50 protein-coding genes and 2 pseudogenes (1 of these 52 only partly in view) are annotated in these 56,511 nt (G+C 64.5%); 33 read left to right on the top strand and 19 right to left on the bottom strand.

Annotated features, from left to right (window positions below):
- Positions 1-154: 154 nt before the first annotated feature.
- Together ACYZGB_RS08950 and ACYZGB_RS08955 are read right to left on the bottom strand one after the other, a co-directional pair.
- Complete coding sequence (locus tag ACYZGB_RS08950) at positions 155-652, bottom strand: hypothetical protein (protein WP_462387900.1); 498 nt, start codon at positions 650-652, stop codon at positions 155-157.
- Between the two features lie 311 nt (positions 653-963).
- Entirely contained in the window at positions 964-2,040 is a 1,077-nt protein-coding gene (locus ACYZGB_RS08955) for an NACHT domain-containing protein (protein WP_462387901.1), read from the bottom strand.
- Between the two features lie 271 nt (positions 2,041-2,311).
- On the opposite strand from ACYZGB_RS08955, the gene ACYZGB_RS08960 reads away from it, so the two are divergent.
- The 6 genes from ACYZGB_RS08960 to ACYZGB_RS08985 all read left to right on the top strand — a co-directional run bounded on the left by ACYZGB_RS08960 (position 2,312) and on the right by ACYZGB_RS08985 (position 9,648).
- Positions 2,312-3,550, top strand: a complete 1,239-nt coding sequence (locus ACYZGB_RS08960; protein ID WP_462387902.1) for an ROK family transcriptional regulator — start codon at positions 2,312-2,314, stop codon at positions 3,548-3,550.
- Positions 3,547-5,037, top strand: a complete 1,491-nt coding sequence (locus ACYZGB_RS08965) for a sugar ABC transporter ATP-binding protein (RefSeq protein ID WP_462387903.1) — start codon at positions 3,547-3,549, stop codon at positions 5,035-5,037. The genes ACYZGB_RS08960 and ACYZGB_RS08965 overlap by 4 nt, the downstream gene beginning before the upstream one ends.
- The gene (locus ACYZGB_RS08970; protein WP_462387904.1) at positions 5,018-6,034 is read left to right on the top strand and encodes an ABC transporter permease; all 1,017 of its coding nucleotides are present in this window, start codon (positions 5,018-5,020) and stop codon (positions 6,032-6,034) included. The genes ACYZGB_RS08965 and ACYZGB_RS08970 overlap by 20 nt, the downstream gene beginning before the upstream one ends.
- 193 nt (positions 6,035-6,227) lie before the next feature.
- Positions 6,228-7,208 carry a substrate-binding domain-containing protein gene (locus ACYZGB_RS08975; RefSeq protein WP_462387905.1) on the top strand — a complete coding sequence of 327 codons (981 nt, stop codon included), beginning with the start codon at positions 6,228-6,230 and terminating at the stop codon, positions 7,206-7,208.
- Between the two features lie 193 nt (positions 7,209-7,401).
- Positions 7,402-8,412, top strand: coding sequence for a sugar phosphate isomerase/epimerase family protein (locus ACYZGB_RS08980; protein WP_462387906.1), 1,011 nt, complete (start codon positions 7,402-7,404; stop codon positions 8,410-8,412).
- Between the two features lie 57 nt (positions 8,413-8,469).
- The gene (locus ACYZGB_RS08985; RefSeq protein WP_462387907.1) at positions 8,470-9,648 is read left to right on the top strand and encodes a Gfo/Idh/MocA family protein; all 1,179 of its coding nucleotides are present in this window, start codon (positions 8,470-8,472) and stop codon (positions 9,646-9,648) included.
- A gap of 188 nt (positions 9,649-9,836) precedes the next feature.
- On the opposite strand, the gene ACYZGB_RS08990 is transcribed toward ACYZGB_RS08985, so the two are convergent.
- Both ACYZGB_RS08990 and ACYZGB_RS08995 read right to left on the bottom strand, forming a co-directional pair.
- Positions 9,837-10,193: a hypothetical protein gene (locus tag ACYZGB_RS08990; protein WP_462387908.1), complete on the bottom strand. Its 357-nt coding sequence runs from the start codon at positions 10,191-10,193 to the stop codon at positions 9,837-9,839.
- Positions 10,194-10,485: 292 nt separating this feature from the next.
- Positions 10,486-11,934 carry an aminotransferase-like domain-containing protein gene (locus ACYZGB_RS08995; RefSeq protein ID WP_462387909.1) on the bottom strand — a complete coding sequence of 483 codons (1,449 nt, stop codon included), beginning with the start codon at positions 11,932-11,934 and terminating at the stop codon, positions 10,486-10,488.
- A 143-nt stretch (positions 11,935-12,077) separates the two neighbouring features.
- Here ACYZGB_RS08995 and ACYZGB_RS09000 point away from each other — a divergent pair, with 143 nt between their 5' ends.
- The 12 genes from ACYZGB_RS09000 (at position 12,078) to ACYZGB_RS09055 (ending at position 28,748) form a co-directional block, all read left to right on the top strand.
- Entirely contained in the window at positions 12,078-12,845 is a 768-nt protein-coding gene (locus tag ACYZGB_RS09000; protein WP_462387910.1) for a c-type cytochrome, read from the top strand.
- A 14-nt stretch (positions 12,846-12,859) separates the two neighbouring features.
- Positions 12,860-14,140 carry a c-type cytochrome gene (locus tag ACYZGB_RS09005; RefSeq protein WP_462387912.1) on the top strand — a complete coding sequence of 427 codons (1,281 nt, stop codon included), beginning with the start codon at positions 12,860-12,862 and terminating at the stop codon, positions 14,138-14,140.
- Positions 14,141-14,191: 51 nt separating this feature from the next.
- Positions 14,192-14,596, top strand: a complete 405-nt coding sequence (locus ACYZGB_RS09010; protein ID WP_462387914.1) for a thioredoxin family protein — start codon at positions 14,192-14,194, stop codon at positions 14,594-14,596.
- 162 nt (positions 14,597-14,758) lie between these two features.
- Entirely contained in the window at positions 14,759-18,136 is a 3,378-nt protein-coding gene (locus tag ACYZGB_RS09015; protein WP_462388024.1) for a DEAD/DEAH box helicase, read from the top strand.
- Positions 18,137-18,409: 273 nt separating this feature from the next.
- Positions 18,410-19,003: a ribosome maturation factor RimP gene (gene rimP, locus ACYZGB_RS09020; protein WP_124514387.1), complete on the top strand. Its 594-nt coding sequence runs from the start codon at positions 18,410-18,412 to the stop codon at positions 19,001-19,003.
- 78 nt (positions 19,004-19,081) lie between these two features.
- Positions 19,082-20,569 (top strand): transcription termination factor NusA, encoded by a 1,488-nt coding sequence (nusA, locus tag ACYZGB_RS09025; protein WP_063460731.1) that lies wholly within the window; start codon positions 19,082-19,084, stop codon positions 20,567-20,569.
- A 24-nt stretch (positions 20,570-20,593) separates the two neighbouring features.
- Positions 20,594-23,461 carry a translation initiation factor IF-2 gene (gene infB / locus ACYZGB_RS09030; protein ID WP_462387916.1) on the top strand — a complete coding sequence of 956 codons (2,868 nt, stop codon included), beginning with the start codon at positions 20,594-20,596 and terminating at the stop codon, positions 23,459-23,461.
- Between the two features lie 32 nt (positions 23,462-23,493).
- Positions 23,494-23,874 (top strand): 30S ribosome-binding factor RbfA, encoded by a 381-nt coding sequence (gene rbfA / locus ACYZGB_RS09035; RefSeq protein WP_462387917.1) that lies wholly within the window; start codon positions 23,494-23,496, stop codon positions 23,872-23,874.
- Positions 23,871-24,878 (top strand): tRNA pseudouridine(55) synthase TruB, encoded by a 1,008-nt coding sequence (truB, locus tag ACYZGB_RS09040; protein WP_462387918.1) that lies wholly within the window; start codon positions 23,871-23,873, stop codon positions 24,876-24,878. The genes rbfA and truB overlap by 4 nt, the downstream gene beginning before the upstream one ends.
- Positions 24,875-26,698 (top strand): translational GTPase TypA, encoded by a 1,824-nt coding sequence (gene typA, locus ACYZGB_RS09045; protein ID WP_462387919.1) that lies wholly within the window; start codon positions 24,875-24,877, stop codon positions 26,696-26,698. Before truB ends, typA begins: the two co-directional genes overlap by 4 nt.
- Positions 26,699-26,766: 68 nt before the next feature.
- Complete coding sequence (locus ACYZGB_RS09050; RefSeq protein ID WP_462387920.1) at positions 26,767-27,639, top strand: DMT family transporter; 873 nt, start codon at positions 26,767-26,769, stop codon at positions 27,637-27,639.
- Positions 27,640-27,641: 2 nt separating this feature from the next.
- Positions 27,642-28,748, top strand: coding sequence for an enoyl-CoA hydratase/isomerase family protein (locus ACYZGB_RS09055; protein ID WP_462387922.1), 1,107 nt, complete (start codon positions 27,642-27,644; stop codon positions 28,746-28,748).
- Positions 28,749-28,884: 136 nt separating this feature from the next.
- On the opposite strand, the gene smpB is transcribed toward ACYZGB_RS09055, so the two are convergent.
- Positions 28,885-29,358: an SsrA-binding protein SmpB gene (gene smpB / locus ACYZGB_RS09060; RefSeq protein WP_462387923.1), complete on the bottom strand. Its 474-nt coding sequence runs from the start codon at positions 29,356-29,358 to the stop codon at positions 28,885-28,887.
- Between the two features lie 117 nt (positions 29,359-29,475).
- On the opposite strand from smpB, the gene ACYZGB_RS09065 reads away from it, so the two are divergent.
- Together ACYZGB_RS09065 and ACYZGB_RS09070 are read left to right on the top strand one after the other, a co-directional pair.
- Positions 29,476-29,916 carry a type II toxin-antitoxin system RatA family toxin gene (locus tag ACYZGB_RS09065; protein WP_063460724.1) on the top strand — a complete coding sequence of 147 codons (441 nt, stop codon included), beginning with the start codon at positions 29,476-29,478 and terminating at the stop codon, positions 29,914-29,916.
- Entirely contained in the window at positions 29,909-30,301 is a 393-nt protein-coding gene (locus ACYZGB_RS09070; RefSeq protein WP_462387925.1) for an RnfH family protein, read from the top strand. The genes ACYZGB_RS09065 and ACYZGB_RS09070 overlap by 8 nt, the downstream gene beginning before the upstream one ends.
- Positions 30,302-30,326: 25 nt before the next feature.
- On the opposite strand, the gene ACYZGB_RS09075 is transcribed toward ACYZGB_RS09070, so the two are convergent.
- A complete protein-coding gene (locus tag ACYZGB_RS09075; RefSeq protein ID WP_462387927.1) occupies positions 30,327-30,875 on the bottom strand; it encodes a DUF4124 domain-containing protein in 549 nt (182 codons plus the stop codon).
- A gap of 221 nt (positions 30,876-31,096) precedes the next feature.
- Here ACYZGB_RS09075 and guaB point away from each other — a divergent pair, with 221 nt between their 5' ends.
- From guaB to ACYZGB_RS09105, 6 genes are all read left to right on the top strand, one after another.
- Complete coding sequence (gene guaB, locus ACYZGB_RS09080) at positions 31,097-32,572, top strand: IMP dehydrogenase (RefSeq protein ID WP_094290859.1); 1,476 nt, start codon at positions 31,097-31,099, stop codon at positions 32,570-32,572.
- Between the two features lie 92 nt (positions 32,573-32,664).
- A complete protein-coding gene (locus ACYZGB_RS09085) occupies positions 32,665-32,922 on the top strand; it encodes a type II toxin-antitoxin system Phd/YefM family antitoxin (RefSeq protein WP_462387929.1) in 258 nt (85 codons plus the stop codon).
- Positions 32,919-33,353, top strand: coding sequence for a type II toxin-antitoxin system VapC family toxin (locus ACYZGB_RS09090; protein WP_462387930.1), 435 nt, complete (start codon positions 32,919-32,921; stop codon positions 33,351-33,353). The genes ACYZGB_RS09085 and ACYZGB_RS09090 overlap by 4 nt, the downstream gene beginning before the upstream one ends.
- Positions 33,354-33,365: 12 nt before the next feature.
- Entirely contained in the window at positions 33,366-34,982 is a 1,617-nt protein-coding gene (gene guaA / locus ACYZGB_RS09095; RefSeq protein WP_108500092.1) for a glutamine-hydrolyzing GMP synthase, read from the top strand.
- 77 nt (positions 34,983-35,059) lie between these two features.
- Positions 35,060-35,647, top strand: coding sequence for a 2'-5' RNA ligase family protein (locus ACYZGB_RS09100; RefSeq protein WP_462387931.1), 588 nt, complete (start codon positions 35,060-35,062; stop codon positions 35,645-35,647).
- Positions 35,648-35,738: 91 nt separating this feature from the next.
- The gene (locus ACYZGB_RS09105) at positions 35,739-36,809 is read left to right on the top strand and encodes a DUF6352 family protein (RefSeq protein ID WP_462387932.1); all 1,071 of its coding nucleotides are present in this window, start codon (positions 35,739-35,741) and stop codon (positions 36,807-36,809) included.
- A 101-nt stretch (positions 36,810-36,910) separates the two neighbouring features.
- Here ACYZGB_RS09105 and putA read toward each other — a convergent pair whose 3' ends face one another.
- Positions 36,911-40,657 carry a trifunctional transcriptional regulator/proline dehydrogenase/L-glutamate gamma-semialdehyde dehydrogenase gene (putA, locus tag ACYZGB_RS09110; protein WP_462387933.1) on the bottom strand — a complete coding sequence of 1,249 codons (3,747 nt, stop codon included), beginning with the start codon at positions 40,655-40,657 and terminating at the stop codon, positions 36,911-36,913.
- A gap of 139 nt (positions 40,658-40,796) precedes the next feature.
- Here putA and ACYZGB_RS09115 point away from each other — a divergent pair, with 139 nt between their 5' ends.
- From ACYZGB_RS09115 to rlmD, 3 genes are all read left to right on the top strand, one after another.
- Positions 40,797-41,270 (top strand): Lrp/AsnC ligand binding domain-containing protein, encoded by a 474-nt coding sequence (locus ACYZGB_RS09115; RefSeq protein ID WP_462387934.1) that lies wholly within the window; start codon positions 40,797-40,799, stop codon positions 41,268-41,270.
- A gap of 100 nt (positions 41,271-41,370) precedes the next feature.
- Positions 41,371-41,667, top strand: coding sequence for a hypothetical protein (locus ACYZGB_RS09120; RefSeq protein ID WP_462387935.1), 297 nt, complete (start codon positions 41,371-41,373; stop codon positions 41,665-41,667).
- A 59-nt stretch (positions 41,668-41,726) separates the two neighbouring features.
- On the top strand, positions 41,727-43,187 hold the full coding sequence (gene rlmD, locus ACYZGB_RS09125) for a 23S rRNA (uracil(1939)-C(5))-methyltransferase RlmD (RefSeq protein WP_462387936.1): 1,461 nt from the start codon (positions 41,727-41,729) through the stop codon (positions 43,185-43,187).
- Positions 43,188-43,305: 118 nt separating this feature from the next.
- Here rlmD and ACYZGB_RS09130 read toward each other — a convergent pair whose 3' ends face one another.
- Positions 43,306-43,695: a hypothetical protein gene (locus ACYZGB_RS09130; RefSeq protein WP_462387938.1), complete on the bottom strand. Its 390-nt coding sequence runs from the start codon at positions 43,693-43,695 to the stop codon at positions 43,306-43,308.
- Between the two features lie 124 nt (positions 43,696-43,819).
- Positions 43,820-44,519 (bottom strand): annotated as a pseudogene (locus tag ACYZGB_RS09135) (Bax inhibitor-1 family protein).
- A gap of 240 nt (positions 44,520-44,759) precedes the next feature.
- On the opposite strand from ACYZGB_RS09135, the gene ACYZGB_RS09140 reads away from it, so the two are divergent.
- Positions 44,760-45,167, top strand: coding sequence for a GlcG/HbpS family heme-binding protein (locus tag ACYZGB_RS09140; RefSeq protein WP_063460711.1), 408 nt, complete (start codon positions 44,760-44,762; stop codon positions 45,165-45,167).
- 279 nt (positions 45,168-45,446) lie between these two features.
- Here the strand turns inward: ACYZGB_RS09140 and hemP are convergent, their stop codons facing one another.
- The 9 genes from hemP to ACYZGB_RS09185 form a co-directional block, all read right to left on the bottom strand.
- Positions 45,447-45,668 (bottom strand): hemin uptake protein HemP, encoded by a 222-nt coding sequence (gene hemP / locus ACYZGB_RS09145; RefSeq protein WP_462387939.1) that lies wholly within the window; start codon positions 45,666-45,668, stop codon positions 45,447-45,449.
- Positions 45,669-45,909: 241 nt separating this feature from the next.
- Positions 45,910-46,317 carry an ExbD/TolR family protein gene (locus tag ACYZGB_RS09150; protein WP_094290871.1) on the bottom strand — a complete coding sequence of 136 codons (408 nt, stop codon included), beginning with the start codon at positions 46,315-46,317 and terminating at the stop codon, positions 45,910-45,912.
- Between the two features lie 3 nt (positions 46,318-46,320).
- Complete coding sequence (locus ACYZGB_RS09155) at positions 46,321-47,040, bottom strand: MotA/TolQ/ExbB proton channel family protein (RefSeq protein ID WP_462387940.1); 720 nt, start codon at positions 47,038-47,040, stop codon at positions 46,321-46,323.
- A 41-nt stretch (positions 47,041-47,081) separates the two neighbouring features.
- Positions 47,082-47,768, bottom strand: coding sequence for an energy transducer TonB (locus ACYZGB_RS09160; protein ID WP_462387941.1), 687 nt, complete (start codon positions 47,766-47,768; stop codon positions 47,082-47,084).
- Between the two features lie 98 nt (positions 47,769-47,866).
- Positions 47,867-48,139, bottom strand: a complete 273-nt coding sequence (locus ACYZGB_RS09165; protein WP_063460707.1) for a (2Fe-2S)-binding protein — start codon at positions 48,137-48,139, stop codon at positions 47,867-47,869.
- Positions 48,140-48,304: 165 nt separating this feature from the next.
- A complete protein-coding gene (locus ACYZGB_RS09170; RefSeq protein WP_462387942.1) occupies positions 48,305-49,450 on the bottom strand; it encodes an alpha-hydroxy acid oxidase in 1,146 nt (381 codons plus the stop codon).
- Between the two features lie 126 nt (positions 49,451-49,576).
- Positions 49,577-50,269: a Fe2+-dependent dioxygenase gene (locus tag ACYZGB_RS09175; RefSeq protein WP_462387944.1), complete on the bottom strand. Its 693-nt coding sequence runs from the start codon at positions 50,267-50,269 to the stop codon at positions 49,577-49,579.
- Between the two features lie 86 nt (positions 50,270-50,355).
- A complete protein-coding gene (locus ACYZGB_RS09180; protein ID WP_462387945.1) occupies positions 50,356-52,605 on the bottom strand; it encodes a TonB-dependent receptor in 2,250 nt (749 codons plus the stop codon).
- A 227-nt stretch (positions 52,606-52,832) separates the two neighbouring features.
- Positions 52,833-53,153, bottom strand: a complete 321-nt coding sequence (locus ACYZGB_RS09185) for an SWIB/MDM2 domain-containing protein (RefSeq protein ID WP_100410049.1) — start codon at positions 53,151-53,153, stop codon at positions 52,833-52,835.
- A gap of 307 nt (positions 53,154-53,460) precedes the next feature.
- Here ACYZGB_RS09185 and rraA point away from each other — a divergent pair, with 307 nt between their 5' ends.
- A complete protein-coding gene (gene rraA, locus ACYZGB_RS09190) occupies positions 53,461-53,973 on the top strand; it encodes a ribonuclease E activity regulator RraA (protein WP_462387946.1) in 513 nt (170 codons plus the stop codon).
- 53 nt (positions 53,974-54,026) lie between these two features.
- On the opposite strand, the pseudogene ACYZGB_RS09195 reads toward rraA, so the two are convergent.
- A pseudogene (locus ACYZGB_RS09195) lies at positions 54,027-54,934 on the bottom strand (DMT family transporter).
- Between the two features lie 168 nt (positions 54,935-55,102).
- Here ACYZGB_RS09195 and ACYZGB_RS09200 point away from each other — a divergent pair.
- Positions 55,103-55,522, top strand: a complete 420-nt coding sequence (locus ACYZGB_RS09200; protein WP_462387947.1) for a gamma-glutamylcyclotransferase family protein — start codon at positions 55,103-55,105, stop codon at positions 55,520-55,522.
- 253 nt (positions 55,523-55,775) lie between these two features.
- Positions 55,776-56,511, top strand: partial view of an isocitrate lyase gene (gene aceA / locus ACYZGB_RS09205; protein ID WP_055402695.1) — the 5' portion only. 596 nt of this gene lie beyond the right edge of the window; only the first 736 of its 1,332 coding nucleotides appear in the window; its start codon is at positions 55,776-55,778; its stop codon lies beyond the right edge, outside the window.

Raw genomic sequence — 56,511 nt, forward strand, 5'->3', positions numbered from 1 at the left:
ACAGGCTTTCGGTGAAGGTGTCGGCGCCGCGCATGGGGGTCAAGGTCAAGTGATGTGGGAGGCTCCGGTGAGCTTACCGGGGGTTGGGCTGCTGGGCTGGATGCGTGGGAGGTATTTCTTCAGCCTGTTAGAGGGTGGGTTTCTTTGTGATTATTTATTGAAAATCTGAGAAAGTGGACTTCAAATTGGGAAATATTAGTGATTCCACTATGGAATCCCTTTCTGATATCGATGCCAGCTGCATGGATTCAATAATAACAATGCATGCTTGTAAATAATTAATTATTGGTTTTAGTGCTTGTTTGCTCGGCTTTGGAGTATTAATTAATTTTATTGCAATGTTGTTGAAGTGCGTGATCGCGCTGCGAACGCGACTTCTCGCAATTTCCCCGCATTGGATAAAGTGAAACTGACTGGCTAATGTTAAGCAAAGGTCTTCAATCTTCGCAAGCGTCGGCTCCGCACTCTCATCTTGGATGAAGATGTTTTTCATCCATTTGATTTCATCTTTTGATAATGATTTGTAAGGGGTTGATAGTGATGAGTAAAAAACAAGCTTACGAACTTCATCTGATTTGAAAAACTTATTATGAAAGAGTGTTTCGATGCTCTTGAATAGTGGGGTTGCGTCGTCCAGTAGTGATGCAATCATTAAAAAAACTTCACGCCAGCTATCTTCGAAGTAGTGATTTTGAACTACAGAATCTAATTCGTGTGAGTGCGAGGCTCCGATCAAATACTTGGCGGTGAAGTATTCGTGCAGGGATAGGTGTGAAAACGAGTAGATACTCGCCGCTCGCTCTATTAGTAATCCGTGTTGAGCTTCGATGGATTTGAGGATTGTGATAGGGTCTGATGTTTTTGTGTCGTCTCTTGGCGGTAGTTGTTCAAGAAATTCTTCAATAATCGTATTTGCATAATCCTGGCTAAAAAATATTCTTGAGGCCTGAAAGGATTTTGCAGCTAGACGCGAAAGTAGTTGCTCTTTTCTCGTGTGAGATAGTGATCTATAAATATTGTCTCGCCGAATGCCTCTGGTTGAGTCCCATTTTCTGAGCAGTGCATTGCTAGCTTCGCTATAAAGGTCCACTCTACGTTTGGGAAAGGATAAGGTTTCATCAAAGGCGAGGCACAGAAGTGCGAGCAAAAGGGGGTTCTTGCTAACTCTCGCAGCCCGTTGTTCTCTTTTATATTCCATTGCTCATTAAATTTTGCACTTGCATTTTCATTGTTGTCGTACCATTTTTGCGTGAAGTGTTTTTGTTGTTCTGGTGTGAAGTCTGCTATTTCGTAATATTTGAACTGATCAAAAGAATACTCTGCTGCTGCAATTCGACAGGTAAGAATCACTTGTGTTGATGAATTTTTTCGCGTGAATCTTGTTAGTGCGGTAATCGCTTTCTGCCTGGAGTCATTGTCTGGGGGTATTTCGTCCAGTCCATCCAATAGAAGAATTGCTGATCCTGATTGGAGGAGTGTATCGATAAATAATTCTGCATCGGGAAAACCACATGCTGCAAATTCATCAGCAATAAATTTTTCGATTTCTATCTCGCTGTCGTACCACTCTTTTAGGGAAATGAATATGGGTGTTTTAGGGATTGTGCCGTTGCAGCAAAGTAAGCAAACTTTTTTGAGAAATGTGGACTTTTCTGCCCCTGGTTTTCCTAGAACATAAATCCTAGAGTGGTCCCTTGCGATATCAAGTAAAGGGAAGCGCTTAGTTGCTTCAGGTATGCTTGAAAATTCTTTCAGCTGCCCCGATTTTTTGTCTATCTCTAATCTTCTATATGCGGTAATTTTGTCCAATACGTAAACGTCAGTGTATATGTGATCGATACGTATGGGTTTGGGGTTGCCGAGCAATTTTGTGGTGCTGTATTGCTCTATTAGACGATTTTTGTAAGTCTCGAAACTTGCGCTCCATTTAAACTTGCTCCATTTTGATTTTGCAGATGCGTGCGCACTTTCAATAATTTTTGGTGACAATGCTTCCCAAATAGCGCCTCCAGCTACCGTAAGAATTGCGGTTGTGATCAATTTTTACCCCGAGGTTTGATAGATTTCGTTAATTTTGGCTGTTCTGGCTTTTCAGTCAACTTAAATTATTTGGCGCTTGGGTGGGCATTGAAGCGTTAAGTCAGCGTGCGTAATGCACTTGTTCCGGCCGTTACGACAGGCTCATCCGCTGTCTGTTTGGTCGAAATTAGGTCAAAGTTCAGTCTTGCCCGGCCAAAGTAGACCGCATAGCATCCCTGTCAAGCACCCATCCCCATGAGGTGCTGCACAAAAACATGACAGGAGACAAGCCTTGCCATCCACCCGCTGGAGTCACTGCGGCGCCGAAGACCTGGGCGTCTTGCAGACCATCTTCTGGTCCGCAGGCGCGTCGCGCAATGCGCTGGCGCAGCGCCTGGCCTATTCCAAGAGCAAAGCGAACGCCATGGTCGCGGCGCTGCTCGATGAGGGCCTGCTCGACGAGGTGGGCCTGCAAGAATCCTCTGGCGGCCGGCGGGCCGAAACCCTGCGTTTGAGCGAAACCCTGGGCGTGGTGATTGGCGCCGACCTGGGGGCGACCAGCATGCAGATTGCGGTGATGCGCCCCGACATGACGGTGCTGGCGCGGCACCGCGAGCCGATTGATGTGCGCCAGGGGCCGGGCGTGATCCTGGCGCGGGTGCGGGGGCTGATGCGCGAGCTGCTGGCGCGCTGTGGGCTGGCGGCACACCAGGTGATTGCCATTGGCATGGGCGTGCCGGGGCCAGTGGATTTTGAAAGCGGGCAGCTCGTCAACCCGCCGCTGATGCCCGACTGGGACGGCTTCTCCATCCGCGACTACCTGCGCGAGGCGTTTGCCGCGCCGGTGTTTGTGGACAACGACGTGAACCTGATGGCGCTGGGCGAGATGTACCGGCTGCAGCGCAATCTGCCCAACTTTTTGGTCATCAAGGTGGGCACGGGCATTGGCTGCGGCATCGTGTGCCACGGGCAGGTGTACCGGGGCGCCAATGGCTCGGCGGGCGATGTGGGCCACATCTGTGTGGACCAGCACGGCCCGCGCTGCCACTGCGGCAACCAGGGCTGTGTGGAGGCGATGGCCGCAGCGCCCGCCATGGCGCGCATGGCCACCGAGGCGGCGCAGCGCGGCGAAAGCGCGCTGCTGGCCGAGCGGCTGCAAAGCACGGGCACGCTGACCATTGAAGACGTGGCCCAGGCCAGCCGCACGGGCGATGTGGCTGCCAACGCCATCATCCAGCGTGCGGGCAGCCTGGTGGGGCAGATGCTGGCGTCCATCGTCAACTTCTTCAACCCGTCGCATGTGTTCATTGCCGGGAGGGTGACGGACATGGGGCCGCTGTTCCTCGCGTCGGTGCGGCAGAGCGTGTACCACCGCTCGCTGGCGCTGTCTACGCGCCACCTGGAGATTCAATACGCGCCGCTGGCCGACGATGCCGGTGTGGTGGGCGCGGGCGTGCTGGCCATGCAGGAGAGCCTGTCGCGCGCGGGCTCGGTAACGAGCGCAGGCGCTGTGATGGGGGCTGTGCGATGAGCGTAGCCGTCGAGTTCCGCAACGTCACCAAAGAGTTCGGCCCTGTGCGCGTGCTGCACGGCGTGGGCTTTGCGCTGCAGCCGGGCCGGGTGTATGGCCTGCTGGGCGAAAACGGCGCGGGCAAGTCCACGCTGATGAAGATTCTGGCGGGGTACGAGAGCCCCACCACCGGCGAGGTGGTGGTGGACGGCGCGGTGCGCGCCCCGGGCGGCGGATCGCGCGCGGCCGAGGCGCAGGGCATTGTGCTGATCCACCAGGAGTTCAACCTGGCGGACGACCTGACGATTGCGCAGAACATCTTCCTGGGCCATGAGATCAAGAAGGGACCCTTCCTCGACGACAAGGCGATGCGCGAGAAGACGCGCGCTGCCTTGGCGCAGGTGGGTTTGCCGCTGGACCCCGACACGCGGGTGCGCAAGCTCATCGTGGCCGAGAAGCAGCTGGTGGAGATTGCCCGTGCGCTGGCCCGCAATGCGCGCCTGCTCATCATGGATGAGCCCACCGCCACGCTGACCCCCGGCGAGACGGAGCGCCTGTTTGCGCTGATGGCGGGGCTCAAGGCCGCGGGCGTGACCATCATCTACATATCGCACAAGCTCGACGAAGTGGAGCGCACCACCGACGAGGTGGTGGTGATGCGCGACGGCCTGCTGGTGGCGCGCGAGGCCACGGCCAGCGTGACGCGGCGACAGATGGCCAACCTGATGGTGGGCCGCGAGCTGGCCGATTTGTTCCCGCCCAAGCTGCCCGCGCCTGCGGGTGGAGAGCCCGCCATCCAGGTGCGTGGCCTCTCGGTGCCGGGCTGGGCCGAGGACGTGAGCTTTGACGTGCGGCGTGGCGAGATTCTGGGCTTTGCCGGGCTGGTGGGCGCTGGCCGCACCGAGCTGTTCGAGGGCCTGCTGGGCCTGCGTCCGCGCTCCGCCGGCACGGTGGAGATTGCTGGCCAGCCCGTGCAGCTCAAAAGCCCGCGCGATGCGGCGCGCCACGGCCTCACGTATCTGAGCGAAGACCGCAAGGGCAAGGGCTTGCACGTGCACTTCAGCCTGCGGCCCAACCTGACGCTGATGGCGCTGGAGCGGTACGCCAAGCCCTGGCTCGACCCGGCGGCCGAGCAGGCTACGCTGCGCGATGCGGTGCAGGAGTTCGGCATCCGCACCGGGTCGCTGGAGGTGCGCGCGTCGTCGCTGTCGGGCGGCAACCAGCAAAAGCTGGCGCTGGCCAAGGTGCTGCACCCCGGCCCCAGCGTGGTGGTGCTGGACGAGCCCACGCGCGGCGTGGACGTGGGCGCCAAGCGCGAGATCTATCACCTGGTGCAGCGCCTGGCCGAGCAGGGGCTGGCGGTGGTGGTGATTTCTTCCGAACTGATGGAGCTGATCGGCCTGTGCCACCGCGTGGCGGTGATGCGCGCCGGGCGGCTGCAGACCACGCTCCAAGAGCCTTATTTGACCGAAGAGGAGTTGATCGCACATGCCACAGGTACCCGCTGAAAACGCCACCACCCCAGCGGGCCGCCACGGCGGCGCCACGGCCTGGTGGGGCAAGCTGCACGGGCTGGGCCCGGTCATCGGGCTGGTGCTGCTGTGCATTGCCGGCACGCTGCTCAACAGCAACTTCGCCACTTACGACAACGTGATGAACGTGCTCACGCGCACGGCCTTCATCGGGATCATCGCGGTGGGCATGTGCTTTGTGATCATCTCGGGCGGCATCGACCTGTCGGTGGGGTCGATGGCGGCGCTGATCGCAGGCTCGGTCATCTTGTTCATGAACGCGATGGCGCCCGTGCTGGGCTCGCCCATGGCGGCCGTGGTGGTGGGCATGCTGCTGGCCGTGGTGCTGGGTGCGGTGTTCGGGCTGGTGCATGGCCTGCTCATCACCAAGGGGCGCATCGAGCCCTTCATCGTGACGCTGGGCACGCTGGGCATCTTCCGCGCGTACCTCACGTATTTCTCGAACGGCGGGGCCATCACGCTGGAGAACGATCTGTCGGACATCTACAGCCCGGTGTACTACGCCAACCTGCTGGGTGTGCCGATTCCGGTGTGGATCTTTTTGCTGGTGGCTGTCATCGGCGGCGTGATCCTGAACCGCACGGCCTATGGCCGCTATGTGCAGGCCATCGGCTCCAACGAGCAGGTGGCGCAGTACGCGGCGGTGGATGTGCACAAGATCAAGATCCTGACGTACATGCTGCTCGGGGTGTGCGTGGGCATTGCCACGCTGCTGTACGTGCCGCGCCTGGGGTCCGCATCGCCCACCACGGGCCTGCTGTGGGAGCTGGAGGCGATTGCCGCCGTCATCGTGGGCGGCACGGTGTTGAAGGGCGGGGCGGGCAGCATCACCGGCACGGTGGTGGGCGCGATCCTGCTGTCGGTCATCAGCAACATCCTCAACCTCACCAGCATCATCAGCGTGTACCTGAATGCGGCGGTGCAGGGCTTTGTGATCATCGCGGTCGCCTTTATGCAAAGGGGCAAGCGGTGATGGAGTGGCTGGAACAACTCTCCTGGCGTTGTTGCTGTGTCTTGCCGTGCTACTCGCACTGTCTGCGACACAGCGCCTAGCCAGGACCGCTTCGCTGAGTTTTCCAGCCACTCTTTGCGTGCATTTGTTTTTCGAGGTGTTCCCCAGCCGGCCAGCTTCCATGGCCATATTCCAAAGCAACAGGAGACAACGCATGAACAGCCAACTTTCTTCTTTCACCCGCCGCCTGGCCCTCTCGGCCGTGGGCGCCGCCGCCTTCGCATTGGCCGCCCCCGCCATGGCGCAGGCCAACAAGACGGTGGTGGGTGTGGCCATTCCGTCGGCCACGCACGGCTTCACGGGCGGCATCGTGTACTGGGCCAACCAGGCCAAGAAGGACCTGGAGAAGGTCCACCCGGGCCTGCAGGTCATCGTCAAGACCGCAGGTGGTGCGCCCGAGCAGGCCAACCAGCTGCAAGACTTGGTCACGGTGAACAAGATCAACGCATTGGTCATCTTCCCGTTCGAATCCGCCGCGCTGACCAAGCCCGTAGCCCAGGTCAAGGCCAAGGGCGTGTACGTGACGGTGGTGGATCGGGGCCTGACCGACACCAGCGCGCAGGACGCATATGTGGCGGGTGACAACACGGCGTTTGGCAAGATTCCGGCCGAGTACATCGCCAAGGCACTGGGCGGCAAGGGCAACGTGGTGGCCATGCGCGGCATTGCGACCACGCTGGACAACGAGCGCATGGACGCGTTCAACAGCGTGCTGAAGAACCACCCCGGCATCAAGCTGCTGGACGCCAAGTACGCCAACTGGAACCGCGACGATGCCTTCAAGGTGATGCAGGACTACCTCACCCGCTTCCCGCAGATCGACGCCGTGTGGGCCGCCGATGACGACATGGCCGTGGGCGTGCTCAAGGCTATCGAGCAGGCCAAGCGCAAGGACATCAAGCTGGTGTTTGGCGGCGCGGGTGCCAAGGGCATGATCAAGACGCTGATGGACGGCAGCAACCCGCTCATCCAGGCCAACGTGTCGTACAGCCCCAAGTTCATCTACGACTCGATCAAGCTCACGGCCGAGGCGCGCATCAAGGGCGAGAAGCTGCCGGCCAACACCATCATTCCGTCGGTGCTGATCACCAAGGAAACGGCGAAGGACTTCTACTTCCCCGATTCGCCGTTTTGATTCGGACAACCCCCTGAGTCGCTTCGCGCCTTCCCCCTTCCCGAACTACTGCGTAGTTCGGGAAGGGGGACACCGCAAGCGCACGCAAGTGGAGCGCCGCATTGCAGCTTGGCGGCCCTTGCGCGGCGGTCCCGGCCTAGGCCACGCTAGAACGACCACCTTAGCCCTAACTGCCAATCGCCCTGGAGTCCCCATGCCAAGACCCGTCACCCTTTTCACCGGCCAGTGGGCCGACCTGCCGCTGGCAGAACTCGCGCCCCTGGCCAAAAGCATGGGTTACGACGGCCTGGAGCTGGCCTGCTGGGGCGACCATTTCAACGTGCAGGAGGCGCTGTCGTCGCCCCAGTACGTCAAAGACAAACATGCGCTGCTGGCCCAGCACGGCCTTTCGTGTTTTGCCATCGGCAACCACCTGGTGGGCCAGGCCGTGTGCGATTTGATCGACGAGCGCCACCAGTCCATCCTGCCGCCCCACGTGTGGGGCGATGGCGAGCCCGAGGGTGTGCGCCAGCGGGCCGCGAGCGAGCTGGCGGACACGGCGCGCGCTGCCGCGAAGTTTGGCGTGAAGACGGTGACGGGCTTCACCGGCTCGTCGGTGTGGCATTCGATCTATGCCTTTCCGCCCACTACGCAGGCGTATTGGGACAAGGGCTTTGCCGATTTTGCGAAGCGCTTCGTCCCCATCCTCGATGTGTTCGAAGCGCACGACATCAACTTCGCGCTGGAGGTGCACCCCACCGAGATCGCGTTCGACATCGCCTCGGCCGAGCGCGCGATTTCAGCAGTAGGCGGCCACCAACGCTTTGGCTTCAACTTCGACCCGAGCCACCTGGCCTACCAGGGCGTGGACTACGTGAAGTTCATCCGCCAGTTTGCCGACCGCGTCTACAACGCCCACATGAAGGACGTGTGGTGGGGCAAGGGCGACGGCACGGTGGGCACCTTCGGCGGCCACACCAGCTTTGGCGACGCGCGGCGGAACTGGGACTTCCGCAGCGTGGGGCGCGGGATGATCGACTTCGAATCCATCATCGTCGCGCTCAACGACATCGGCTACCAGGGCCCGCTCTCGGTGGAGTGGGAAGACAGCCGCATGGACCGCGTGCACGGCGCCACGGAGAGCGCAGCGTTCTGCAAGCGGCTGGATTTCAAGCCGGCGGCGGGTGCATTCGACGCCGTGTTTGCGCGCGACAAGCAGGCCTAACCGCACTCTGTCCATAAAACCGATAACAACAACACACAGCGAGCAAAGGCGTTTCGTATGTCCAGTCTCCAAAAGCTCCGCTACGCCATGGTGGGCGGCGGCCATGGCGCCTTCATCGGCGCGGTGCACCGCAAGGCCATGGCGCTCGACGGCCAGTTTGAACTGGTGGCGGGCGCGCTCTCGTCATCGCCCGAGCGGGCCCGCGCATCCGGCGCCGAGCTGGGCCTGGCAGACGACCGCAACCACGGCAACTGGCAGGACCTGCTGGCCGACGAGCTGCGCCGCAGCCCGGGTGACCGCATCGACCTGGTGAGCATCGTCACCCCCAACCATGTGCACCACCCGGTGGCGCTGGCGTTTGTGCAGGCGGGCTTCCATGTGGTGTGCGACAAGCCGCTGGTGCACACCCGCGCGCAGGCCGACGAGCTGGTGGTCGCCGTGAAGAAGGCTGGCACCGTGTTCGGCGTGACCTACAACTACACCGGCTACCCCATGGTGCGCGAGGCGCGGCACCTGGTGCACAGCGGCGCGCTCGGCCAGCTCCGCAAGATCACCGTCGAATACAACCAGGGCTGGCTGGCCACAGCCGTGGAAGAGGGCGGCGCCAACAAACAGGCCGACTGGCGGCTGGACCCGGCGCGCAGCGGCAGCGCAGGCACCCTGGGCGACATCGGATCGCACGCCGAGAACCTGGCCGCCACCGTCACCGGCCAGCACCCCGCCTGGGTGTGTGCCGACCTCACCACCTTTGGCGCCGGGCGGCAGCTGGACGACGACGCCCAGCTGCTGCTGCGCTACGACAGCGGCGCACGCGGCTTCATCGTGGCATCGCAAGTGGCAGCGGGGCTGGAGAACGATCTGCGCCTGCAGGTGTCCGGCACGCTGGGCACCATCACCTGGCGGCAGGAGGAGCCCAACCAGCTCGTCCACTCCCCGGTGGACGGCCCACGCCGCATCCTCACGCGCGGCTCACCCTGGCTCAGCCCGGCGGCGCTGCAGGCCGGGCGCATCCCGGCGGGCCACCCTGAGGCTTTCATCGAAGCCTTTGCCAACGTCTACCTGGGTGTTGCTGCCGACATCCGCGCGCGGCAGGTGGGCACTGCTGCCGACCCTTTGCATGCCGACTACCCGAGTGTGGAAGACGGCGCGCGCGGCGTGCGCTTTATCGAGCGGGTGCTGGCGTCTGCGGCCAGCGCGCAGAAGTGGACTGCGGTGGGGGGACCTGAGAAGGTGTGAACGAACCCGCCACGCCCGCTCATCCCACCAAAACACACCCGCTCGTCGTTGCAAATGCTCGCCATAGCCCGCGCTATGGCTGTGCTTTTCGCCTAGACCAGCTGCGTTTTGGCGGCCTGCTCGGGCATGCCGGATTCATTCACACCTTCTGACTCCATGTCAGTTGAGAACCTGAACAGGCTCTGAAATCAGGGGTAGCCGTCGGCCAGCTGAAACCGCTGGTCAAAATTCATCTTGCCCAGCAGGCGCAGTGCTGCGTTGCGGGTGGCGTTGTCCACCTTGCTGATGTCCAGGCTGTAGCGTTTGGCGGTGGAGACCACGTCCACACATTTGTGGCCCCATTGCACCGCCACGAGCTGGGCGGGGCGCTGGCCTGCTTCGGCGCCTACCGAGACGCCGCGCTGTTCGGGGCGCAGCATGAATTCGAGGTGGGGGGTGCGCACCAGGGTGAGGCGGTCGGCGCCCCGGGGGCCGAGCGCGAACGAGACCACCCAGTCGTCTTCGTCTTCCACCGTCACAAACGGAACATGCTGGGGTGCGGCCATGGTGCTGGGCGTTGGGTTGGAGGGCGGGGCGGGTGGTCCGCCGTGGTGCACTGCCCGGGGTGCGGGCGGGCGCCAGTATGCCGTTGCAAGCGCTGTGCCTGCTGCGGGAGAACCCGAGGTTGGGCCTTTCCAACGCAGGGCCGGGGTGTCAGCCTGGTGCAAGGCTGGCGCGGTGGGCCAGGGGCTCCGTGCCGGGTGAGAGTGCCTGGATTCAGCGGAAAAACCGGCCTCTGCGCGCGACCAGCATGCCTTTTTTGCTATTGTTTTGATAGCTTTATGACCGCGCCCGACTTCATGCCACGGCCGTCGCCAGGCCCGTGGCCAGTTGGCCTACGGTGGCCAAAGCGGCTTCCAGCCGGTGGTGGGCCGGGTGGCCGTAGTTGATGCGCACACAGTGGGCAAAACGCTGGTCGGCCGAGAAGATCTGCCCCGGCGCCAGGCTGATGCCCTGCTGCAGTGCCAGGCGGTGCAGGTCCAGCGCGTTGACCGGGGGCGGCAGCTCCACCCACAAAAAGTACCCGCCCTCGGGCCGCGACACCCGCGTGCCGCGCGGGAAGTGCTGGGCCACCGCCGCCAGCGCAATCGCCTGTTGCTGTTCCAGGCTGCGGCGCAGGGCGCGCAGGTGCCGGTCATACCCACCCTGGGCCAGGTACTCCGACAGCGCCTGCTGCGATGGCGTGGCGGCCGAGAGCGTGGTCATCAGCTTGAGCCGCTGCACCGCCTTGGCCTGGCGGCCCGCCGCCACCCAGCCCACGCGGTAGCCCGGCGCCAGGCTTTTGCTGAACGAGCTGCAGTGCATCACCAGCCCCTCGGTATCAAACGCCTTGGCCGGGGGCGGGCGCTGGGGGCCAAAGTGCAGCTCGCCATACACGTCGTCCTCGATCAGCGGCACGCCGTGGCGGGCGAGCAGGGCGACCAGCTCGCGTTTTTTCCCCTCAGGCATCAGGCTGCCCAGCGGGTTTTGAAAACTGGGCATGAGCCAGCAGGCCTTGATGGGCTGGTGGGGTGGCTGGCGCTCCAGCGCCTCGGCCAGCGCGGCCAGGTCGATGCCGTCGCGCGGGTGGGTGGCGATCTCCAGCGCCTGCAGGTTCAGCCGCTCCAGCGCCTGCAGCGCGGCGTAGAAGGTGGGCGATTCGACCACCACCACGTCGCCGGGCTGGGTGACGGCCTCCAGGCAGAGGTTGAGCGCTTCCATCGCGCCGTTGGTGATGATGATTTCTTCCACATCCACCGCCGTGCCGTGCACGCCGTAGCGCAGGGCAATCTGCTGGCGCAGGCGCTCATCGCCGGGCGGCAGGCTTTGCACGATGCTCCACGGGTCGAGCTTGCGCATGCCGCTGGCCAGGCACCGCGCCAGGCGATCGAGCGGAAACAGCTCCAGCCCCGGAAAGGCCGAGCCCAGGGGCACCAGGTCGCGGTCGCGCGCCAGGCCCAGCACTTCGAACACCAGGTCGCTGATGGCCACGCCGGTGGAGGTGGCGGCGGGCTGCGAGGGCAGGGGCTCGGCGGGGCGGGCCTCGGCCGCGCCGGGCAGCCGGGCGCTGACGTAGTAGCCCGAGCGCGGGCGCGCGTGGATCAGGCCCTGGGCCTCCAGCAGGTAGTAGGCCTCGAACACGGTGGACGGGCTGATGCCCCGCGTGCGGCTGGCCTCGCGCACCGAGGGCACGCGGTCGCCCGGGCGCAGCGCGCCGCTGTGGATGAGCTGGGCGATGGCGTCGGCATGGCGTTCGTAGCGTTTCATGGGCGTAGAAACCGGGTGCGGGCGTTGATGCAAGGCAAACTGATCTGTATTTTTAACTGGAAACTGAATCTGTACTGTTTTTTGATGCGCGCGTAGAGTTGCTGTGGAGTCTCCCTGTGCTCCGTTGCCCCACCCATATCCCCATGATTGATCGCCTGCACCGTTTGCACCGCCTGCTGCGCCCCCTTGCCGTTGTGTTCCTTCTGCCTGCGGGCTGGGCCGCCGGGGTGGCAGCCCAGCCCGCGCCCACCACTGCGGCACCGGCCGCCGCCATGGCCCCGCGCGTGCTGGCCTGCACGGTGTGCCACGGCAAGGAGGGCCGGGCCACGCCAGACGGCTACTTCCCCCGCATTGCGGGCAAACCGGCGGGCTACCTGGCCAACCAGCTGCTCAACTTCCGCGACGGGCGGCGCAGCTACCCGCAGATGACCTACCTCATCGAGCACCTGACCGACGACTACCTGCGCGAGATGGCCGAGCACTTTGCGGCGTTGGACCTGCCGTACCCGCCCCCACCGCCGCCCCAGGCCCCGCCCGCCGTGCTGGAGCAGGGCCGCAGGCTGGTGCAGCAGGGCGATGCGGCCCGCAACATCCCCGCCTGCGTGGCCTGCCATGGCGCGGCCATGACGGGCGTGGCGCCGTCCATCCCCGGCCTGCTGGGGCTGCCGCGCGACTACCTCAACAGCCAGCTCGGCGCCTGGAAAACCGGCCAGCGCCGCGCGCATGCGCCGGATTGCATGGCCGACATTGCGCGCCAGCTCACGCCGGAGGAGGTGAGTGCCGTGTCTGCCTGGCTGGCGGCCCAGCCCGTGGCGGCGGGCGGCAAGCCTGCGCGCACCCTGCCTGCCGCCATGCCTGCCCGGTGCGGGGGCGTGGCCGAGGTGCCCGTGGCCGCTGCGGCTGCACGTTGAGAAGGGATGCACCGATGAAACGCATCCTCTGGACAATCTCTTCCGTTCTGGCCGCCTTGGGCATCGCGGCAGCACTGCTGATCAGCCTGAACTTGCGCGGCGAGGAGCCTCTGCCCGCTGGCGAGACCCTGCAGAGCACTCCTGAATTGATTCAGCGCGGCGAGTACATGGCCCGCGTGGGCAACTGCATGGCCTGCCACACCACGCAGGGCGGGGCGCCGTTTGCGGGTGGGCGTGGCATCGAGACGCCGTTTGGTGTGGTGCACAGCTCCAACCTCACGCCCGACAAGGCCCACGGCATCGGCGCGTGGACATCGGCCGAGTTCTGGCGCGCCATGCACCATGGCCGCAGCAAGGACGGGCGGCTGCTGTACCCGGCGTTTCCATACCCCAACTACACGCAGGTGACGCGCGAGGATTCGGACGCAATCTTTGCGTATCTGCAGAGCATTCCCGCCGCTGCCGACGCCAATCGGCCGCATGCCTTGCGGTTTCCGTACAACACGCAGGCGGCGCTGGGCGTGTGGCGGGCGCTGTTCTTCACGCCCGGAGCGCCCCGGCCCGAGGCCACGCAAACGGCCGAGTACAACCGGGGCGCCTACCTGGTCAACGGCCTGGGCCACTGCACCGCCTGCCACACACCGCGCAACGCGCTGGGTGCCACCACCGACGCCAAGGCGTTCACGGGCGGGCTGATCCCGGTGCAGAACTGGTATGCCCCTGCGCTCAATGCCGCGCATGAGGCGGGCGTGAAGGAGTGGGCGACCGACGACGTGGTGGCCTTGCTGAAAACCGGCGTGGCCCCGCAGGGCTCCGTGCTGGGGCCCATGGCCGAGGTGGTGTTCCGCAGCACGCAGTATCTGAGCGATGCCGATGCGCGTGCCATGGCGGTGTATCTGCAGGCGCTGCCGCAGCAGGAGCACAAGGCATCTGCTGCCGGGGCTGCGCCCCCGGCCAGCGCCCTGGGGCGTGGCGCCAAGGTGTACGAACAGCACTGCGCCCAATGCCACGGCGACCAGGGGCAGGGCGAGCCCGGCGCCTTCCCCGCGCTGGCGGGCAACCGCGCCGTCACGCTGGCCGACCCCACCAACCTGGTGCGCGTGGTGCTGCAGGGCGGCTATCTGCCCGCCACGGCGGGCAACCCGCGCCCACACGGCATGCCGCCGTTCCAGCAGTTGTTGTCCGACGAAGACATTGCAGCCGTGACCACCTTGGTGCGCAACAGCTGGGGCAACCGGGCGCCCGGGGTGGGTACCATCGAGGTTTACCGCGCCCGGGAACGGCGCGGTTTGTAGCGGGTCCGCTGGTGTTGACGGACTGCTGCGCCAGCCCCAGGAGCCCGTTTGATGTCCAGCCCCGCCACACTGCCCCCGTCCACCCCCTCAAGCCCTGCGGCCGCTACGCCCGGTGGCTGGTGGGCCGTGTGCCTGTGTGCGGCCTGGTGCGGCACCTGCGGCATCTACCGCCCCCTGTTTGACGAGCTGGCCCGCGCGCACCCGGACGTGCGGTTTGAATGGGTGGACATCGAGGACGAATCCGATCTGGCGGGTGACCTGGACGTGGAAACCTTCCCCACGCTGCTGATTGCCGACGGCGAGCGTGCGCTGTTCCTGGGCCCCTTGTTGCCCCAGGCGCCGGTGCTGGCGCGGCTGCTGGCCAGCCTGCAGTCGGCCACCCCCGGCAGCGGTGCCGGGGCAGGGGCCGATGCCCAGGGCGTGTTCGAGCGCGTGCGGGCCGCGCGCGGGCGCTGAGGCATTGCGGGTTTTTTTGCTCCTGTTTTGATAGCTGATTGCGCTTGATGGTCGCGCGCAAGAGGCGTTTTTTCCTTGAACTTTGTGTCTTCCTCCTCCGCACCCTGGTTTCCCATCAACTCGCTGCAGGCCTGGTGCGAAAAAGGCGCCTGGTCGCGGGGCATGGATCTTTTCCGCCAGGCGGCGGTGGTCCACATCGACATCGAGGAACGCGGCGACAGCGCCTTCACCATCCATGGCGAGGTGCAGGGTACCCAGCCCGAGCCGTATGGGCTGTCGGTAGAACTGCAGCTGGCGCCCAACGGCCAGGTCAGCGCGTGGTCGGGCGAATGCAGCTGCCCGGTCGGGGAAGACTGCAAACATGCGGTGGCGCTGACGCTGAAGGCGGCGCACCTGCGCTCGGGCCCGGCGCTCGCACCCTCATCCGCGCCCGCGCCCCTGTCGGCCCAGGCCGTGCAGGCGCTGCAGGCCATGCAAGACCGCGTGGCCGCCCAGGCCCGCGCCGAGGCCGAGGCGCGCCTGGTGCGCTGGCTGCACGACTGGGACCTGGCCGCCGACAACGCTGTGCCGCCCCCGCCGGGCGCGCGCGCAGACCGGCCCGAGTGTTATCTCTATCTGCTCTCCACCGTGGGGCGCCTGCGATCTGGCGCGCCGCAGCTGCAGATCGAGGCCGTGGTGTCTTACGCCAAAGTGACCGGCGGCTGGGCCAAGCCCAAGACCATCCGCACCCAGCCCGGCCCCGGCCAGGCGGTGTACGACCGCGCCACCGATGCCGACCGCCAGCTGCTGCAGCTGCTGCGTGCCATGCCGCGCAGCCTGGGTTACTACTCGGCCTACAGCGGCGCGCCGTCGGGCGTGCTCGAAGGCACGGTGGGCCTGCTGGCATTGCAGCAGGCCGCCGCCACGGGCCGTCTGTTTGCCGATGCGGGCGGCGCCACGGTGGGGGCGCCCCTGCGCTGGGGCGAGCCGCTGCCCATTGCCTGGGCCTGGAACGAAACCCCGGCCCCCCAGGCCGACGGCGACAGTGCCTGGCGCCTGCAGGCCCGCCTGCCCAGCCCCAGCGCCACGCTGTGCGCCAACGACCCCCCGCTGTACCTGGACACCGACCAGGGCCTGTGTGGCCCCGTGTTGGCCGAGGGGTTGAGCGCCGCACAACTGCAACTGCTGCTGCAGGCGCCCCCGCTGGGCACCGCCGCGCTGCAAAAGCACCACGCCGATGTGGCCAGCCGCCTGGGCGGCATGTTGCCGCTGCCGCCGGTGCTCAGCCCCCTGACGCGTGTGCAGGGTGCCAAGCCCGTGGCGCGCCTGCACCTGGCGCCCGTGCCTGAATCCGATGTTCCCTACCTCGGCCTTATCACCGCCCAGCTGCGTTTTGACTACCAGGGCCATGTGGGCTGGTGGGCCGGGCAGGAGCTGGGCGTGCTGGTGTCGGGCGCTGACGGCGGCCAGGTGCTGTTGCAGCGCGAAGCGATGGCCGAGCTGGATGCCATCGAGCGCCTGATGGACCTGGGCCTGCTGGGGACGGACGATGGCCTGTTCGGCATTCCCGGCGAGCAATCGCAAAACGACTGGATGCACTGGGCCGACAACGGCTTCGCGGTGCTGCGCGACGCGGGGTTTGAACTCACGCGGGATGCCGCGCTGAACGGCTGGATCACACATGCCGACACGTTGGACGTTGCGCTGCAGCCCAGCGGCGACGATGAGGCCACATCCCCCTGGTTTGCGCTGTCGCTGGGCATGGAAATCAACGGCGTGCGCCACAACGTCCTGCCCTGGCTGCCCGAGCTGATTGCTGCCGCGGCGGCCCAGCCGTTGGACCCTGCGACGGGGCAGCCCCAACTGCCGTCGCATGTGTATCTGCCATCGCACAACGGCCCTGGCTTTGTGCGACTGCCCACCGACACCCTGCGGCCCTGGATGGCCGCGTTGCTGGACCTGGTGGGCGACCGCGCGCACGACTTCAGCGGCGACAGCCTCAAGCTCTCGCGTCTGGACGCGCTGCGCACCAGCGCCGCCCTGGGCGAGGGCGCGGTGTGGCAGGGCGCAGATGCGCTGCGCAGCCTGGTGGCGCAGCTGCAGGGCGCGAGCGCGTTGCCCGCCGTGCCAGTGCCGGCGGGTGTGCAGGCCACGCTGAGGCCGTACCAGCAGCAGGGGCTGAACTGGCTGCAGTTTCTGCGCACCCATGGGCTGGCCGGGGTGCTGGCCGACGACATGGGCCTGGGCAAGACGCTGCAGACGCTGGCCCACATCCAGGTCGAAAAAGACGCGGGCCGCCTGAGCGACCCCGCCCTCATCATTGCGCCCGTGAGCCTGATGGGCAACTGGCAGCGCGAGGCCGCGCGTTTTTGCCCCGGCCTGCGCTGCCTGGTGCTGCACGGCGCGGGCCGCCACGCCGTGGCCGACGCGGTGGCCGAACACGACATCGTCATCGCCCCCTATTCGCTGCTGCAGCGCGACCGCGAACGCTGGCTGGCGCAGCCCTGGCACTTGGTGGTGCTGGACGAAGCCCAGAACATCAAGAACGCCAGCACCCACGCCGCGCAGGTGGTGGGCGAGCTGCAGGCGCGCCACCGTCTGTGCCTGTCGGGCACGCCGATGGAAAACCACCTGGGTGAAATCTGGAGCCTGTTCCATTTCTTGATGCCGGGTTTTCTGGGCAGCCAGCAGCGCTTCAAGGAGCTGTTCCGCAACCCCATCGAAAAACAAGGCGACACGGCCCGCCTGGTACAGCTGCGCGCCCGCGTCACGCCCTTCATGTTGCGGCGCACCAAGGCGCTGGTGGCGGCGGAACTGCCGCCCAAGGTGGAGTCGGTGATGCCGGTGGAGCTGAGCGGCTCGCAGGCCGACCTGTACGAAACCATTCGCCTGGGGATGGAAAAGACCGTGCGCGAGGCGCTGCAGACAAAAGGCCTGGCCAAATCGCAGATCACCATCCTGGATGCACTGCTCAAGCTGCGCCAGGTGTGCTGCCACCCGGCGCTGGTGCCGCTGGATGCTGCCAAAAAGGTCAAGACCTCGGCCAAGCTGGAGCAGCTCATGGCCTTGCTGCCCGATATGCTGGCCGAGGGGCGGCGCATTCTGCTGTTCTCGCAGTTCACCAGCATGCTCACGCTGATCGAAGCCGAGCTGAAGAAGCGCAACCTGCCCTGGGTCAAGCTCACCGGGCAAAGCCAGAAGCGCGACGCGATCATCGATCAGTTCACCAGCGGGCAGGTCCCGCTGTTTCTCATCAGCCTGAAAGCGGGCGGGGTGGGGCTGAACCTGCCGCAGGCCGACACCGTGATCCATTTCGACCCCTGGTGGAACCCGGCGGTGGAAAACCAGGCCACCGACCGCGCCCACCGCATCGGCCAGACGCAGAGCGTGTGGGTGGTCAAGCTGGTGGCGCAGGGCACGATCGAGGAGCGCATCCTGGCCCTGCAGGAGCGCAAGGCGCAGCTCGCGGACAGCCTCTACAGCGAGGCCGCAGCCCGCAAGGAGCCGCTATTTACCGAAAGCGATCTGGCCGAGCTGCTGCAGCCGCTATCGTCGTTGTAGCAAGAACGCATGGCTGGGCGGGCGGGGCGCGCTTGTGGAGTCACCAAAGTCACCAGGCCGCCGCGCTGGCGTGTTAGCAACAGCATGCGGGGCTCGCCGCATGCGCTGTCTTTGCAAATCAATGCTTTACGCGTTACAATAAGAGCCTCACGACCAAACGGGCGGGTACCAACCGCCCGTTTTTTTTGGTCGATTGCTTTTCGAGCTCGAAGCTGCCGGAGAAGTCTCCGGGGGTTATCGGGTTTTTTGTTTTTCCGGGATTGAACAGAACACGTGGCACTACAGCAAGTCGTTGAACAAATTGTGACGGGCCTGGACTATGACCTGGTGGAGATTGAACGCTCCGCCGGTGGTTTGCTGCGCGTCACCATCGACTTGCCCTGGGTGCAGCCGGCCGCTGATGCGCCCACCCCTGTGATCGAGCAGTTCGTCACCGTCGAGGATTGCGAGAAGGTCACCCGCCAGCTGCAGTTTGCGCTGGAAGTGGATGGCGTGGAATACAAGCGCCTCGAAGTGTCGTCTCCCGGCATCGACCGCCCCTTGCGCCACGAGCAGGATTTCGTGCGTTTTGAAGGCGCGGTCATCGACATCACCTTGAAGGCGCCCATTGGCGCTGCAGGCGGGGGGCAGGTCAATGCCACCCGCAAGAAATTTCGCGGCACGCTGGAGCGCGCCGAGGCGGGTGGCTGGCAAATCGTCTGGAGTGACGAGCCGCCGGTCAAGCCAGGTCAAAAAGTGAGCAAAAAACGTGTGCCCGCCCCCTTGCAGGCGCTGGGCTTTACCCTGGACGAGCTACGGGATGCGCGCCTGGCGCCCATCGTGGACTTCAAGGGGCGTGCGGGCAAGGCCGGGTCGGCAGCTGCCTGAGTTGCTGAATGGATTGGGGTGGGTGGTCGCTGCGCGCAGCCTTCCATCTTCGGGTGATTGAAACAGGAGAGTCGTCGCATGAATCGCGAATTGTTGATGTTGGTTGAGGCCATTTCGCGCGAGAAGAACGTGGAGCGTGATGTGGTCTTGGGCGCCGTGGAGTCGGCCCTGGCCCAGGCTACCAAGAAGCTGTACCAGGGCGAGGTGGACATCCGCGTGTCGATTGATCGCGACAGCGGCAACTACGAGACTTTCCGCCGCTGGCTGGTGGTGCCTGACGACGCCGGCCTGCAGAACCCTGAAGCCGAAGAGCTGCTGATGGACGCGCAGGAGCGCATCCCCGACATCGAGGTGGGCGAGTACATCGAAGAAGGTGTCGAGTCCGTGCCCATCGGCCGCATTGGTGCCATGGCTGCCAAGCAGGTCATCCTGCAGAAGATCCGCGACGCCGAGCGCGAAATGCTGCTCAACGACTTCATGTCGCGCGGCGAACGCATCTTCACCGGCACCGTCAAGCGCATGGACAAGGGCGACATCATTGTCGAATCCGGCCGTGTGGAAGGCCGTCTGCGCCGTGGCGAGATGATCCCCAAGGAAAACCTGCGCAGCGGCGACCGCGTGCGGGCCATGATCATGGAGGTGGACCTCACGCTGCGTGGCGCGCCCATCATCCTGTCGCGCTCGGCGCCCGAGTTCATGATCGAACTCTTCCGCCAGGAAGTGCCCGAAATCGAACAAGGCCTGCTGGAGATCAAGTCCTGCGCCCGCGACCCCGGCTCGCGCGCCAAGATTGCCGTGCTGTCGCACGACAAGCGCGTGGACCCCATCGGCACCTGCGTCGGCGTGCGCGGCACCCGTGTGAATGCGGTGACCAATGAACTCGCTGGCGAGCGTGTGGACATCGTGCTGTGGTCTGAAGACCCGGCCCAGTTTGTGATCGGTGCGCTGGCCCCGGCCAATGTGTCCTCCATCGTGGTTGATGAAGAAAAACACGCCATGGACGTGGTGGTGGACGAGGAAAACCTCGCCATCGCCATCGGCCGTGGTGGCCAGAACGTGCGCCTGGCCTCCGACCTGACGGGTTGGAAGATCAACATCATGGACGCCGCCGAAAGCGCGCAGAAGCAGGCCAACGAGACCGACACGGCCCGCAAGCTGTTCATGGAAAAGCTGGATGTGGACGAGGAAATCGCCGACATCCTGATCTCCGAAGGCTTCAACAGCCTGGAAGAAGTGGCCTATGTGCCGCTGCAGGAAATGCTGGAGATCGAAAGTTTCGACGAAGACACCGTCAACGAGCTGCGTGCCCGTGCCAAGGATGCCCTCCTGACCATGGAAATCGCCCGTGAGGAAAGCGTGGAAGAGGTCTCCCAGGACCTGCGCGACCTCGAAGGCCTCACCCCCGAACTGATTGCCAAGCTGGCTGACGGCGGTGTGCATACACGTGACGACCTGGCCGACCTGGCCATTGATGAGCTGACCGACCTGACCGGACAGTCTGCAGACGACGCCAAAGCCTTGATCATGAAGGCGCGCGAACATTGGTTCGCGGGGCAACAAGAGTAAGGGTCAGGGAGGCACGAACCACATATGTCCAGTAACACTGTCGCCGAGTTCGCAACCGAACTCAAAAAATCGCCTGAAACCCTGCTCGACCAGCTCAAAGCTGCGGGCGTGGGCAAGGCTGCCCCCTCCGACGCATTGACCGAGTCGGACAAGCAAAAGCTGCTCGCATACCTGCAGGCCAGCCATGGCACGGCATCTGCCGACCGCAAGAAGATCACCCTGGTGAAGAAGTCCACCAGCGAGATCAAACAAGCCGACGCCACGGGCAAGGCGCGCACCATCCAGGTGGAAGTGCGCAAGAAGCGCACCTTCATCCAGCGGGATGAAGGCGCTGATGCGACTGCCGAGACTGCAACTGCGGTCATGGAAGAAGCCGCTGTGTCAAGCGAAGACCTGGAACTGGCCCGCCGCGAAGAAGAAGCCCGCCGCCAGGCCGAGCTGATCCGCCGCCAGGAGACCGAGCTGGCCGAGAAGCGCGCCGAGCGCGAAGCCCGCGAGAAGCGCGAGCGCGAAGCCGAAGAGCGTGCAGCTGCCTATGCGGCCCAGGAAGCCGAAAAGAAGGCCCAGGCCTCGGCCGTGAAGCAGGAAGCCACGCGTGAACAGGCGGCAGAAGCTGCTGCACGAGCCGCTGCGCAGACCGAAGCCCGCGAGAAGGCCCAGGCAGAAGCCAAGGCCCGTTCGGACGAAGAATCTGCCCGCGCCCGTGATCTGGAAGAGCGCCGCCGCAAGGCCCTGGCCGAGGCGGAAGCCATTCGCGCCATGATGGCCACGCCCAAGAAGGCGGTCATGGTCGCCAAGAAGCCCGAAGAACCCAAGCCCGTGGCCAAGCCTGCGGCGGTGGGGGATGCCAAGAAGGGCACGCTGCACAAGCCTGCCGTTGGTAGCAGTGTTCCTCGCACGGGGGCCGCAGCCCCTGCTGGTGCAGGTGCTGCCCCGGGTTCGGGCAAGGAAGTCAAGTCGGCCAAGCTGTCCTCCAGCTGGGCCAACGACACGGCCAAGAAGAAGGAAATCAAGACCCGCGGCGACAGCAGCGGTGGTGTGGGCCGCAACAACTGGCGTGGTGGCCCGCGTGGCCGCCGTGGCGACGGCCGCGACCAGCGCGACGATCACCAGCAGTCTGCGCCGGTCGAGGCGCGCATCATTGAAGTGCATGTGCCCGAAACCATCACGGTGGCGGAGCTGGCGCACAAGATGTCGATCAAGGCGTCTGAAGTCATCAAGGCGCTGATGAAGATGGGCCAGATGGTCACCATCAACCAGCCGCTGGACCAGGACACCGCCATGATCGTGGTGGAAGAACTGGGCCACAAGGCCGTGGTGGCAGCACTGGACGACCCAGAAGCCTTCACCGACGACGATTCGCAGCAGCAGAACGCAGAGCTGTTGCCCCGCGCGCCGGTGGTCACTGTCATGGGCCACGTGGACCATGGCAAGACCTCGCTGCTGGACTACATCCGCCGCGCCAAGGTGGCTGCGGGCGAAGCCGGCGGCATTACGCAGCACATTGGTGCCTACCACGTGGAAACGCCACGCGGCATGGTGTCGTTCCTCGATACCCCCGGTCACGAGGCCTTCACGGCCATGCGTGCCCGCGGTGCTCAAGCGACCGACATCGTGATTCTGGTGGTCGCGGCCGACGACGGCGTGATGCCACAAACGAAGGAAGCCATCAAGCATGCCAAGGCGGCGGGTGTTCCTATCGTCGTGGCCATCACCAAGGCCGACAAGCCCGATGCCAACCCCGACCGCGTCAAGCAAGAGCTGGTGGTTGAAGAGGTGGTGCCCGAGGAATACGGTGGCGATTCGCCTTTCGTGCCCGTGTCTTCCAAGACCGGCATGGGCATCGACACGCTGCTGGAGCAGGTGCTGCTGCAAGCCGAAGTGCTGGAGCTGAAGGCGCCAGTGGAATCGCTGGCCAAGGGTCTCGTGATCGAAGCCCAACTGGACAAGGGCCGCGGCCCTGTGGCCACGGTGCTGGTGCAGTCCGGCACGCTCAAGGTGGGCGATGTGGTACTGGCAGGCCAGACCTTTGGCCGTGTGCGCGCCATGCTGGACGAAAACGGCAAGGTGGCCAAGACAGCCGGTCCGTCGATCCCGGTGGAAATCCAGGGCTTGACCGAAGTTCCGCAGGCGGGTGATGAGTTCATGGTGCTCACCGACGAGCGCCGTGCACGCGAAATCGCCACCTACCGCGCTGGCAAGTTCCGCAACACCAAGCTGGCCAAGCAGCAGGCGGCGAAGCTGGAGAACATGTTCGCCGACATGACGGCGGGCGAGGTCAAGACCCTGCCCATCATCGTCAAGGCCGACGTGCAGGGTTCGCAGGAAGCGCTGTCGCAGTCGCTGCTCAAGCTCTCGACCGACGAAATCAAGGTCCAGCTGGTGTACGCCGGCGTGGGCGGTATCAGCGAGTCCGACATCAATCTGGCGATCGCCTCCAAGGCCATCGTGATCGGCTTCAACGTGCGTGCCGATGCCGGCGCGCGCAAGACGGCCGAGAGCAATGGTGTGGATCTGCACTACTACAGCATCATTTACGACGCTGTGGACGAGCTGAAGGTGGCCATGTCCGGCATGCTGGCGCCCGAACAGCGCGAGGAAGTCATCGGTACGGCCGAGATTCGCACGGTGTTCGTCGCCACCAAGATCGGCACGATTGCTGGTTCGTACATCACCTCGGGCATGGTCCATCGCAACGCACGCTTCCGCCTGCTGCGCGACAACGTGGTGGTCTACACCGGCGAAGTCGATTCGGTCAAACGCCTCAAGGACGATGTCAAGGAAGTCAAGGAAGGCTTCGAGTGCGGTATCAAGCTCAAGAACTACAACGACATCAAGGAAGGCGATCAACTCGAATTCTTTGACATCAAGGAAATCGCACGCACGCTGTAAGGCGAGGCGACGACGAGAGCAACGACTACGACATGGCTGCGAAGAAATCCGCCACTCCCAACCGCGCCTTCAAGGTCGCCGACCAGATCCAGCGCGATCTGACGGAACTGATCGCGCGCGAGTTGAAAGACCCGCGCGTGGGCATGGTGACGCTGCAGGGTGTGGAGGTGACCCCCGACTACGCCCACGCCAAGGTGTTCTTCAGCCTGCTGACGGGCGACCCGGTGGAAACCCAGGTGGCGCTCAACCAGGCTGCGGGCTTTTTGCGCAATGGCCTGTTCAAGCGCCTGCACATCCACACGGTGCCCACGCTGCACTTCGTGTTCGACCGCACCTCTGAGCGTGCGGCCGACATGAATGCGCTGATTGCGCGCGCCGTGGCTTCCCGCTCCAAAGACGACGAGGAAAAATGACCGAGCGCGCTCCCCGCATCCGGGTGCAGCGGCGCCCGGTGCACGGAGTGCTGCTGCTCGACAAACCCCTGGGCCTGTCCAGCAATGACGCCTTGCAAAAGGCGAAATGGCTGCTGCGCGCCGAGAAGGCGGGCCACACTGGCACGCTCGATCCGCTTGCCACAGGCGTATTGCCGCTGTGCTTTGGTGCGGCCACCAAGTTCAGCCAGCTGCAGCTTGAGGCCGCCAAGACGTACGAGGCGATTGCCGTGCTGGGCATCACCACCACCACTGGCGACGCCGAGGGCGATGTGCTGGAGCGCTGCGAGGTGGACCCCGCCCAGCTCACACCCGAGCGCCTGGCCGCCGTTCAGCAGCAGTTCACAGGCCCCATCCGCCAGGTGCCGCCCATGCACAGCGCGCTCAAGAAGGATGGCAAGGCGCTTTATGAGTACGCGCGTGCCGGTGTCACGGTGGAGCGTGAGCCGCGCGATGTGGTCATCCATGCATTAAAACTGGCACTTACGCGCACTGATCAAGCACTGTTTGCTATCAAAATGGTAGTAACCTGCAGCAAGGGCACCTACATCCGCACCCTGGGTGAGGACATCGGCGCTGCGCTGGGCTGTGGGGCACACCTCAGTTTTCTGCGCCGCATCGACACCGGTGGCATCGGCGTGGAGCGCTGCGTCACGCTGGCGCAGCTGGAGGCCATGCCCGAGGCAGAGCGTCTGGCCAGCCTGGAGGCGCCCGAGTCACTGCTGGCACAACACATGCGTGTCACGCTGGACGGTGAGAATGCAGCCCGATTCCTGTCGGGCGTGCGTCGCCGTGGCAACTGGCCCGATGCCAGTGCCGTGGCGGTGTTTGGCGAGAATCCCCCGGCGCTGCTGGGGGTGGGCCACATCGTGGGCGGGGAGCTGGTGCCGGACAGGCTCCTGAGTCCGCTGGAAATTCAACAAATTTTGGAAAGCACGCCGCATTCCGCGTCCATGGCGCACAGCGGCATATTGGAAAAACTATGACTAAACAGATCCGCAACATCGCCATCATTGCCCACGTTGACCATGGCAAAACCACCATGGTGGACCAGCTGCTGCGCCAGTCCGGCACCTTTGCCGACCACGAAAAGGTCGTCGATACCGTGATGGACAACAACGCGATTGAAAAAGAGCGTGGCATCACCATCCTGGCCAAGAACTGTGCCGTGAGCTGGAAGGGCACGCACATCAACATCGTGGACACCCCTGGTCACGCGGACTTCGGCGGTGAAGTGGAGCGCGCGCTGTCCATGGTCGACAGCGTGGTGCTGCTGATCGACGCGCAAGAAGGCCCCATGCCCCAGACGCGTTTCGTGACCAAGAAGGCCCTGGCCCTGGGCCTGCGCCCCATCCTGGTGGTGAACAAGGTGGACAAGCCCGGAGCCAACCCCGACAAGGTCGTGAACGCCGCTTTCGACCTGTTTGACAAGCTGGGTGCGACCGACGAGCAGCTCGACTTCCCCGTGGTGTACGCCTCGGGCATCAACGGCTGGTCGTCGCTGGAAGAAGGCGCCCCGGGCGAGCAGTGGGGCCCCGACATGTCGGCCCTGTTCGACACCATCCTCTCGCACGTGCCACCGAACACGGGTGACGCCAGCGCGCCACTGCAACTGCAAATCTCGGCGCTGGACTTCTCCACCTTCGTGGGCCGCATCGGCGTGGGCCGCATCAGCCAAGGTACGCTGAAGCCCATGATGGACGTGGTCGTCATGGAAGGCCCCGATGGCAAGGCCGTCAAGGGCCGTGTGAACCAGGTGCTGACGTTCCAAGGTCTGGATCGCATGCAGACGCCCTTGGCTGGCCCTGGCGACATCGTGCTGATCAACGGCATTGAGGACATCGGTATTGGCGTGACCGTGACCGACCCGGCCAACCCCGCACCGCTGCCCATGCTGAAGGTGGACGAGCCCACGCTGACCATGAACTTCTGCGTGAACACCTCGCCCCTGGCAGGCCGTGAAGGCAAGTTTGTGACCAGCCGCCAGATCTGGGACCGCCTGCAAAAGGAACTGCAGCACAACGTGGCCCTGCGCGTGAAGGAAACCGACGAAGAAGGTATCTTCGAAGTGATGGGCCGCGGTGAACTGCACCTGACCATCCTGCTGGAAAACATGCGCCGCGAAGGCTACGAGCTGGCCGTGTCCAAGCCCCGCGTGGTGTTCAAGGAAATCAATGGCGAGAAGTGCGAGCCTATCGAGCTGGTGACGGCCGACATTGAAGAAGGCCACCAAGGCGGCGTGATGCAAGCCCTGGGCGAGCGCAAGGGTGAGCTGGTGAACATGGAGTCCGACGGCCGTGGCCGCGTGCGCCTGGAATACCGCATCCCGGCCCGTGGCCTGATCGGTTTCACCAACGAATTCCTGAACCTGACGCGTGGTTCGGGCCTGATCTCCAACATCTTTGACAGCTACGAGCCGCACAAGGGTGACATCGGTGGCCGCAAGAACGGTGTGCTGATCTCCATGGACGACGGTGAAATCTTCACCTACGCCTTGGGCAAGCTGGACGACCGTGGCCGCATGTTCGTGAAGGCCAACGACCCCGTGTACGAAGGCATGATCGTCGGCATCCACAGCCGCGACAACGACCTGATCGTGAACGCCACGCGCACCAAGCAGCTGACCAACTTCCGCGTGTCCGGTAAGGAAGACGCGATCAAGATCACGCCCCCGATCGACCTCACGCTGGAATACGGCGTGGAGTTCATCGAGGACGACGAACTGGTCGAAATCACGCCCAAGTCTGTGCGCCTGCGCAAGCGCCACCTGACCGAAAACGAGCGCAAGCGCGCTTCCCGCTCCTGATAGGCTGAGCGTTTCCGGAAGGGCCACTGCTGCGCAGTGGCCTTTTTTCCGTCTGCAACCCCTCATCCATGTTGTTGAAACTCACGCATTCCCGCGCTGTGCTGCTGATGGTGGCGGTTACCCTGATGTGGTCGATTGCCGGGGTGGTCACGCGCCACCTGGAGCATGCCGCGAGTTTTGAAGTGACCTTCTGGCGCAGCTTTTTCACGCTGGTGTCGTTGCTGGTCCTGTTGCCGTTGCTGCAGGGGCGGGCAGTGTTCGTGGCCATGCGCAAGGGCGGCAGCGCGTTGTGGATCTCCGGCATTTGCTGGAGCGTGATGTTCACCGCCTTCATGGTGGCCCTGGTGCTCATGCCGGTGGCCAATGTGCTGGTGACCATGGCGGTGGGGCCGCTGCTGACCGCGCTGTTCGCGCGTGTCTTCATTGGCCACCACATTGCTGCGCGCACCTGGGGTGCGATTGCGGTGGCGGGCCTGGGCATTGGCTGGATGTATGGTTCGCAGATGGCGGGCCTGCCGCTGGCAGGCACGCTGGTGGCCCTGTGTGTGCCGGTGGCGGCGGCGATCAACTGGACGGTGGTGCAGCACTCACAGCGCCATGGCCATGCGGTGGATCTGGTGCCTGCCGTGCTGGTGGGGGCGGTGATCTCGTCCCTGGTCACGCTGCCACTGGCACTGCCGTTTCAGGCCTCGGGGCATGACCTGGCCCTGTTGGCCTTGCTGGGCGTGGTGCAATTGGCGATTCCTTGCGTGCTGGCAGTGCGCTGCGGCCGGGTGCTCAAGGCGCCCGAGATGGCGCTGCTGGGTTTGCTGGAAGTGATTTTTGGCATTTTGCTGGCATGGCTGGGCGCGGGCGAAAAACCCGCCGCAGCGGTGCTGACGGGAGGCGCGCTGGTGATCGGTGCGCTGGTGTTCAATGAACTCTTAGGTTGGAAGGAATAAAAATGACGGAGACGGTTGTGTCGGATGTTGTGAGCGATGTGCTGAGCGAAGTGCGTGGCCAGGTGGGCTTCATTACCCTGAACCGCCCGCGTGCACTCAATGCCTTGTCGCTCTCCATGGTGCGTGACCTGATGGCGATCCTGCTGGCATGGCAGAACGATGCGCGCGTGCTGGCCGTGGCGATTCGGGGCAGCAACAAGGAAGGTCCGTTTGGCGCCTTTTGTGCGGGTGGCGACATCCGCTTTCTGCACCAGGCGGGCAGCCAGGGCAACCCGCAGCTCGAAGACTTTTTCACCGAGGAGTACGCGCTCAACCACCTGATCCACAACTACGCCAAGCCCTACATCGCCTTCATGGACGGCATCGTGATGGGTGGCGGCATGGGCATCAGCCAGGGTGCCGCGCTGCGTGTGGTGACCGAGCGTACGAAGATGGCCATGCCCGAAACGGCGATTGGCCTGTTTCCTGACGTGGGGGGCGGCTACTTCCTCAGCCGCTGCCCGGGCCGCGTGGGCGAATGGCTGGCGCTGACCGGCGACACCATCGGTGCTGGTGATGCCATCGACAGCCAGCTGGCCGATGGCTGCCTGCCCGCCGACCAGCAGGCGGCCGTGTGGGACGCCCTGGCCACACAGACCTTTGCCAACGGCGCAGCCATCAAAGACTATGTTGCTTCAAAATTTATAGCAATTGAGCCAATGCTGTCAGGCGCAAAGGGCCAAATTGACCAATATTTTTCGCTGCCCACAGTGGGTGAGATCGTGTTGGCCCTGGAGTCCGCCGACAGCGACTGGGCGCGAGCCACGGCAGCCACCTTGCGCAAGCGCTCGCCGCTGATGCTGAACGTGGTGCTGGAGCAGATCCGCCGTGCGCGCGGCATGGGCCTGGCCGACGACCTGCGCATGGAGCGCGACATGGTGCGCCATTGCTTCTACCTGCGCCCCGGCCAGAGCGAAACGGTGGAAGGCATCCGCGCCCTGGCGGTGGACAAGGACCACGCACCGAAGTGGAGCCCCGCGCGCATCGAGGACGTGACGCCCGAGATGGTGGCGCCATTTTTTGCCAGCCCCTGGCCAGCACATTCCCACCCACTGGCGGCGCTGGCTTGATGGCTTGGTAGCCCTGAAGGGGCGCGGCCTCTGAAGCCTTCGGAGCCGCTGCCTGCAACAGGGCGGTCAAGCCTGGGGGCGATAGATGAAGGGCTGATGCTGCCGTGCCCGGTGCAGACCCGCCGCGTCGGGTGGGCTAACGGTTGTGGCTTTTCATCGCGCGCTCGACCTCGCGCTTGCCTTCGCGGTCCTTGATGGTGTCGCGTTTGTCGTGCTCTGCCTTGCCCTTGGCCAGCGCGATCTCGCATTTCACGAAACCGTTCTTCCAGTGCAGGTTCAGCGGCACCAGGGTGAAGCCTTTTTGCTCGACCTTGCCGATCAGCCGCTTGATGTCGTCCTTCTTGAGCAGCAGCTTCTTGGTGCGTGCGGACTCGGGGTTTACGTGCGTCGAGGCGGTCTTGAGCGGGTGGATCAGGCAGCCCAGCAGATACAGCTCGCCGTCGCGGATGAGCACATAGCCGTCGGTCAGCTGCACCTTGCCTTCGCGCAGCGCCTTCACCTCCCAGCCGTGCAGCACCATGCCCGCCTCGTGGCGCTCTTCAAAAAAATAGTTGTAGGCCGCTTTCTTGTTGTCAGCAATGCGGGACGTGGGATCAGGTTTCTTGGCCATTGGGTTTAGATGCGGCGCAAACGGGGAGATAAAAGGCCTCCCTACAATGTTGTCGTCTCGCGAGCCGCGATTCTAATTTCTCCCCCGCTTGCGTGCCCCCGCGCAAGCAGCGTCTGCATGAAAACCGTTCAAAAGTCCGTCCTCATCTGGTACAGCCCCGAAGAAATGTTTGCCCTGGTCACCGGGGTGGAGCACTACCCGCAGTTCTTGCCCTGGTGCGATCGCTCTGCCGTGCTGGAGCAGACCGAGGACGGCATGACCGCCGAGGTGGGCATTGCCCTTGGGGGCATTCGCCAGACGTTTGTGACGCGCAACACCCACGAGGCTGGTCGCCGGGTGCAGATGCATCTGGTCAAGGGCCCGTTCTCGCGCCTGGACGGAGACTGGCACTTCCACCCCGTGGGTGATGGCCAGCAGCGCGCCTGCAAGGTGGAGCTGCTCCTGAACTATGGCTTTGACAGTGCGGCCCTGGCGGCGCTGGTGGGACCAGTGTTTGACCGCATCGCGGGCAGCATGGTGGACGCTTTTGTGAAGCGGGCGGAGCAGGTGTATGGCTGAGGGGGGCGTCGGGAAACCAGGCGAGGCACACCCCACGCTGCAGGTCACGGTGGTGGTGTGTGTGGCGCCCCGCGAGACACGGGAATGGACGCTGGATCTGCCCCAGGGGGCCTTGGTGGCCGATGCCCTGCGGGCCAGTGGTGCCGTGCCGCTACCTGCGCCTGCGCAGGCGGGGACGACAACAGAAACGGGCCTGCCGCTGGTGGGGGTGTGGGGCCGGGCGGTGGTGCTGGATGCGCCCCTGCGGCACGGTGACCGGGTGGAGGTCTACCGCCCCCTGAAGGTAGACCCCAAGGTGGCGCGCCGCGAGCGTTTCGCGCGCCAGGGCGCGCGCTCCACCGGCCTGTTCGCCCGCCAGCGCCCCGGTGGCAAGTCGGGGTATTGAGACAGAACCCGCTGAGCGATGTGGCTCAGCGCGCGCAGTCCGAGGCGACGATGCCATCGATGCGCTTGGCTTCTGCCGCACGGGCGGTGCCGTCCAGGAAGATGCGCTCGCCCTGGGCATTGGTCTGGGTGATGGGTTTGCCTGCATCGAATGCGGCTTTCGCGGCACGGGCGCGGGTGCAGTTCTCGGCCTTGGCCTTGGCGATTTTCTCGTCTTCTGCCTTTTTCTTGGCAGCTTCTGCTGCTTCGGCCTGGGCTTTTTTCTCTTCCAGCTCCTTGTCCTTGCCGCTGCCTGCAGCACTGGCTGCGGGCTTGGGGGCCGCAGCGGTTGCAGTGGCAGGCGCCGTTGCCGTGGGCGCATCGCCAGTGGCGGCGGCTGCCGCCGGGGCGGGGGCCGGGCGGGCGGGGAGGCTGCCCCCGGGTTGCTTCAGGATGTTTTTCTCCTGAATGTCCGCTGGAGGAGGGCGGTCGCTGAAGACCTTGCGCCCGTCCTTGTCGATCCACTGCCACTGCGCTGCCGCGCCCATGGCCCAGGTGCAGGCCACGGCCAGCAGAAGAATCTTGTGCATTTTCATGCGAACAAGTTTAGCCGTGTGGCCCGCCACCCGCCAGTGCGGCGGGATGGGCGACCACTTTGGGTTGCCGTGATGCACGGCAGCACCATGTCTTTAGCGCACCCGCCGGGCTTTGTTGGCCTTGTTGAGGCTCCGATGGAGGGGGTTGGGGCGGCGTGGATGGGCGTGTCGGCAGTGCGCCACACGCGGCACGGGTACAATCCGTTTTTTGGAGCTTTCTCATGCGCCTTCTTGGAAAAGCGCTCACCTTCGACGATGTGTTGCTGGTGCCAGCGTACTCCCAGGTCCTGCCCAAGGACACGTCCCTTGCGACGAAACTCTCCCGCAATATCCAGCTGAACCTGCCGCTCGTGTCCGCTGCCATGGACACCGTGACCGAGGCGCGCCTGGCCATCGCCATCGCCCAGGAGGGTGGCATTGGCATCGTGCACAAGAACCTCACGGCGCAAGAGCAGGCCGCCCACGTGGCCAAGGTCAAGCGCTACGAGTCCGGCGTGCTGCGCGACCCCGTGGTCATCACCCCCGAGCACACCGTGCTGCAGGTGCTGCAGCTGTCCGAACAGCTGGGCATCTCGGGCTTCCCGGTGTGCGACGGCGGCAAGGTGGTGGGCATTGTCACGGGCCGTGACCTGCGCTTCGAGACCCGCTACGACGTCAAGGTCCACCAGATCATGACCCCGCGCGAGAAGCTCATCACGGTCAATGAAAAAGAGGGCACCACGCCCGCACAGGCCAAGGCGCTGCTCAACAAGCACAAGCTTGAGCGCATCCTGGTCGTGAACGACGCCTTTGAACTCAAGGGCCTGATCACGGTGAAGGACATCACCAAGCAGACCAGCTTTCCCAACGCTGCACGCGACGCCGCAGGTCGCCTGCGTGTGGGCGCTGCCGTGGGCGTGGGCGAGGGCACCGAGGAGCGCGTTGAAGCGCTGGTCAAGGCCGGAGTGGACGCCATCGTGGTGGACACGGCCCACGGCCACAGCAAGGGCGTGATCGACCGCGTGCGCTGGGTCAAGCAGAACTACCCGCAGATCGACGTCATCGGCGGCAACATCGCCACCGGCGCGGCGGCACTGGCGCTGGTCGAAGCGGGCGCGGACGCCGTCAAGGTCGGTATCGGCCCCGGCTCCATCTGCACCACCCGCATCGTGGCCGGTGTGGGCGTGCCCCAGATCATGGCCATCGACAACGTGGCCACGGCCCTCAAGGGCACAGGCGTGCCGCTGATCGCGGACGGCGGTATCCGCTACAGCGGCGACATCGCCAAGGCCCTGGCTGCGGGCGCAGGCACGGTGATGATGGGTGGCATGTTCGCAGGCACGGAAGAGGCGCCTGGCGAAGTCATCCTGTTCCAGGGCCGCAGCTACAAGAGCTACCGTGGCATGGGCTCCATTGGCGCCATGCAGCAGGGCAGTGCGGACCGCTACTTCCAGGAGTCCAGCACCGGCAACCCCAATGCCGACAAGCTGGTGCCCGAAGGCATCGAAGGCCGCGTGCCCTACAAGGGCTCCATGGTCAGCATCGTCTACCAGATGGCGGGCGGTGTGCGCGCCTCCATGGGCTACTGCGGTTGCGCCACCATCGAAGAGATGAACAACAAGGCCGAGTTCGTCGAGATCACCACCGCCGGTATCCGCGAAAGCCATGTGCACGACGTGCAGATCACCAAGGAAGCGCCGAACTACCGCGCTGATTGATCGTTGCAAGTCGATCTGGCCTGATTGAAAAAATCTGGTCAGAATGATATAGTCTGGCCTGAATTCACCATTCAGGCCAGACTTTTCTATTTATGCAGTCCGTTGGCATCTACGAAGCGAAAAGCAGGTTCTCTGCCTTGATCGAACTGGTCGAGCAGGGCGAGGAAGTGCGCATCACCCGCCACGGCAAAGAGGTGGTGCGCATGTTGCCGGTGCGCCGCCGCCCAGTGATTTCTGACGAACAGATTGCGCGCGAACTGGGCCAGATGGACGCGTTGCATGCCAGCATTCAACCCGCAGGGTCAACGACGGTGGACGGCTTGCGCCGTACAGGGCGGAGCACTGCATGACCGCTTTCGTGCTCGATGCTTCGGTCACCGCCGCCTGGCTGCTGCCTGACGCGGCCAGCGAACACACCCGCCGCCTGTACACCCTGATCCGCCGCGATGAGGTCGAGCCGCAGGCGCCCAACCTCTGGCACTGGGAGTGCCACAACATACTGGCCACCGGTGTGAACAGCGGGCGCATTCCAGCTGCTTCCGTCGAAGGCCTGTGGGGCGTGCTCGAAGCCATTCGTCACCGCGTCGAATTGCACGAACTGGCCCCCGCCCAGCACAAGGCAGTGCTCGATGTGGCGCTGGAAACCGGCCTGTCCACCTTTGATGCCGCCTACCTGTGGCTGGCGCGCTCGCTGCGCCTGCCGTTGGCCACTTTCGACCCCCAGCAGATTACTGCCGCCCAGCGCAGCGGCGTCCCGCTCCTTGATCTCTCCAGCCTCTGACGGACCACCACCATGCAACACCAGAAAATCCTCATCCTCGATTTCGGCTCGCAAGTCACCCAGCTCATCGCCCGCCGCGTGCGCGAGGCCCATGTGTACTGCGAGGTGCACCCCTGCGATGTGACCGACGAATGGATTCGTGACTACGCCAAGGACGGCTCGCTCAAGGGCGTGATCCTGTCGGGCAGCCATGCCAGCGTGTACGAGGTGGATGACAAGGCGCCGGATGCGGTGTTTGAACTCGGCATCCCCGTGCTGGGCATCTGCTACGGCATGCAGACCATGGCCCAGCAGTTGGGCGGCAAGGTCGAGGGCTCCAACACCCGCGAATTTGGCTACGCCGAAGTGCGTGCCCATGGCCACACCGAGCTGCTCAAGGGCATCGAAGACTTCGCCACGCCTGAAGGCCACGGCATGCTCAAGGTGTGGATGAGCCACGGAGACAAGGTCACTGCCTTGCCCCCGGGCTTCAAGGTGATGTGCTCCACCCCCTCGTGCCCCATCGCCGGCATGGCCGACGAAAGCCGCCACTACTACGCCGTGCAGTTCCACCCTGAAGTCACACACACCGTGCAGGGCCGCGCCTTGCTGGAGCGTTTTGTGCTGGGCATCTGCGGCACCCGTGCCGACTGGGTCATGGGCGACTACATCGAAGAGGCTGTGCAAAAGATTCGCGAGCAGGTGGGCGATGAGGAGGTGATCCTCGGCCTGTCGGGCGGCGTGGATTCGTCCGTGGCTGCCGCGCTGATCCACCGCGCCATTGGTGACCAACTCACCTGCGTGTTTGTGGACCACGGCCTGCTGCGCCTGAACGAAGGCGACATGGTCATGGACATGTTCGAGGGCAAGCTGCACGCCAAGGTCATCCGCGTGGACGCCAGCGACCTGTTCCTGGGCAAGCTGGCGGGGGTGAGCGAGCCTGAGCAAAAGCGCAAGATCATCGGCGGCCTGTTTGTGGACGTGTTCAAGGCCGAGGCCGCCAAGCTCAAGGCAGGCACCGGTGGCCACAAGGGCGCCACCTTCCTGGCCCAGGGCACGATCTACCCCGACGTGATCGAATCCGGCGGCGCCAAGAGCAAGAAGGCCGTCACCATCAAGAGCCACCACAACGTGGGTGGCCTGCCAGAGCAACTGGGCCTGAAGCTGCTGGAGCCCCTGCGCGACCTGTTCAAGGACGAAGTGCGCGAACTGGGCGTGGCCCTGGGCCTGCCGCCCGACATGGTCTACCGCCACCCCTTCCCCGGCCCTGGCCTGGGCGTGCGCATCCTGGGCGAGGTGAAGAAGGAATACGCCGACCTGCTGCGCCGTGCCGATGCGATCTTTATCGAAGAGCTGCGCAACTTCAAGGACGAAGCTACAGGAAAGACTTGGTACGACCTCACCAGCCAGGCCTTCACTGTATTCCTGCCCGTCAAGAGCGTGGGCGTGATGGGCGATGGCCGCACCTATGACTACGTGGTAGCCCTGCGCGCCGTGCAAACCAGCGACTTCATGACCGCCGACTGGGCTGAACTGCCTTATGCGCTGCTCAAGAAGGTGTCCGGCCGCATCATCAACGAGGTGCGTGGCATCAACCGCGTGACCTATGACGTGAGCAGCAAGCCGCCAGCGACGATCGAGTGGGAGTGAGCGGGAGCTGCTCGAAATGCTGTATATTTAAACAGTATTGATGCACAATGCGCGGATCTTCCGGAGCGTTGTGTGCCATGTCCCAGCCCCACGATCTCTACTATTTTCTCTACCCTCCGCCGATTGTGGCGGAGGTGGCCAAGGAGCTACTGCCGCGCGCCCAAGGGCCCCGTTGGCCGGGCAGAGGCGATCCAATGTCTTCGGATCGGCTGCACATCACGCTGCACGCCCTGGGGCGCTTCCTGAATGGCGTCCCCCAAGAGGAAATCGACCTGGCGCTGGCGGTGGGTAGCGCCATGGACTACGAACCGTTTGGGGTTCGCCTCAACGTGCTGCAGTCCCGGGGCGGCGTTGAAGAGGGGATTTTCGGTACCGTCGAGTTGGCGCCGCAAGCGGGCGCCGCGCGTGACTTGCGAGGGTTTCAGCATGCGCTTGGCAACACGATGCGCCGCATGGGGTTTGCAGAAACTCAGATTCGCAACCATTTCCACCCGCACATGACTTTGCACTACAAGCACGAGCGCATTGACCGCGCAGTTGTCGCTCCCGTTGCGTGGACTGTGGTGGAGTTTGCTTTGGTAGACAGCCTCTACGGCCTGAGCAGGCATGATGTGCTTGCGCGCTGGTCTTTGAAGGCACGGCAGCATGCCTTTCTTGACTGGTGATGTTGCGAAGCATGCGCACTCGCTGTGCGGCATCGTAGTGCGAAGGCTTCCGCGGCGACCATCCCCTCAAGCCATCGGCTCTCATTTCTTCATGACGACACTTCACGATTTCTGGCCCCGTAGTGGTTTTCAAACGCTGGATCGCGATGTGCGTGGCTGGCTGGTTCCCACCGATGGATACCTGCGTTGGCTGCTGGCCCGACCAGAGCTGGCGCTGGTGCCGGAGTCGTGTGCTGCTGAAATCGAACTGCATGAATCGCTGAAGGTGTCGCCCGCGCGGGTGGTCGCCTCTGCGGAGCTGGCTGCTTTGCAGGACGACGACGCCCGCGAGAACTACACCGTGTTCCTGCGCTTCCGAGATGGCCTGCTGGCCGCCGGCACGCTGGAGGCGTACTACTTGCAGCTCATGCGCAGTGGGGTGGTGAATGTGCCGGCCGTGTTCATCGACGCCGTGGTGCAGGCCCTGCTGCGCAACCTGCTGGACAACTGCAACGACGCCTTCGAAGCCCGCGCTGCCGAAATGCTGTTTCGGCCGCAGCGCATCACCTTGCAAGAGGGGCAAATGCTGGCGGGCGACCGGGCCACCTTGGACATGCTCAATGAAACAGCAGGCCTGGGCGATGTGGGGCGCTTGCTGCTGCAAAGCGGCGCACTGCAGCCCACGGCGCAGGTCAAGGTGCTGTCTGCCGACAATGCGGGGCAGTATTGGCAGGAGAGTGACCGCCACCACTTTCTGCTCGACCTGACCCATGAGCTGACGCAGGACCTGAGCCATGGCCTGACCTTCAAGATGACCCGCGCCCGATCCGGCCTGAAGGCGCTGGCCCGGGTGCTGGAGCGCTGGGTCGCCCACCTGCTGGCTGTGCAGGTGTTGATCGAGCCTGTGCACCAGGTCACAGACAGCGCCTGGCGCTGGCATGTGGGGCTGGACGCGGAGTCCACGGCCATCCTCAACGACCTCTACGAGGACCGCCCGGTGGATGCTGAGCGCATGCAGCGCCTGGTGAGCCTGTTCACGCTGACCTTTGCCAACCCGGCCGAGATGCGCGCCGATGTGGCGGGCAAGCTGGTGTATCTGGGGCTGGCTACCAATGCTGAGGGCGTGGTGCGCATCAAGCCGCAAAACCTGCTGCTGAACCTGCCGCTTGCATTGCAGATTTGATTTGCTATAAATTAAATAGCATTAAGTGCTTTGCTAGCGGGCGGGAGTGGCCAATTTTGTTTGGATTTTGACCGCCCGACGTGCTGCGTGGCATCGGGTGTCTATCCAATCGTCATCAGGCTCGCATTGCCCCCGGCCGCAGCCGTGTTCACGCTGAGGGCTCGCTCGATGAGCAGGCGCTCCAGCGGGATGTCCACGGCACCAGGCTGTAGAGCGGTCACGCCCACGATGGGCCCCGCGCGGTGGGCGAGGGTGGTGCACACGGCCTGCAGCGATGGGGCGTGGCCGTGGTGCAGAACGGCGTCCAGCTCCAGCGTGCCGTCGTTCAGCACGTTGTCCTGCAGCGTGACCTGGGCCTGTACCAACGTGGGCAGCGTGGCGCGCAGGCTGGCCTGGGCGTTGGGCCACAAGGCGGTGCCGCCGGTGGCGAGCACGGCGGCAGTTTGCGCCAGCAGGTCGTCCACACTTTGGGCCAGGCACAGCACCCGGGCACGGGGGGCCAGGGTGTAGACGTTGCGCTCGCCCGTGGGGCCGGGCAGGGGGCGGACGGTGCCGCTTTGGGTTTCCTGGGCAAAGCGCTTGCAGGTGCTTGCCAGGGCTGCATTGCCTTGTTGCTGGGCCCATTGCTGCAAGGTGGCCAGGGGCGCCAGCAGGCGCTCGCGCACGGCTTCCTCGGGTGGCGTGGCGCGGTCAGCTTCGGCAAAGGTGCGTGCCAGCGCATCGGCCGGGCGCTGCGACAGCAGGCGCAGCAGGTACAGCGGCCCACCTGCCTTGGGCCCCGTGCCCGACAGGCCTTCGCCGCCAAAGGGCTGCACGCCCACCACGGCGCCCACCATGTTGCGGTTGACGTACACGTTGCCGGCATGGGCGCGGTTGACCACGCGGGCAATGGTTTCGTCGATGCGGGTGTGCACGCCCTGGGTCAGGCCGTAGCCGGTGGCGTTGATCTGGTCGAGCAACTGGTCCAGGTCGTTGCGGGCGTAGCGCACCAGATGCAGCACAGGGCCGAAGACTTCGCGTTGCAGCTCGCCGATGTGGTTCAGCTCGATCAGCGTGGGGGGCACAAAGGTGCCTTGGTGGGTCGCGGTCGCAAGGTGCTGCGGGTGCTGGAACACCCGATGGCCTTGGGCCTTGAAGTTTTCGATGTGTTGGGTGATGCCCGCTTGTGCTTCGGCATCGATGACGGGGCCCACGTCCACACGCAGCGCGCCGGGGTTGCCCACGCGCAGTTCGCCCATGGCGCCCTGCAGCATCTCCACCACGCGGTCGGCGGCTTCTTCCTGAACGCACAGCACGCGCAGGGCGGAGCAGCGCTGGCCTGCGCTGTCAAAGGCGGACGACACCGCGTCGCCAACCACCTGCTCGACCAAGGCGGACGAGTCCACGATCATCGCGTTCTGCCCACCGGTTTCTGCAATCAGCGGGATGGGGCGGCCTGCAGCATCCAGCCGCCCTGCCACGGTGCGCTGCAGGATGCGCGCCACTTCGGTGGAGCCGGTGAACATCACGCCCATCACGCGGGCGTCGCCGATCAGGCGGGCACCCACGGTCTCGCCCTGGCCTGGCAGCAGCTGCACTGCGGCGCGGGGCACGCCGGCCTGCCACAGCAGGCGCACGGCTTCGGCGGCGATCAGCGGGGTTTGCTCTGCCGGCTTGGCCAGCACGGGGTTGCCAGCGGCCAGCGCGGCCGCCACCTGGCCCATGAAGATGGCGAGCGGGAAGTTCCAGGGGCTGATGCAGGCTACCGGGCCGAGCGGGATGTGGGTGGCGTTGTCGAAGGTGCTTTGCACCTGGGCGGCGTAGTAGCGCAGGAAGTCCACGGCCTCGCGCACCTCGGCGATGGCGTTGCTGGCGCTCTTGCCTGCTTCGCGCATCAGCAGGCCCATGAGGGGCTGGATGCGCTCCTCCAGCAAGTCGGCCGTGCGCAGTAGCGCGGCAGCGCGCTCGGCGGGCGGCGTGGCGGCCCAGGGGGCTGTGGCGGCCTGGGCGTGGGCCAGGGCCTGTTCCACATCGGCGGTGGTGGCCTCTTGCACCTGGCCCACGATATCGCTGTGGTCGGCAGGGTTGCGCACGGGCTGGTTGGGGCCTGCAGGGGCATCGGTGCCCAGCAAGGGGGCGGCGGTCCAGGCATGGGCCGCCGTGGCTTGCAGGGCGGTGGCCAGTTCGGTCAGCGTGTTTTCGTTTGACAGGTCCAGCCCGCGCGAGTTGGTGCGGTGCGCGCCATACAGGCCTTGGGGTGTGGCAATGCGGGGGTGGGGCAGGCCGGCGGCACCTTCTGCTGCGGCTTGCTGGTCCACCACCAACACGGGGCTCTTTACCAGCTCATCCAGCGCAATGGTTTCGTCGGCTATGCGGTTCACGAAGGAGGTGTTAGCGCCGTTTTCGAGCAGGCGGCGTACCAAGTAGGCCAACAGTGTTTCGTGCGTGCCCACGGGGGCGTAGATGCGGCACGGGCGTCCCAATTTACCGGCGGTGATGGCCCCCACCACCTGCTCATACAGCGGCTCGCCCATGCCGTGTAGGCACTGGAACTCGTACTGCCCCGCGTAGTAATTGCTGCCCGCCAGGTGGTAGATGGTGGCCACCGTCTCTGCGTTGTGGGTGGCGAACTGGGGGTACACGGCTTCGGGCGCGGCCAGCAGCTTCTTGGCGCAGGCAATGTACGAAATGTCGGTGTGCACCTTGCGGGTGTAGACGGGGTAGTCCGCGAGGCCATCGACCTGGGCGCGCTTGATTTCGCTGTCCCAGTACGCGCCCTTGACCAGGCGCACCATCAGGCGGCGCTGGGTGCGTCGGGCCAGGTCGACCACGTAGTCGATGACGAAGGGGCAGCGCTTTTGGTAGGCCTGGATCACAAAACCAATGCCGTTCCAGCCCGCCAGGGTGGGCTCGTGGCACAGGCGCTCCAGCAGGTCCAGCGACAGCTCCAGGCGGTCGGTTTCTTCGGCGTCGATGTTCAGGCCGATGTCGTACTGCTTGGCCAGCGCGGTCAGGCGCAACACCAGCGGGTACAGCTCGTCCATCACGCGGCCAAACTGGGCGCGGCTGTAGCGCGGGTGCAGGGCCGAGAGCTTGATGGAGATGCCCGGCCCTTCATAGATGCCACGCCCGGCAGAGGCCTTGCCAATCGCGTGGATGGCTTGCTCGTACGAGGCGTAGTAGCGCTTGGCGTCTTCGCTGGTCAGCGCGGCCTCACCCAGCATGTCGTATGAATAGCGAAAGCCCTCGGCCTCCATCGTGCGGGCGTTGCGCAGGGCTTCGTCGATGGTTTCACCGGTCACAAACTGCTCGCCCATCATGCGCATCGCCATGTCCACGCCCTTGCGGATCAGGGGCTCGCCGCCCTTGCCGATCAGGCGGCTGAGCGAGTTGCCCAGGCTGCCTTCGCTGTGCGTCGCCACCAGCTTGCCGGTGATGAGCAGGCCCCAGGTGGCGGCATTGACGAACAACGAGGGGCTCTTGCCCAGGTGGGCATCCCACTGGCCGTGGCTGATCTTGTCGCGGATCAGCGCATCGCGTGTGGCCTTGTCGGGGATGCGCAGCAGGGCCTCGGCCAGGCACATCAGCGCCACGCCTTCTTGCGACGACAGCGAAAACTCTTGCAGCAGCCCTTGCACGATGCCCGCGCGCCCGGCGCTGGCCTTGCGTTCGCGCAGGGCCTTGGCAATGCGCAGCGCCAATTGCTCGGCGGACGCTGCTTGATCGGCAGGCAGGCGGGCCTGGGCCAGCAGCGGGGCCAGGGCCTCGGGCTCGGGGCGGCGGGTGGCGACGGTGATGGCTGCGCGCAGCGGGTTGGACAGCGGCGTGCGGGGCGCGAAGTCTGCAAACGGGGCGGAGGGCTGCGTCATGGCGGTGTCTTTCAGGGATTTGGCGGGGCCCAACACGGTGGGAAGTGTTGGTTGTGCGCGTTATTGGCGATGATCCTTGGGTTGGTGGTGAATAAATGGTCGAAAATTGGCGACCGCACCGAATCAATCACTAACCGAAATGCAAACAGAACCCGATCTGGACCGGATTGACCGCAAGATCCTGTCAATCCTGCAGGAAGACGGCCGCATTGCCAACCTCAAGCTGGCCGAGGCGGTGGCCCTGTCGCCCACGGCCGTGCTGGCGCGGGTGCAGCGCTTGACCCGCGATGGCTTCATCCTGGGCTACGAGGCGCGCCTGAACCCTCTGAAGCTGGGCGCGGGCATGCTGGTGTTTGTGGAGGTGCTGCTGGACCGCACCACGCCCAACGTGTTTGACCAGTTCAAGGCCGCCGTGCAGGTGCACCCCGAGATCATGGAATGCCACATGGTGGCGGGCGGGTTCGACTACCTGCTCAAAACCCGCTCGGCCGATATGAATGCCTACCGCGTGTTTGCGGGGAACGTGCTGTGGCAACTGCCCGGCGTGCGCGAGACGCGCACCTATGCGGTGATGGAAGAGGTCAAGCACACCAGCCATCTGCACCTGCGCTGAGAGGGCTGGGCCTGGCGGGCCGCCGTCTGGGCCGGATTGGCTCTGCAGTGCAAAGCCCGCATAATGCGCTGCAGCAACCGCCAGACCGAGGAGAAGAACCATGAGAGCCCTTCCAACCGCTGCCGCAGCCTTGTTGGCCGCCCTGCTCAGCCAGTCGGCCGCCGCCGGGTGTTATGTGGTGTACGGCCCCGACAAAGACATCGTCTACCGCGCCCCCGAGCCACCGGTTGATATGTCGCGCCAGATCCACGAAACCCTGCCCCGGGTCGCGCCGGGGGGCACGCTGGTTTTTTCACCCGACGACTTTGGCTGCGAACTCACCATCAACAAGCTGCCGCTGGCCTCGGCTGCCTCGGCACCGGGCGGCATGCGTCCTGCGCGCGCAGACCGGGGCTGAACCTACCCCATGCATGGGCCTGGGGTAGGGGCCACCCCCGGGCCTGAGACAATCGGGGGATGAGCGAACCGAAAGAACTATCCCCCTCGTTTGAACCCGTGGCGCAGGACGCCGCCGACCTGCCCGAAGGCTGGCTGCAGGTGCAGTCCATGGACCTCGATGCCCAGGGCGTTGCCCGCAAGCCCGATGGCAAGGTCATCTTTATCGACGGTGCCCTCACGTCCGAGCTGGTCACCGCCAACACCCACCGCAAGAAGAACAACTGGGAGCAGGCCAGCCTGGTGGCGATTCACCGCGAATCGTCGCAGCGTGTGCGCCCCGGCTGCCAGCACTTTGGCCTGCATGCCGGTGCCTGCGGCGGCTGCAAGATGCAGCACCTGCACGTAGGTGCCCAGGTGGCGGTCAAGCAGCGTGTGCTGGAGGACAACCTCTGGCATCTGGGCAAGGTCAAGGCCGAGACGGTGATGCGCCCCATCGAAGGGCCCGCCTGGGGCTACCGCTTTCGTGCCCGCCTGGCCGTGCGCCATGTGATCAAGAAGGGTCAGGTGCTGGTGGGCTTCCATGAGCGCAAGAGCCGCTACATCGCCGACATGCAGACCTGCAAGATTTTGCCCCCGCATGTGGACGCGATGCTGATGCCACTGCGCGCGCTGATCGCCAGCATGGACGCGCGCGACACCTGCCCGCAGATCGAATTGGCCTGTGGCGACAACGTGACCGCCATGGTGCTGCGCCACCTGGAGCCGCTGAGCGCCGACGACCTGGCACGGCTGCGCGCCTTTGGTGCCGAGCATGGCGTGCAATGGTGGCTGCAGCCCAAGGGCCCGGACACGGTGAAGCTGCTGGACGAGGGCGGCGAGCAGCTGTCGTATGCGCTGCCAGACTTCGGCATCACCATGCCCTTCAAGCCGACCGACTTCACCCAGGTGAATCCGCACATCAACCAGGTGCTGGTGACCCGGGCGCTGCGCCTGCTCGACGTGCGGCCCGATGAGCGCGTGATCGACTGGTTCTGTGGCCTGGGCAACTTCACGCTGCCCCTGGCCACGCAGGCCCGCGAGGTGCTCGGCATCGAGGGCAGCGAGGCCCTGGTGGCCCGCTCGCGCGAAAACTATGCATTGAATCAGGCCCTTGCGCGCGGCCACAAAGCACTTTCTGCTACTGAATTTGTAGCGCGCAACCTGTTTGAAATGACCCCCGAGATGCTGGTGGCCGATGGCGCTGCCGACAAGTGGCTGGTGGACCCGCCGCGCGAAGGCGCCTTTGCACTGGCCAAGGCGCTGGCCGACATCGAGCAGGCCCGCATCGGTGCCGAAGGTGCGGGCCCGCTGCCCGCCGGAGCCGAGGGCTGGACACCGCCAAAGCGCATCGTGTATGTGAGCTGCAACCCCGCCACCCTGGCGCGCGATGCGGGCCTGCTGGTGCATCTGGCGGGCTACAAGTGCACGGCTGCGGGCATGGTCAACATGTTCCCGCACACCGCGCACGTGGAGAGCATGGCGGTGTTCGAGCGGGCGTAGAGGCAGGAAGAGGGAAGCGCTGCCGGGGCGTGCGGCTCCGGTGCGCCCTCCCGCAGGCATAGAAGAGGCGAAGACGGGAGTGAAAGGGGCAGGCCTGGCCCCTGGGGACCCCGGCCGCTCAGCTGCGGCTGCGGCTGGCTGCGGGGTCGCGGGTTTCGGTTTCGATCTCGGTGTTGCTGCTGCTACCGCCCTTGCGCGGCTCGGGCTTTTCGGCCTTGGTCAATACCGAGGGGGTGCCCTCGATCTTGTTCTCGCGCATATAGGCGTCCATCTCTTTCCAGCCTGCAAACACCGATGCCTTGGCGGCCTTGGGGTTGAGTGTGTAGCAGTCTTCCAGGCCGCGCAGCGCGTGGCGGCAGGCACCGCCGATGGCCTTGGCTTCTGCGTCGCGCTGCGCAACACGGGGGTCAGGGCCCAAGCCGGGGATCTTGTCGCAGCCGCTCAGCAGCAGCACCAGGGCTGTGGCGGCCAGCAGGCGCAGCGGGGTGGAGGGCTGGTTGAGATACATGTAATTGCATTATCGGCAGGACTGCGCCGCTATTGAGGCTTGACCTTGGTGTGGGCTCAACAAAAAAGCAAAAGGCTCCCGAGGGAGCCTTTTGTTTTTGTGCGGGGTCGCAGCCCGACGCGGCTTACTCGCGCTCGCCGCCCATGATGCCCAGCAGGGCCAGCAGGCTTTGGAACACGTTGAAGATAGATGTCCAGGTACAGGGCCAGCGTGGCGCTGATGTAGTTGGTTTCGCCGCCGTCCAGGATCTGCTTCAGGTCATACAGCATGTAGGCGCTGAAGATGCCGATGGCCAGCATCGAGATCACCATCATGCCCACGGTGGAGCCGACAAACACGTTGATGATGCCGCCGACCATGAGCACCAGCGCGCCCACCATCAGCCACTTGCCCATGCCCGACAGGTCGCGCTTGATCACGGTGGCCAGGCTGGCCATGACCACAAACACGCCTGCGGTGCCGGCAAACGCGGTCATGATCAGGTCGGTGCCATTCTTGAAGCCCAGCACCATGCCGATCAGGCGCGAGAGCATCAGGCCCATGAAGAAGGTGAAGGCGAGCAGCACGGGCACGCCAGCGGCCGAGCGCTTGGTCTTTTCGATCGCAAACATGAAGGCGAACGCGCCGCCCAGGAACACGATCAGGCCCACGCCGCCACGCAGCGACTGGGTGATGCCGGTGGCCACGCCGATCCAGGCGCCCAGCACCGCGGGGATCATGCTCAGGGCCAGCAGCCAGTAGGTATTGCGCAGCACCTTGTGGCGCTCTTCCTGCGAGATGCCATAGCCCGCAGAGTGGCCCAGGGTGGTGACTTGGTCGTTCATCATCTTGTGTCTCTCCTTGTTGGCCTGCACAACGCAGACGCCCCAAATTTTAGGCGTTGACGGTTTTTGGCCGCCCAATAACCGCATCCGGTCACCTACTTTTGGTAAGGGTACTTTCACCCTGCATGGGGGTGAGGTCCCCCCGTGATGCCGCTATGCTTGCGGCTCCCTCGGCCCGGGCGCTCCAACAGGGCGGGCCCGCGCGATTTTTCTTCCTCTTTCTCCTATCCGGATACCGCCATGAAAACCAAGCATGAACTCGAACTGGCCGACGTCAAGGCCATCGCCGCCGCTGCCGAAGCCGAGGCCCTCAAGAACAACTGGCCCGTGACCATCGCCATCGTGGACGATGGCGGCCACCTGCTGTGGCTGCAGCGCCTGGACGGTGCCGCCGCCGTGTCTTCGCACATTGCCCCCTCCAAGGCCCGCACGGCCGCGCTGGGCCGCCGCGAGAGCAAGGTGTACGAGGATGTCATCAACGGCGGCCGCACGTCCTTCCTGAGCGCGCCCACCATCGACGGCCTGCTCGAAGGCGGCGTGCCGATCATGAAGGACGGCCAATGCCTGGGTGCCGTGGGCGTGAGCGGTGTGAAGTCCACCGAAGACGCGCAGATTGCCCGCGCCGGGATTGCGGCCCTGGGCCTGTAAGGGCGACGTGGATGGATGGGCATATCCAGCCCGTCACGCATAAAAAAACCGGCTGAAGAGCCGGTTTTTTTATGGTGCAACCGCTGCGTGTCCTGGCGGCGGTGAATGAGAGATCGGGGGAGAAAAAAAGCCTGGCTACGCGGGCGAACCCGTTGGCTGGCAAAAACGACCCTTGCGAGCTTGTTGCAAGCCCGGGAGTCGCCCCACGATGAAACTGTTGGGGGCTGGCAGCAGTCTGGCTGTGCTGCCGAGGGGGATGGGGGCGCAGGGCGGCTGCGCTTACTTGGTCAGGATCAGCTTGCCCAGCTTGGTGGCCTGCAGGCGGTACACCGCGCCGTTGTGGCTGATGGCCACGGCTTTCTGGCCTTGCAGCAAGGCACTGCTGTCCACCGCAGCCGATACGGACTCGGCGCTGTGGGTGCCTTCAACCGGGGCGAGCGAAGCCGCCTTGTCGGATGTGGCAGAACGCAGGAGCGAGGCGGCGGTCATGGTGGCTTGCATGGAGGGTTTTTCCTGTGTCATTGCATTGCGTTTTGCTAATGATAACGATTCGCAATTACGAGTCAAGTGAATTGCGTGTTTCTTTTTGTTCTTTTTTTGCTGGGTGGGCCTGGCCCTGATTCATATCGCGCGGCCCTTGTGGGAGCAAGCGAGATGGGACACAGGGCGTCGGGCTGTAAAAAAGCCCGGCAAGCAAGGCCGGCCGGGCTGGAGCAACGAGAAACCCGTGAGGTACGGGCTGCTACTGCGGGTCGGTCACAAACCCGATCTTGCGTACCCCGGCGCGCTGCGCGGCGGCCATGGCCTGGGCCACGTATTCGTAGCGCACATTCTTGTCGCCCCGGATGTGCAGGTCCGGCTGGGGCTCCTTGGCGGCCTCGGCCTGCAGGCGGGGGAAGAGTTCCTCTTCCGTCACCTGCGATTCGTTCCAGTAGAACTTGCCGTCGGCTGCCACCGACAGGCGCACGGTCTCGGGCTTGATGTTCTCGGGCTGGTTGGTGGCGCGGGGCAGGTCCACGTTGACCGAGTGTTTCATCACCGGCACGGTGATGATGAAGATGATGAGCAGCACCAGCATGACGTCCACCAGGGGCGTCATGTTGATCTCGTTCATCACATCATCGGCATCGTCTTGGGTTCCGAAAGCCATGGCTTAGTTGCCTTTCTTGATGGGCAGCACCTTGGCCTGTTCACCACCGGCGTTCACGCGGGCACCGGTCACGAAGTAGGCGTGCAGGTCGTGTGCAAAGCTGTTGAGGCCACCCAGGATGGACTTGTTGCCGCGCACCAGCGCGTTGTAGCCCAGCACGGCAGGGATGGCCACCGCCAGGCCCAGGGCCGTCATGATCAGCGCTTCGCCGATGGGGCCGGCCACCTTGTCGATGGTGGACTGGCCCGAGGTGCCGATGGCGACCAGCGCGTGGTAGATGCCCCACACGGTGCCAAACAGGCCGATGAAGGGGGCCGTGGAGCCCACCGAGGCCAGGATGGCCAGGCCCGATTGCAGGCGGGCGGTGAACTCGTCGATGCAGTTGCGCAGGCAGCGGGTGACCCAGTCGCTCACGTCCAGGCTGTCGTGCAGGTGGGCCTTGGTGTTGCGGTGGTGGGCGGTGGCTTCACGGCCTTCCAGGGCCAGGTGGCGGAAGGGGTTGGTGGGGTCGGCGCCCAGCTTGGTCAGGCCCGCAGCAAAGTCTTCGCTGTGCCAGAAGTCCTGGGCGGCACGGGTGTGCTTCTTGAACTTGATGATGTCCAGCGCCTTGATGATGATGACGACCCACGAGGCCAGCGACATGGCCAGCAGGATGATGGCGACGGCGCGGGTGACGAAGTCGCCCTGAATCCATACGTTGGCGATGCCGAATTGCGATTCCATGAAAAAACTCCCTGAAGCGGTGATCTGAAACTGTGAACTGGTTATTCGAGAACGAAGTTGACCGGGACCAGGTTCCACATGGTCTCGGGCACGCCGTTGCGTTTGCCGGGCACAAAGCGCCAGCGCATGACGGCCTCCTGGGCCTGTCGGTCGAGGCGGTCGAAGCCGCTGGACTTGTTGACTTCCACCTTCTGCGGCGTGCCGTCGGTGCCGATCAGCACGCGCAGCACCACCTTGCCCTGCTCGCCCATGCGCTTGCTGATGGCGGGGTAGCTGGGCTTGGGGTTGTTGAGGTAGGCGGCGTCGCTGGAGGGCAGCTCGATCTTGGGCGGTGCAGGCGGTGCCGGTGGGGCGGGCGGCGCCGGGGGGGCAACAGGTGCCTCGATGGGGGGCGCGGGCGGCTGGGGCGTGGTGATGCCCGTGGGCGCATTGGGCGCGGGTGTCGGGTCGGCAATCGCCACGGGCATGGGGGCCGGGCGCGGCGCGACCTTGGGGGCCGGGCGGGGCGGTGGTGGGGGTGCCGGGGGCGGTGGCGTGACCTTGGGGGGCGCGGGCGGGGCGATGAACTCGCTGAGCAGCTCGGCAGGCACGATGACCTCGGCCGCGCGGCGCAGCAGGCCCGACTGCAGGGCCCAGATGCCTGCCACGTGCAGGGCAATCACGGAGCCCACGATCACGGTGTTGCGGCTGACACCCCCGGGAGTGGCAAAACGATCAGGGTGAGACATAAAAATGATAGCAACTAGCGCTTGTGTATCAGGCGCTAGGGGCTTAAAAGACCGATGTTATTTGCGAAAGATCCACCAGGCAGAGCCTGCTACGAGGATCAGGCTGCCAGCGAGTGTTGAGAGGAGTTCCATGACTTGCTTTCCAGGATGGAGCTGGCAAGCTGGATCGGCTGCGGTGCCACGTCATTGTGCAGGGCGGCCACAGGATTCGAAACACTGCACTGCGCCACCACGTCCCGGGCGCAGCTTTCGCAGCAACCGCATTGGGTGGCCACGCCCAGCTCGAACTGGATTTCATCGAAGCTCATGCCAGCACGCGCATGGCGGGCAATCTCACGGTCGGAAACCCGGCGGCAAACACAGACGATCATGGGGAGCAGGCGGTGTGGCTGGCTGTTGAAGGGATGATCACATTATAAATACGAATCTATCGCATTTGCAGTAAATCATTCCTGCGGACAGGGGGAAAGGCTTTGATCGGCGTCAACCCCTGTCGCCGGCTCACGGTCATCTGCCAAAGGCTACAGCGGTCGCCCTCACTGACCGCGGCGCAAGGCCGTGTCTTCTCCTGCATCCAGCAGCGCAGGGGTGGCGTCGGCCAGCGTGGCGCAGCCGGTGAGTGCCATGGCAACCTCCAACTCGTCGCGCAGCAGGCGCAGCACATGGGCCACGCCTGTGGCCCCGGCATTGGCCAGGCCCCACACGGCGGGGCGCCCCACCAGCACGGCCGATGCGCCCAGCGCCATGGCCTTGAGCACGTCGGTGCCGCGCCGGATGCCGCCGTCCACCAGCACCGGCACAGCCCCGCCTACGGCCTGCACCACGCGGGGCAGGGCGGTGGCGGTGGCGGGGGCGGTGTCGAGCGCGCGGCCGCCGTGGTTGGAGACGATCAGGCCCGCCGCACCCGCTGCCACGGCCTGGCGCGCGTCGGCCGGGTGCAGCACGCCCTTGAGCAGCACGGGCAGGCGGGTGATGGACTGCAGCCAGGCCACGTCGTCCCAGGTGGGCGCCTGGTGCAGCAGGCCGTCAAACAGCGCGCTCTGGCCGGGACGCAGATCGGGTTGTGGCGGCGGGGGCAGGCCCGCGAGGTTGACCGGACCCATGCCGGGAGGCAGCCGAAAGCCTGCGCGCCGCTCGCGGTCGCGCACGCCGCTGGTGGGGGCATCCACCGTGAGCACCAGGGCTTCGTAGCCCGCCGCCTCGGCCCGCTGCACCAGCGCCTGCGTAAAGCCCCGGTCGTGCTGCAGGTACAGCTGGAACCACAGTGGGCCGCGCCCCGGGTCGGGCTGCACCGCGCCGGCAACGGCTTCGAGCGACACGCTGGCCTGGGTGCTCAGCACCACACCCGCGCCCAGTGCGGCCGCTGCGTAGGCCATGGCCAGTTCGCCATCGGCGTGGGCCAGGCGCTGGAAGGCGACCGGGGCCAGCAGGATGGGGTGGGCCAGCGTGCGCCCCAGCAGCTGCACCCGGGTGTGGCCGCCCGCCAGCGGCCGCAGCACGCGGGGCCACAGGGGCAGAGTGTCCCAGGCGCTGCGGTTGGCGCGCAGCGTGATCTCGTCGCCCGCGCCCCCGCTGAAGTAGGCCCAGGCGTTGTCGTCCAGCTGCTGGCGCGCCAGCAGTTCATGGTCGGCCAGGTTGGCGATCTCGGGCGGCAGCCTGTGGCGGGCGGGGGTGTCAGTCATACCAATGAAAAAAGCACCTTGCGCGCGTTCAGTATGCGCGAGGTGCTATAAAAATAGGAGTAAATCTGGCAAGGCAGGGGCCACGGCGCGAAGGGGCCGTGGAGTCTGGATGCCAGGAGAGGCGGGTCACACGTCGGCCCACATGCGCAGCAGGTTGTGGTACGTGCCCGAGAGCGCAATGACCGACGGGTCCGTCTCGCCCACGCTCTGGCGCAGCCGCAGCAGCGACATGTCCATGTCGAACAGCAGCTGCCGCTGCTCCAGCCCGCGCACCATGCTTTCAACCCAGAAGAAGCTGCTGATGCGCTGCCCGCGTGTGACGGGCGACACCTGGTGCACCGTGCTGCTGGGGTACAAAACCATGTCGCCTGCGGGCAGCTTGATGCGTTTTTCGCCCCAGGCTTCGGTGGCTACCAACTCGCCACCGTCGTATTCGTCGGGCGGCGTGAGGAACAGCGTGCACGACAGGTCGCTGCGCACCCAGCCGTTGTCGGCCTTGGAGTGCATGACGGCGCTATCGACATGGTTGCCGTAGGCGTTGGCGCCACCGCCGTAGTGGTTGAACAGCGGGTTGTAGATGCGGCGTGGCAGGGCGGCCGAGAAAAACAGTGCGTTGCGGTGCAGCGCTGCCTTGACCAGGCCCTGCAACTGGGCCGACAGCTCGCTGCCCTGGGCCAGTTGCCGGTTGTTCTTCTGGTGCACGGCCTGGCCGCCTGCGCTGCGGGCGCCATCCACCCAGGGGGCATCGGGGGCCCAGAGCTGTTGCCGGAAGAAGGCGACCTCTTCGGCGGTGAGAACGTGAGGGATGTGCAGAAACATGGAGGCCGATTGTGACTCCGCCCCAGTGAAGGGGCGGAGTCGTTTCGTCAGAACATCAGCGCATCAGCGCATCAGCGCATCGAATGTCAGAAGCGCGTCTTGATGGACACCTGCACGGCGCGGGGTGCGCCCGGCGTGTAGAAGCCACGGTACAGGCCGTCGGCGTAGGTGCGGTCGAACAGGTTGCTCACGTTCAGCTTGAGCGTGGTCTTGTCGTCAAACGCGTACTCGGCCATGGCGTCCATCACGGCAAAGCCGCTGGCGTACACCGCACGCGAACCCTCGGGGTTCTGCTTGCTGCGGTAGGTCAGGCCTGCGCCCAGGCGCAGCTTGGATGTGACGGCATAGGTGCTCCACACGCTGCCGCTGTGCTTGGGCGTGAGGCCGGGGCGGTCGCCCTGCACCTGAGCACCGCCGCCGCTGGCGGCCCGCACCACGTTGCTGCGGTCGATCTTGGCCGAAGGGATCCAGGTGTGGTTGGCGAAGACTTCCCACTGGGGTGTGAGGCGGCCAGCCAGGTTGAATTCCATGCCGGTGGCGTGGCGCTTGCCGGACAGCAGCTCTTGCTTGGCTGCGGTGTCGGGGTCGGTGTTGCGCTCGTTGTATTTCTCGCTGCGGAACACGGCCACACCCAGTAGGGCGCGGCGCTCGAACAGCTCGAACTTGCTGCCGATCTCGAAGTTGCGGCTCTTCTCGGGGTCGGTGTTGGCCGTGCGGGACGTGTTGGCGCCGGGGTTGCCAAACTGGTAGGTGTCGCCCGAGGTGTTGTACGAGGTGCCGAACGACGCGTAGTACGAGACCAGCTCGCTGGGCTGGAACAGCAGGCCCACACGGGGGCTGACCAGGCTGTCGGAGCGCGAGTTGCTCAGAGCGCCAGTGGCGTTCTTGTAGGAGGCCTTGAAGTTGTCATAACGCAGGCCGCCCACCAGCTTGAGGGTGTCGTTCAGCGCCATCGTGTCCTGGAAGTACAGGCCCAGGTTGCGCGACTTGAAGGTGTTCCACTGCACCGGCGTGCGGCCATCGGCCACCCAGGCGCCATCGTTGGGCGAACCGACGGTGGTGGTGGGGCGGGTGGTGGTGTTGGGGTAGTTCTGGTTGCGCTTGGCATCGTCGTCGTAGTAGTCGACGCCCGCCAGCAGGGCGTGTTTCTTGCCGCCCCAGTTGAAGGTGTTGTTGTAGTCGCTTTGCACCTGCAGCACATCGCTTTCGCCCAGGCGGCCCTTGGAGCCCCGGGTCAGCACGGTCTTGCCATTGATCTGGCCCAGCGTGATGGCGCTGTTCTGGAAGCCGATGGTGCTGGCCAGCAGGTCGCGCTCGTAGGTGCCGTAGCGCAGGCGCGTGTTCAGCTCGCCGCTGTTGTCAAAACGGTGGATGTGGCCCAGCGTGACGTGCTGCGCCGAGGTGTTGTTGTGGTCGCTTGCCAGGCCGTAGTAGTTGCGGGCTTCCAGCGGCGTGTTGATCTTGCCGTCCACCACGCGCCAGGGGTGGTTGTACAGCGGGCGGCCCTTGGATTTGAGGTAGTACAGGCCGATGGAGAACTCGTCGCGCGTGCCGATGCCCCAGGCGAACGTGGGTGCAATGCCGCGCTTGTCCTGCTTGGCGCCGTAGTTGTCGAACTCCTGCACCATGGCGTTCAGGCGGAAAGCCGCGTTCTCGCCGGTCTTGAAGTTGAAGTCGCCCGTGGCACGGTGGTATTGGCCGGTGCCGTAGGTGTACGAGGCTTCGTGCTGGTCGATCAGCAACGGGGCCTTGTTGACCTGGTTGACCACGCCGCCAGTCGAGCCCTTGCCGAACAGCATGGATGCCGAGCCCTTGAGCACTTCGACGCGGTCCAGGTTGAAGGTGTCGCGTTCGATCAGCGGCGCATCCTTCATGCCGTCGACATAGATGTCGCCCGCCTGGCCCAGCGAGAAACCGCGTAGGCGCACGTCTTCTTCACCTGTTTCGCCCGACTGGAAGGTCACGCCCGCAGTGTTGCGCAGCACCTCGCGGAAGTCGTCCATGTTGCGGTCGTTCATCTGCTTTTCGGTGAACACCGTCACGGACTGCGGAATGTCCTTGATGTCCTGGTTGCCCTTGCCGACCGTGGTCTTTTTGAGCAGCAGGGTGTCCTTGCCTTGCACTTCGGCGGCTTCTTTCACCGTGACGGTGGACAGGGTGGTCTCTTTGGTGCTGGTCTGTGCCATGGCGCCCATGGAGGCGGCCAGCATCAGGGCGCCCAGGGGCAGCAGGGCCTTGTCGGACGAGGAGACGGGGGCGAAGGACGTGAGGGATGCGTTTTTACGCAGCGCGGGGCTGCGGCGCTGTGCGCGTGATTGTGCCAAGATGGCCTCCATCGATGGGGTGCAGGGGGGCTATGTGTGAATGGCGCGCGGAGCGCCAAATGCAGCGGGAGGCAGTGGCTAGATCAACATGGCTGTGCGTCGTCGTGCCGCTTTATGTTACATCAAATGCGGGTCATTCTCATTTGTGTTGATGTTCACATTCCACACTTTGGTGGCATGTGCAATGAAAAAAGCCGGCTAGGCCGGCTTTTTTTGTGCTGCGGGTGCAGTGCGTCTGTTTACTTGACGTGCTTGCCAATCAGGCCAGCCAGTTCAAACATGGACACTTGGGGCTTGCCAAACAGTTCCTTGAGCTTGGCATCGGCGTTGATGTTGCGCTTGTTGGCAGCATCTTGCAGGTTGTTGGCCTTGATGTAGACCCACAGCTTGCTGATGATCTCCGTGCGTGGCAGCGGTGCCGAGCCCACCACGGCGGCCAGCGCGGGGCTGGGCGTGAGCGCCTTCATGAAGGCGGCGTTGGGGGTGCGCTTCTTGGCGGGGGCAGCGGCCTTCTTGGCTGCTGGGGCTGTGGTTGCCGGAGCTTTTTTTGCAGTTGCCATGTTGGGTTTTCCTTGTTGGAAGTAAATTTTCACCAGCGAAAACGACGCTTTCCCACTGGCAGAGCGATGCTAATGGGAAAAAAACGCGTTTCCAAGGGAGAAACGGCTTTTTTTGCCTCGATTTGTAGCGGTGGCGCCGCGCAGCGCGCAGCAATTCGCAGCAGGGCCGCGCCAGCCTTGACAAAAGCCCGGGGCTGGGTTGTCTGGCCTGGGCCTGTACAGGGCCGTGGCTGCAATGGCTTGTGTTGCGCAGACAATCCTGGCCTGGCCCGTTTCACTGACCCACTCTTTGAAAGAATTTGTTTCTATGTCCGCAGCTTCCAACCCTCCCTTCTCCACCTGTGACTTCTGCGATGTGCACAAGGCGGATGTGAGCGGCGCTTTCCGCGTCTTGCCGCCTGTTTTTCAGAGCTATGGCGGCAAGCGGGTGTTTGCGGGCCCGGTCACCACCGTCAAATGCCACGAAGACAACTCCCTGGTCAAAGCCGCTGTCGAGTCGCCGGGCGAGGGCCGCGTGCTGGTAGTGGATGGCGGGGGCTCGCTGCGCCGTGCGCTGGTGGGGGGCAACCTGGCGGCCACAGCGGCGCGCAATGGCTGGGCGGGCCTGGTGGTGGACGGCTGCGTGCGCGACGTGGCCGAGTTGAACGTCGCCGCCGTGGGCATCCGGGCGCTGGCGCTGATGCCGCTGCCCACCGAGCGCCGGGGCGAAGGCCAGCGCGATGTGGCGGTGTTGATCCAGGGTGTGTGGGTGCGGCCGGATGACTGGCTGTATGCCGATGCCGACGGCATTGTGGTCAGTGCACAGGCGCTGACAGCTTGAAAAGGGTCTGATCGCCGCCGGTTCAGGCCGAATCCTGCCCAGGCTGGCCCGGTTCAGCGGGAGCGGTCACCCCGCCCCACGCGCAGTGCAGCGCGCGAGGGCAGGGTGGCCATCAATACGCTGGCCAGTGCAATGGCAAACGCCAGCAACTGCATGCCCGTGAGCGATTCGCCCAACACCAGCACACCCACCAGTGCCGCACTGACCGGCAGCAGCACCGAAAACACCCCCCCTTGTGCGGCGGGCACAACCTTGAGCCCGGTCATCCAGAGCCACACCGTCCACATGCAGGCGGCCAGGGCATAGAACAGCAGCAGCGTCCAGGTGCCCCAGCCGACGGCGCCGAAGTCGAAACCCAGCGCCAGGTACAGCCCAAACGGCGTGGTCAGCACAAAGCCCCACAGGTTGATGAGCGCGGTGATGCGTTTGGGCCCCAGGCTGCCTGTGAGCTTCTTGCCGATCACGGTGTAGGCCGCCTCGCAGACCACGGCTCCCACCAGCAGCAATTGCCCCAGCCAGGCCAGGTTTTGAGGATTTTTGGCTGCTACGCCTGTCCAGCATGGGCTGAGTGCTCTGGTTTTGATAGTGAAAAAAGCGCAATGCCCGCCACGGCGCAGACCACCGCCAGCCAGGTGCGTGGCGCCACCCGCTCGTGCAGGAATGCCCAGCCCATCAGTGCGACGGCGGCCGGAATGGCCGCCATGGTCACGCCAGCCGACACGGCATCCGTCATGCTCACGCCATAGATCATGCAGATGGTGAACAGGAAGTTGCCCAGGAACGACTCCAGGAACAGCAGCCGTTTTGTCTGGGGGGTGAGCGGGGGCTCGTCCGCCGGTTTTTTGAGCCAGTGCAGCATGGCCAGGCCGCCGATGCCAAAACGCATCCAGGCCAGCAGGAACACCGGCAACACGGCCGCCAGCGGCTTGGACAGGGCCACATAGCTGCCCACCAGCGACATGCTGAGTGCCAGGCACAGGTAGGCAAAGGGGCGATTGGGCGTGTTCACTAGACTGGGCACTGTTCAACAAAAACGGCTTACGCAAATGGGTTCAAGCACCGCACTCGCCGTACGGCGACGCCTGTTTTGCATCCTTGTTGGCGTAAGCCCTGAAAAAGAGTGCGCATCATGCCCGACGAACCCGTGCCACCCCGGCCACCCCGCTGCGTTTTTGTGTACGGCACGCTGCGCCGTGGCGGCAGCAACGACATCACGCGGCTTGAGCCCGCACCCCGGTTTGTGGGGCCCGCGCAGGTGGCTGGCGTGCTGTACCACCTGGGGGCCTATCCGGGCATGTTGCTGGGCGGCGATCAATGGGTGGTGGGCGAGGTCTATGCCATCGAGCCGGCGCTGGAGGCCATCCTGGATGCCATTGAGGGCGTGGCGGGCCAACCGGGCGATGAATACATCCGGCGGGAGGTGGTGGTGCTGGTCGAGGGGCGGCAGCTGGCCTGTCTGGTGTACGAAATCAACCCACTGTACGTGGCGGCAGCCCCGGTGATTGCCTCGGGCGACTGGCTCAATGCGGTGGCTCTCAAGAGTCACTAAATTTATCGCAATGTGAAAGTTATTTTTCTCAATGCAAAACGCAATAGATGCTGCATTGCCGCAATTTTTCTCAATATGAGAAATCAATTTCTGTATTGAGAAATTGCATGGTTAAGTCGTTGTTTTGGAAGGAGAAAATTTATCTCTTCTATAAGACATAAGAGCTTGCGCAGGTCTTATAGAAGACTTAAAGTTGTCTTCAAGGGCGGCACACAGCAGCCCGGCGTTTTCAACCAACCTCTGGAGTGATCTCATGCCCCAATCCCTCAACGAACAACTGAGCCGCGAACAACAAATCGCCGCCCTGGAAAAAGACTGGGCCACCAACCCCCGCTGGAAGGGTGTGAAGCGCGGCTACTCTGCTGCCGACGTGGTGCGCCTGCGCGGTTCGCTGCCCATCGAGCACACGCTGGCCAAGCGCGGTGCTGAAAAGCTGTGGGACAAGATCAACGGCGGTGCCAAGAAGGGTTATGTGAACGCGTTCGGCGCCATCTCCGCCGGCCAGGCCATGCAACAGGCCAAGGCAGGCCTCGAAGCCGTGTACCTGTCGGGTTGGCAAGTGGCCGCTGATGGCAACACCAGCGAAACCATGTACCCCGACCAGTCGCTGTACGCCTACGACTCGGTGCCCACCATGGTTCGCCGCATCAACAACACCTTCAAGCGCGCCGACGAAATCCAGTGGGGCCGTGGCATCAACCCCGGCGACAAGGAATTCATCGACTACTTCCTGCCCATCGTGGCCGATGCAGAAGCCGGTTTCGGCGGCGTGCTGAACGCCTTCGAACTGATGAAGAACATGATTCAAAGCGGCGCTGCTGGCGTTCACTTCGAAGACCAACTGGCTGCCGTGAAGAAGTGCGGCCACATGGGTGGCAAGGTGCTGGTGCCTACGCAAGAAGCCTGCGAAAAGCTGATCTCCGCACGTTTCGCCGCTGACGTGATGGGCGTGTCCACCATCGTTCTGGCCCGTACCGACGCTGAAGCCG

The sequence above is a fragment of the Acidovorax sp. Q11 genome (genome assembly GCF_054950075.1).

Coding starts and splice junctions, on each gene's coding strand:
- ACYZGB_RS09160 (WP_462387941.1), bottom strand. CDS start 47,768: ATGTCTCACCCTGATCGTTTTGCCACTCCCGGGGGTGTCAGCCGCAAC.
- ACYZGB_RS09005 (WP_462387912.1), top strand. CDS start 12,860: ATGAAACGCATCCTCTGGACAATCTCTTCCGTTCTGGCCGCCTTGGGC.
- rbfA (WP_462387917.1), top strand. CDS start 23,494: ATGGCTGCGAAGAAATCCGCCACTCCCAACCGCGCCTTCAAGGTCGCC.
- ACYZGB_RS09085 (WP_462387929.1), top strand. CDS start 32,665: ATGCAGTCCGTTGGCATCTACGAAGCGAAAAGCAGGTTCTCTGCCTTG.
- ACYZGB_RS09055 (WP_462387922.1), top strand. CDS start 27,642: ATGACGGAGACGGTTGTGTCGGATGTTGTGAGCGATGTGCTGAGCGAA.
- typA (WP_462387919.1), top strand. CDS start 24,875: ATGACTAAACAGATCCGCAACATCGCCATCATTGCCCACGTTGACCAT.
- ACYZGB_RS09015 (WP_462388024.1), top strand. CDS start 14,759: ATGGATCTTTTCCGCCAGGCGGCGGTGGTCCACATCGACATCGAGGAA.
- ACYZGB_RS09070 (WP_462387925.1), top strand. CDS start 29,909: ATGGCTGAGGGGGGCGTCGGGAAACCAGGCGAGGCACACCCCACGCTG.
- ACYZGB_RS09065 (WP_063460724.1), top strand. CDS start 29,476: ATGAAAACCGTTCAAAAGTCCGTCCTCATCTGGTACAGCCCCGAAGAA.
- ACYZGB_RS09155 (WP_462387940.1), bottom strand. CDS start 47,040: ATGGAATCGCAATTCGGCATCGCCAACGTATGGATTCAGGGCGACTTC.
- ACYZGB_RS09150 (WP_094290871.1), bottom strand. CDS start 46,317: ATGGCTTTCGGAACCCAAGACGATGCCGATGATGTGATGAACGAGATC.
- ACYZGB_RS09185 (WP_100410049.1), bottom strand. CDS start 53,153: ATGGCAACTGCAAAAAAAGCTCCGGCAACCACAGCCCCAGCAGCCAAG.
- rlmD (WP_462387936.1), top strand. CDS start 41,727: ATGAGCGAACCGAAAGAACTATCCCCCTCGTTTGAACCCGTGGCGCAG.
- ACYZGB_RS08985 (WP_462387907.1), top strand. CDS start 8,470: ATGTCCAGTCTCCAAAAGCTCCGCTACGCCATGGTGGGCGGCGGCCAT.
- nusA (WP_063460731.1), top strand. CDS start 19,082: ATGAATCGCGAATTGTTGATGTTGGTTGAGGCCATTTCGCGCGAGAAG.
- ACYZGB_RS08970 (WP_462387904.1), top strand. CDS start 5,018: ATGCCACAGGTACCCGCTGAAAACGCCACCACCCCAGCGGGCCGCCAC.
- ACYZGB_RS08995 (WP_462387909.1), bottom strand. CDS start 11,934: ATGAAACGCTACGAACGCCATGCCGACGCCATCGCCCAGCTCATCCAC.
- truB (WP_462387918.1), top strand. CDS start 23,871: ATGACCGAGCGCGCTCCCCGCATCCGGGTGCAGCGGCGCCCGGTGCAC.
- rraA (WP_462387946.1), top strand. CDS start 53,461: ATGTCCGCAGCTTCCAACCCTCCCTTCTCCACCTGTGACTTCTGCGAT.
- ACYZGB_RS09200 (WP_462387947.1), top strand. CDS start 55,103: ATGCCCGACGAACCCGTGCCACCCCGGCCACCCCGCTGCGTTTTTGTG.
- ACYZGB_RS09165 (WP_063460707.1), bottom strand. CDS start 48,139: ATGATCGTCTGTGTTTGCCGCCGGGTTTCCGACCGTGAGATTGCCCGC.
- ACYZGB_RS09170 (WP_462387942.1), bottom strand. CDS start 49,450: ATGACTGACACCCCCGCCCGCCACAGGCTGCCGCCCGAGATCGCCAAC.
- ACYZGB_RS08965 (WP_462387903.1), top strand. CDS start 3,547: ATGAGCGTAGCCGTCGAGTTCCGCAACGTCACCAAAGAGTTCGGCCCT.
- putA (WP_462387933.1), bottom strand. CDS start 40,657: ATGACGCAGCCCTCCGCCCCGTTTGCAGACTTCGCGCCCCGCACGCCG.
- ACYZGB_RS09000 (WP_462387910.1), top strand. CDS start 12,078: ATGATTGATCGCCTGCACCGTTTGCACCGCCTGCTGCGCCCCCTTGCC.
- ACYZGB_RS09115 (WP_462387934.1), top strand. CDS start 40,797: ATGCAAACAGAACCCGATCTGGACCGGATTGACCGCAAGATCCTGTCA.
- ACYZGB_RS09175 (WP_462387944.1), bottom strand. CDS start 50,269: ATGTTTCTGCACATCCCTCACGTTCTCACCGCCGAAGAGGTCGCCTTC.
- ACYZGB_RS09100 (WP_462387931.1), top strand. CDS start 35,060: ATGTCCCAGCCCCACGATCTCTACTATTTTCTCTACCCTCCGCCGATT.
- hemP (WP_462387939.1), bottom strand. CDS start 45,668: ATGCAAGCCACCATGACCGCCGCCTCGCTCCTGCGTTCTGCCACATCC.
- ACYZGB_RS08980 (WP_462387906.1), top strand. CDS start 7,402: ATGCCAAGACCCGTCACCCTTTTCACCGGCCAGTGGGCCGACCTGCCG.
- ACYZGB_RS09105 (WP_462387932.1), top strand. CDS start 35,739: ATGACGACACTTCACGATTTCTGGCCCCGTAGTGGTTTTCAAACGCTG.
- ACYZGB_RS09010 (WP_462387914.1), top strand. CDS start 14,192: ATGTCCAGCCCCGCCACACTGCCCCCGTCCACCCCCTCAAGCCCTGCG.
- ACYZGB_RS09075 (WP_462387927.1), bottom strand. CDS start 30,875: ATGAAAATGCACAAGATTCTTCTGCTGGCCGTGGCCTGCACCTGGGCC.
- ACYZGB_RS09180 (WP_462387945.1), bottom strand. CDS start 52,605: ATGGAGGCCATCTTGGCACAATCACGCGCACAGCGCCGCAGCCCCGCG.
- guaB (WP_094290859.1), top strand. CDS start 31,097: ATGCGCCTTCTTGGAAAAGCGCTCACCTTCGACGATGTGTTGCTGGTG.
- infB (WP_462387916.1), top strand. CDS start 20,594: ATGTCCAGTAACACTGTCGCCGAGTTCGCAACCGAACTCAAAAAATCG.
- ACYZGB_RS09090 (WP_462387930.1), top strand. CDS start 32,919: ATGACCGCTTTCGTGCTCGATGCTTCGGTCACCGCCGCCTGGCTGCTG.
- ACYZGB_RS09050 (WP_462387920.1), top strand. CDS start 26,767: ATGTTGTTGAAACTCACGCATTCCCGCGCTGTGCTGCTGATGGTGGCG.
- ACYZGB_RS09120 (WP_462387935.1), top strand. CDS start 41,371: ATGAGAGCCCTTCCAACCGCTGCCGCAGCCTTGTTGGCCGCCCTGCTC.
- ACYZGB_RS09140 (WP_063460711.1), top strand. CDS start 44,760: ATGAAAACCAAGCATGAACTCGAACTGGCCGACGTCAAGGCCATCGCC.
- smpB (WP_462387923.1), bottom strand. CDS start 29,358: ATGGCCAAGAAACCTGATCCCACGTCCCGCATTGCTGACAACAAGAAA.
- ACYZGB_RS08975 (WP_462387905.1), top strand. CDS start 6,228: ATGAACAGCCAACTTTCTTCTTTCACCCGCCGCCTGGCCCTCTCGGCC.
- ACYZGB_RS08950 (WP_462387900.1), bottom strand. CDS start 652: ATGATTGCATCACTACTGGACGACGCAACCCCACTATTCAAGAGCATC.
- ACYZGB_RS08990 (WP_462387908.1), bottom strand. CDS start 10,193: ATGGCCGCACCCCAGCATGTTCCGTTTGTGACGGTGGAAGACGAAGAC.
- ACYZGB_RS09130 (WP_462387938.1), bottom strand. CDS start 43,695: ATGTATCTCAACCAGCCCTCCACCCCGCTGCGCCTGCTGGCCGCCACA.
- guaA (WP_108500092.1), top strand. CDS start 33,366: ATGCAACACCAGAAAATCCTCATCCTCGATTTCGGCTCGCAAGTCACC.